The organism is Streptococcus sp. ALY_211 (assembly GCF_058314555.1).
Genome location: NZ_JBZFUN010000008.1, coordinates 1 through 57671, shown reverse-complemented (window position 1 = coordinate 57671; position 57671 = coordinate 1). Strand labels below are relative to the sequence as shown.

Annotated in this window: 43 protein-coding genes and 1 pseudogene (1 of these 44 running past the window's edge); 37 read left to right on the top strand and 7 right to left on the bottom strand. The window is 42.7% G+C overall.

From position 1 onward, the window contains the following. Both AC4HAJ_RS07150 and AC4HAJ_RS07145 read left to right on the top strand, forming a co-directional pair. On the top strand, positions 1–1090 hold the 3' portion of the coding sequence (locus tag AC4HAJ_RS07150; protein WP_491079482.1) for an LTA synthase family protein. 512 nt of this gene lie to the left of the window's left edge; 1090 of the gene's 1602 nt are visible here — the last part of the coding sequence; its start codon lies beyond the left edge, outside the window; it ends in the stop codon at positions 1088–1090. Between the two features lie 148 nt (positions 1091–1238). After that, positions 1239–2357, top strand: coding sequence for a glycerate kinase (locus AC4HAJ_RS07145; protein ID WP_491079481.1), 1119 nt, complete (start codon positions 1239–1241; stop codon positions 2355–2357). Positions 2358–2519: 162 nt separating this feature from the next. Here the strand turns inward: AC4HAJ_RS07145 and AC4HAJ_RS07140 are convergent, their stop codons facing one another. Then, entirely contained in the window at positions 2520–4175 is a 1656-nt protein-coding gene (locus AC4HAJ_RS07140) for an Rqc2 family fibronectin-binding protein (protein ID WP_491079480.1), read from the bottom strand. 233 nt (positions 4176–4408) lie between these two features. Between AC4HAJ_RS07140 and AC4HAJ_RS07135 the strand changes: the two genes are divergently transcribed. The 13 genes from AC4HAJ_RS07135 to AC4HAJ_RS07075 all read left to right on the top strand — a co-directional run bounded on the left by AC4HAJ_RS07135 (position 4409) and on the right by AC4HAJ_RS07075 (position 20858). Continuing rightward, the gene (locus AC4HAJ_RS07135) at positions 4409–5608 is read left to right on the top strand and encodes an exonuclease SbcCD subunit D (protein WP_491079479.1); all 1200 of its coding nucleotides are present in this window, start codon (positions 4409–4411) and stop codon (positions 5606–5608) included. A 1-nt stretch (position 5609) separates the two neighbouring features. Continuing rightward, entirely contained in the window at positions 5610–8780 is a 3171-nt protein-coding gene (locus tag AC4HAJ_RS07130; protein ID WP_491079478.1) for an SbcC/MukB-like Walker B domain-containing protein, read from the top strand. A 241-nt stretch (positions 8781–9021) separates the two neighbouring features. Continuing rightward, the gene (locus tag AC4HAJ_RS07125; RefSeq protein WP_491079477.1) at positions 9022–9228 is read left to right on the top strand and encodes a hypothetical protein; all 207 of its coding nucleotides are present in this window, start codon (positions 9022–9024) and stop codon (positions 9226–9228) included. 379 nt (positions 9229–9607) lie between these two features. Continuing rightward, positions 9608–10585, top strand: coding sequence for a zinc-binding dehydrogenase (locus AC4HAJ_RS07120; RefSeq protein WP_491079476.1), 978 nt, complete (start codon positions 9608–9610; stop codon positions 10583–10585). Beyond that, positions 10572–11000, top strand: coding sequence for a MarR family winged helix-turn-helix transcriptional regulator (locus AC4HAJ_RS07115; protein ID WP_491079475.1), 429 nt, complete (start codon positions 10572–10574; stop codon positions 10998–11000). The genes AC4HAJ_RS07120 and AC4HAJ_RS07115 overlap by 14 nt, the downstream gene beginning before the upstream one ends. Next, positions 10997–11734 carry an ABC transporter ATP-binding protein gene (locus AC4HAJ_RS07110; protein ID WP_491079474.1) on the top strand — a complete coding sequence of 246 codons (738 nt, stop codon included), beginning with the start codon at positions 10997–10999 and terminating at the stop codon, positions 11732–11734. Before AC4HAJ_RS07115 ends, AC4HAJ_RS07110 begins: the two co-directional genes overlap by 4 nt. After that, positions 11718–13238: an ABC transporter permease/substrate-binding protein gene (locus AC4HAJ_RS07105; protein ID WP_491079473.1), complete on the top strand. Its 1521-nt coding sequence runs from the start codon at positions 11718–11720 to the stop codon at positions 13236–13238. Before AC4HAJ_RS07110 ends, AC4HAJ_RS07105 begins: the two co-directional genes overlap by 17 nt. A 1-nt stretch (position 13239) precedes the next feature. Further along, a complete protein-coding gene (locus AC4HAJ_RS07100) occupies positions 13240–14076 on the top strand; it encodes an SDR family oxidoreductase (protein WP_491079472.1) in 837 nt (278 codons plus the stop codon). An 845-nt stretch (positions 14077–14921) separates the two neighbouring features. Beyond that, positions 14922–15926, top strand: a complete 1005-nt coding sequence (gene trpX, locus AC4HAJ_RS07095; protein WP_491079471.1) for a tryptophan ABC transporter substrate-binding protein — start codon at positions 14922–14924, stop codon at positions 15924–15926. Positions 15927–16160: 234 nt separating this feature from the next. Further along, positions 16161–17024, top strand: coding sequence for an ABC transporter permease (locus tag AC4HAJ_RS07090; RefSeq protein ID WP_491079470.1), 864 nt, complete (start codon positions 16161–16163; stop codon positions 17022–17024). After that, positions 17021–17779, top strand: a complete 759-nt coding sequence (locus tag AC4HAJ_RS07085; RefSeq protein ID WP_491079469.1) for an ABC transporter ATP-binding protein — start codon at positions 17021–17023, stop codon at positions 17777–17779. Before AC4HAJ_RS07090 ends, AC4HAJ_RS07085 begins: the two co-directional genes overlap by 4 nt. 745 nt (positions 17780–18524) lie before the next feature. Next, the gene (locus AC4HAJ_RS07080) at positions 18525–19259 is read left to right on the top strand and encodes an ABC transporter ATP-binding protein (RefSeq protein WP_491079468.1); all 735 of its coding nucleotides are present in this window, start codon (positions 18525–18527) and stop codon (positions 19257–19259) included. Beyond that, a complete protein-coding gene (locus AC4HAJ_RS07075; RefSeq protein ID WP_491079467.1) occupies positions 19260–20858 on the top strand; it encodes a permease-like membrane multi-spanning protein in 1599 nt (532 codons plus the stop codon). A gap of 203 nt (positions 20859–21061) precedes the next feature. Here the strand turns inward: AC4HAJ_RS07075 and AC4HAJ_RS07070 are convergent, their stop codons facing one another. After that, positions 21062–21943 carry a LysR family transcriptional regulator gene (locus AC4HAJ_RS07070; RefSeq protein ID WP_491079466.1) on the bottom strand — a complete coding sequence of 294 codons (882 nt, stop codon included), beginning with the start codon at positions 21941–21943 and terminating at the stop codon, positions 21062–21064. A 108-nt stretch (positions 21944–22051) separates the two neighbouring features. On the opposite strand from AC4HAJ_RS07070, the gene AC4HAJ_RS07065 reads away from it, so the two are divergent. The 3 genes from AC4HAJ_RS07065 (at position 22052) to addA (ending at position 29702) form a co-directional block, all read left to right on the top strand. Next, positions 22052–22573: a YbhB/YbcL family Raf kinase inhibitor-like protein gene (locus AC4HAJ_RS07065; RefSeq protein ID WP_491079497.1), complete on the top strand. Its 522-nt coding sequence runs from the start codon at positions 22052–22054 to the stop codon at positions 22571–22573. Between the two features lie 114 nt (positions 22574–22687). Then, complete coding sequence (rexB, locus tag AC4HAJ_RS07060) at positions 22688–26032, top strand: ATP-dependent nuclease subunit B (RefSeq protein WP_491079465.1); 3345 nt, start codon at positions 22688–22690, stop codon at positions 26030–26032. Further along, complete coding sequence (gene addA, locus AC4HAJ_RS07055) at positions 26025–29702, top strand: helicase-exonuclease AddAB subunit AddA (protein ID WP_491079464.1); 3678 nt, start codon at positions 26025–26027, stop codon at positions 29700–29702. The genes rexB and addA overlap by 8 nt, the downstream gene beginning before the upstream one ends. A 51-nt stretch (positions 29703–29753) precedes the next feature. Here addA and AC4HAJ_RS07050 read toward each other — a convergent pair whose 3' ends face one another. The 3 genes from AC4HAJ_RS07050 to AC4HAJ_RS07040 all read right to left on the bottom strand — a co-directional run bounded on the left by AC4HAJ_RS07050 (position 29754) and on the right by AC4HAJ_RS07040 (position 33766). Then, complete coding sequence (locus tag AC4HAJ_RS07050; protein WP_491079463.1) at positions 29754–30557, bottom strand: ABC transporter ATP-binding protein; 804 nt, start codon at positions 30555–30557, stop codon at positions 29754–29756. Further along, positions 30557–32521, bottom strand: a complete 1965-nt coding sequence (locus AC4HAJ_RS07045) for an ABC transporter substrate binding protein (protein WP_491079462.1) — start codon at positions 32519–32521, stop codon at positions 30557–30559. The genes AC4HAJ_RS07050 and AC4HAJ_RS07045 overlap by 1 nt, the downstream gene beginning before the upstream one ends. Positions 32522–32998: 477 nt before the next feature. Continuing rightward, positions 32999–33766 carry an epoxyqueuosine reductase QueH gene (locus AC4HAJ_RS07040; protein ID WP_491079461.1) on the bottom strand — a complete coding sequence of 256 codons (768 nt, stop codon included), beginning with the start codon at positions 33764–33766 and terminating at the stop codon, positions 32999–33001. A gap of 302 nt (positions 33767–34068) precedes the next feature. Here AC4HAJ_RS07040 and gtfA point away from each other — a divergent pair, with 302 nt between their 5' ends. From gtfA to AC4HAJ_RS07020, 4 genes and pseudogenes are all read left to right on the top strand, one after another. Next, complete coding sequence (gtfA, locus tag AC4HAJ_RS07035) at positions 34069–35580, top strand: accessory Sec system glycosyltransferase GtfA (RefSeq protein ID WP_491079460.1); 1512 nt, start codon at positions 34069–34071, stop codon at positions 35578–35580. Further along, positions 35573–36892 (top strand): annotated as a pseudogene (gene gtfB, locus AC4HAJ_RS07030) (accessory Sec system glycosylation chaperone GtfB); the annotation flags it as partial. The gene gtfA and the pseudogene gtfB, both read left to right, overlap by 8 nt. A gap of 159 nt (positions 36893–37051) precedes the next feature. Then, a complete protein-coding gene (locus AC4HAJ_RS07025) occupies positions 37052–37915 on the top strand; it encodes a DUF805 domain-containing protein (RefSeq protein WP_491079459.1) in 864 nt (287 codons plus the stop codon). Between the two features lie 67 nt (positions 37916–37982). Continuing rightward, positions 37983–38594 (top strand): DUF805 domain-containing protein, encoded by a 612-nt coding sequence (locus tag AC4HAJ_RS07020; RefSeq protein ID WP_491079458.1) that lies wholly within the window; start codon positions 37983–37985, stop codon positions 38592–38594. A 328-nt stretch (positions 38595–38922) separates the two neighbouring features. On the opposite strand, the gene AC4HAJ_RS07015 is transcribed toward AC4HAJ_RS07020, so the two are convergent. Then, the gene (locus AC4HAJ_RS07015) at positions 38923–39489 is read right to left on the bottom strand and encodes a TetR/AcrR family transcriptional regulator (RefSeq protein ID WP_491079457.1); all 567 of its coding nucleotides are present in this window, start codon (positions 39487–39489) and stop codon (positions 38923–38925) included. Positions 39490–39725: 236 nt separating this feature from the next. Between AC4HAJ_RS07015 and AC4HAJ_RS07010 the strand changes: the two genes are divergently transcribed. From AC4HAJ_RS07010 to AC4HAJ_RS06950, 13 genes are all read left to right on the top strand, one after another. Beyond that, on the top strand, positions 39726–40427 hold the full coding sequence (locus AC4HAJ_RS07010) for an ABC transporter ATP-binding protein (protein ID WP_491079456.1): 702 nt from the start codon (positions 39726–39728) through the stop codon (positions 40425–40427). 16 nt (positions 40428–40443) lie between these two features. Next, positions 40444–43053, top strand: a complete 2610-nt coding sequence (locus AC4HAJ_RS07005) for an ABC transporter permease (RefSeq protein ID WP_491079496.1) — start codon at positions 40444–40446, stop codon at positions 43051–43053. Positions 43054–43224: 171 nt separating this feature from the next. After that, complete coding sequence (locus tag AC4HAJ_RS07000) at positions 43225–43860, top strand: TetR/AcrR family transcriptional regulator (protein WP_491079495.1); 636 nt, start codon at positions 43225–43227, stop codon at positions 43858–43860. A gap of 167 nt (positions 43861–44027) precedes the next feature. Beyond that, positions 44028–45710 (top strand): ABC transporter ATP-binding protein, encoded by a 1683-nt coding sequence (locus AC4HAJ_RS06995; protein ID WP_491079455.1) that lies wholly within the window; start codon positions 44028–44030, stop codon positions 45708–45710. Further along, the gene (locus AC4HAJ_RS06990) at positions 45710–46378 is read left to right on the top strand and encodes a 4'-phosphopantetheinyl transferase family protein (protein ID WP_491079454.1); all 669 of its coding nucleotides are present in this window, start codon (positions 45710–45712) and stop codon (positions 46376–46378) included. Before AC4HAJ_RS06995 ends, AC4HAJ_RS06990 begins: the two co-directional genes overlap by 1 nt. Positions 46379–46578: 200 nt before the next feature. Beyond that, positions 46579–47718, top strand: a complete 1140-nt coding sequence (hemW, locus tag AC4HAJ_RS06985) for a radical SAM family heme chaperone HemW (protein ID WP_491079453.1) — start codon at positions 46579–46581, stop codon at positions 47716–47718. Between the two features lie 9 nt (positions 47719–47727). Then, the gene (locus AC4HAJ_RS06980) at positions 47728–48459 is read left to right on the top strand and encodes an acyl-ACP thioesterase domain-containing protein (protein WP_491079452.1); all 732 of its coding nucleotides are present in this window, start codon (positions 47728–47730) and stop codon (positions 48457–48459) included. 15 nt (positions 48460–48474) lie between these two features. Then, on the top strand, positions 48475–49239 hold the full coding sequence (locus tag AC4HAJ_RS06975) for a TIGR01457 family HAD-type hydrolase (RefSeq protein ID WP_491079451.1): 765 nt from the start codon (positions 48475–48477) through the stop codon (positions 49237–49239). Further along, positions 49239–49913 carry a TIGR01906 family membrane protein gene (locus AC4HAJ_RS06970; protein ID WP_491079450.1) on the top strand — a complete coding sequence of 225 codons (675 nt, stop codon included), beginning with the start codon at positions 49239–49241 and terminating at the stop codon, positions 49911–49913. The genes AC4HAJ_RS06975 and AC4HAJ_RS06970 overlap by 1 nt, the downstream gene beginning before the upstream one ends. A 190-nt stretch (positions 49914–50103) precedes the next feature. Continuing rightward, complete coding sequence (ndk, locus tag AC4HAJ_RS06965; protein ID WP_491079449.1) at positions 50104–50523, top strand: nucleoside-diphosphate kinase; 420 nt, start codon at positions 50104–50106, stop codon at positions 50521–50523. A gap of 401 nt (positions 50524–50924) precedes the next feature. Then, positions 50925–52757 (top strand): translation elongation factor 4, encoded by a 1833-nt coding sequence (lepA, locus tag AC4HAJ_RS06960; RefSeq protein WP_491079448.1) that lies wholly within the window; start codon positions 50925–50927, stop codon positions 52755–52757. 181 nt (positions 52758–52938) lie between these two features. Continuing rightward, positions 52939–55197 (top strand): GBS Bsp-like repeat-containing protein, encoded by a 2259-nt coding sequence (locus tag AC4HAJ_RS06955; protein ID WP_491079447.1) that lies wholly within the window; start codon positions 52939–52941, stop codon positions 55195–55197. Between the two features lie 338 nt (positions 55198–55535). Continuing rightward, entirely contained in the window at positions 55536–56042 is a 507-nt protein-coding gene (locus AC4HAJ_RS06950; protein WP_491079446.1) for an EbsA family protein, read from the top strand. Here the strand turns inward: AC4HAJ_RS06950 and AC4HAJ_RS06945 are convergent. Next, entirely contained in the window at positions 56026–56223 is a 198-nt protein-coding gene (locus tag AC4HAJ_RS06945) for a ferredoxin (RefSeq protein ID WP_491079445.1), read from the bottom strand. The two genes, AC4HAJ_RS06950 and AC4HAJ_RS06945, sit on opposite strands and share 17 nt — an antisense overlap. Positions 56224–56269: 46 nt before the next feature. Between AC4HAJ_RS06945 and AC4HAJ_RS06940 the strand changes: the two genes are divergently transcribed. Together AC4HAJ_RS06940 and cmk are read left to right on the top strand one after the other, a co-directional pair. Then, a complete protein-coding gene (locus tag AC4HAJ_RS06940; RefSeq protein WP_491079444.1) occupies positions 56270–56878 on the top strand; it encodes an SAG1386/EF1546 family surface-associated protein in 609 nt (202 codons plus the stop codon). Between the two features lies 1 nt (position 56879). Beyond that, positions 56880–57590 (top strand): (d)CMP kinase, encoded by a 711-nt coding sequence (gene cmk / locus AC4HAJ_RS06935; protein WP_491079443.1) that lies wholly within the window; start codon positions 56880–56882, stop codon positions 57588–57590. The last annotated feature ends 81 nt before the right edge of the window (positions 57591–57671 follow it).

The window sequence follows — 57671 nt, the reverse complement described above, 5'->3', positions numbered from 1 at the left end:
CAAGGACTACTATGAAACTAGTAAGGAAGTAGCTGTTGATAAGAAACTTTTTTACAAAAAAGATATTCCTAATTATATCGACAAACCTAGCACCTTGACCAAACAACCCAATGTCGTTGTCATTTTTACAGAAGGACTGTCGCAAAACATTGTCGATGATTCAAGACAGATCATGCCTAATGTTAAAAAGTATCAGGACAAATCACTCAGCTTTTCAAACTATTATAACCACACCTTTGCCACTTACAGCGGGATCGTTGGGCAACTTTATTCTGGCTACAATCAGGATATCGGAGATAGCAATGCGCTAATTTCCCTACAAAGCATCCTGAAGGACCAAGGCTATCAGACGTCGATGATTAATACAGAGCCGTCCAATAAAGAGTTTACCAAATACCTGACCAACATGAAGTTTGACCAAGTCCTCGGTAAGCCAAGTGCCAGCTATGAAGGATCTGATCACACCATGACAGATGGTCAAGCCTATGATTACCTCTATAAGACCATCAAAAAAGAGCATGCGACTGGCAAACCCTTCTTCACCAGTATCTATACCTTTGGGACCCATATGTCCTTAGATACGACGGATAAGGTTTATAAGAATAGCAATGATGCTATGATCAATAAATTCTATAATGCAGATGCGCATTTTGGTGAGTTTATGAGTCGCTTTGAAAAGAGCGATATGGCCAAGGATACGATCATTGTCTTTACGACCGATCACTCGACCTTCGCCGACTCTGCCTTCAAAAAGACCTATGCCGATCACTCTAGAGCAAATCCTGATCTCGATAAGATTCCTCTCTTTATCTACCATAAGGGTGTTCAAGCTCAAACTATTGATGTCGGTGGCCGCAATAGCTTGGGAATGGCACCGGGACTTCTGGACTACCTTGATATCAGTGCCCCAAACTATTTCTTAGGAACCTCACTCTTTGCGCCTAAGGAAAAGGCGACTCAGCTTGATACAACCTTTTATGATGTGGTCTACTTAGCCAATACAGGTAACAATAGCGTAGAAACCTACGATGATGCAACGGCTCAGGGCTTGACCAAGCAAATACAGCAGTACTTATCTGCTAAAAAATAAAGACAGACGCAGCACAAATCTAGTGAATTTAAAACGATAAAAGTTTGGGTACTAGCCCAGACTTTTTTACTAGAAATATAGCTTGATCAGATAGATGGACAGTCTAATTGCGGTATAATGAAAATAAGACTAAGAAGGAGGGTTGGTTATGAAGATTTTAGTGGCACCGGATTCTTTCAAGGAAAGCTTGTCAGCTAAAGAGGTTGCAGCTAGCATGGCTCAGGGTTTAAACGATAGTCGTCTCGACTGTCAAATCGATCAATTACCTATCGGTGACGGTGGTGAGGGGACTGTTGCAGCCCTAGTAGCTAGCTTAAAAATGAGCTACCAAGAGATGAGCGTAACAGGTCCTTTTGGACAAGCAGTCAGTCTTCGCTATGCCCAAAAGGATCGGCAAGCTGTCGTTGAGATGGCGGAGTTAGTTGGTCTCGCTAAGATTCCCCAAGAACAGAGAGATCCTTTAGAAATCAGTACAGTTGGGCTAGGAGAGCTGATAGCCAGACTAGCTGAGCAAGGCGTCAAAGATTTCTTCATAGGTGTTGGTGGTTCTGCCAGTCAAGATGGAGGGATCGGCATGGCAGCTGGACTAGGCTATCGTTTCTATGATAAAAAAGGACGGGAGCTAGAACCTTTGGGGATCAATCTTGGCAAGGTCGCACGTGTTTGCGATGCCGATGTACCTGAACGATTAAAGACCATCTCTGTCACAGTTCTAACAGATGTCACTAATCCCTTATGTGGACCCAAGGGAGCAACCTATGTCTTTGCCAAGCAAAAAGGTCTCCCAGATCAAAAGTTAGCAGCAGCAGATCAAGATATGCACGCTTTTTACCAATTAGTGGATCCCACTCTGCTGGAGCTTCCGGGTGCAGGGGCTGGTGGAGCTATGGCTGCAGGCTTAGTAGCTTTTGCCCAGGGCCGGCTGGTCTCTGGTATTGATACCATCTTGGATTTGGTCAGTTTCGATCATCGCATTGAAGCCTATGATCTAGTAATAGTAGGTGAAGGACGCATGGATCGACAATCGCTGGAGGGAGGAAAAGCACCGGTGGGTATTGCTAGACGGACGCCTAGTCAAGTGCCTGTCATAGCCATTTGTGGCAGTTTATCTGAGGATTTACCTGCCTTTCCCACAGCTGGTATCCAGGCAGCTTTTGCAAGTATTCCACGATTAGCCAGTCTAGAAGAAACTCTGAGCCAAGCCAAAACCAACCTTTATCTGACAGCAAGACAGATCGGCAATCTTCTAGCCATAAAACAACACTAGCAACCCTGGATAAAGGACTCTAGCTAGTCATCAATATAGGGTCGTATTATCACATTTTTGCCTATCCTATGACGGGTTCTTCCAATTAAGATAGCAAGGCTATTAATAAAAGTCTAGGTCCTCTGATGATCCTAGACTTTTTTGTGCTTGATACTATAGAGACTACGATGTGATTTTCATAGCTAGAATTTTAGCTTCATCTGGCGTAACCCGAAGGGTCTTTTGACCGGTATAGGTAACAAAACCAGGTTTAGCACCTGTTGGTTTATGAAGTTTTTTATTATCGATCATATCGACCTGTACCAGGTTAGACAGACGAGCCTTGGAGTAGTAGGCAGCTAGTTCGGCAGCATCTGTCTTAACCTCATCACTTGGGTCAAGATTATCCTTGATAATCACATGACTACCAGGAATATCTTTGGCATGGAACCAGAGCTCCCCCTTTTTAGCCAGTTTAAAGGTGAGTTCTTCATTTTGTAGATTATTGCGCCCAACCATGATAATCGTCTTACCATCGCTAGCCAGATATTGCTCGGGTTTTTTACGCTTTTGTCGCTTATCGGTTGAACGGCGTCTCATAAAGCCAGTTTCGACCAGCTCTTCACGGATCTCTGCTACTTCATCTAATGAAGCCTGAGACAGAGCCAGCTCAACACTTTCAAAGTAGGCAATAGTTTGCTTGGTGTCTTCAATCAGGCCATTGAGATGTTTGACTGCCTCTTTTAATTTTTGATATTTCTTAAAGTAGCGCTGTGCATTCTGGCTAGGCGTTAGACTGACATCCAAGCTGATAGTCAGTGGATCACCAGTGTAGTAGTTATCTAGCGTGACACTGGGCTGGTTATTTGGCACCATGCTGAGATAGGTCGTGAGGAGTTCACCTTTCTGCCGAAAATCTTCCGCCTTTTCAGTAGCCGCCAATTCCTTTTCTTGCTTAAGCAGCTTTTTTTTATTTTTTTCCAGTTCATTTTGCACACGGTGGATCAAGTCACTGGCTTGCTGAGCTACCCTATCGCGCTCTGCCTTGTCTTGGAAATAGTGATCGAGAAGTTCAGACAAACTAGCAAAACTCTGGTGACTGTCTGAAAAACCGACGGCTGAAAAGCTCTTTTGAGTCAAGCTGGGTGCTGCCTTCTGGGCAAAGAAATGCCGAAAATTTTTAAACCGTTCATCACCCAGTTGCTTGAGCAATTCTTGAGCCGTATCACGCCCTAACCCTTGAAAGAGCCCTTGAAAAGTCTTTACCTCAAGCTCTTGAGTCTGTAAGATCTCAAAGAGTTTCTCATCAGCGATGGTAAAGGGATCCTGAGCCTGAGTCTTAGGTGGACTGACATAAGTGGAGCCAGGGAGGATAGTCCGATAGCTATTTTGTGAAAAACCGACATGCTTGATCGATTCGATAATCCGTGATTCATTCTTATCGATCAAGATGATATTGCTATGTTTCCCCATGATTTCAATGATGAGGGCAACCTTGATATGATCTCCTATTTCATTTTTATTAGAGATGGTCATCTCCAGAATGCGGTCATTTTCAACCTGCTGAATGTCTTCAATAACAGCTCCTTGTAGATACTTTCGCATGATCATGGTATAGGTATTAGGGTTTTGCGGATTGACAAAGTTTGCTTGTGTCACCTGAATGCGACCAAAGACAGGGTGGGCAGATAGCAACAGCTTGTAGCTCTGCCGGTTATTACGAATGGTCAAGACAAGCTCGTGTTCAAAAGGTTGGTTGACCTTTTGAATGCGGCCATAAAGCACCTGATCACGGAGCTCTTGAGTCAAATGGTGTAGGAAAAAGCCATCGAATGACATGATATCCCCTTTCTAATCGAGAGAGAGATCCAATCAGTCAATCCTGTTAAAACACGATTGTGATTTGGTTGTCCCAGCTCCCCACAGTTGATTGGCGATCCTTATTATATCACACTATAAGACGATAAGTGGGGAATGATGAATGAAAAGTCAGCGGATTATAGCAGTTGGTTAAGTTACAAACTAACAAAATCGTGCTATACTATAATAAAAGTCACCAAATGAGGAGCCTTATGAAATTATTACACACCGCTGATTGGCACATAGGCCGTCAGCTCAATCAAAATGGTAGTAGTCTGATCCAGGATCAAGCCCATATCCTAGCTGAGATGATGGTCTTAGCCAAGCACCAAGAAGTAGATGGGATTATCATTGCAGGAGATCTCTATGATCGTGGTCTTCCACCTGTTGAAGCGGTCAAGCTCTTTGACGAGACCATCAATCATCTGCTCTTTGACTTAGGTATTCCTGTCTATGCTATCACAGGAAATCATGACAGTGCTAAGCGTATGACCTTTGGTCAGAGTTTCTTTAAGCGTCAGGGATTTCACCTGGTCTCCCAGCTCCAAGATGCCTTTATACCTGTAGAAACACCGGAAGCCCAGATCTTTCTGCTTCCTTTTATAGATCCGATCGATGCAAGACTCTACTATCAAGATGCTGAGATTAGAGAGATTGATCAGGCGGTGAAGCGAGTGATCGAGGATATGAAGTCACACTTTGATCCTGACAAGGCCCATGTCCTGGTCAGTCATTTTGCAGTGGCAAAAGGTGAAAGCGACGAGGATCAAGAAGCCTTACGCCAGCAGATGCTCTCTGAGACGACGAGAACTGTTGGCGGACTTGCGACGCTGACGAGTGACCTATTTCATGATTTTGACTATGTCGCTCTGGGGCATATTCATACCCGCCTTGCCAGTCCTAGTGAGACTGTCGTTTACAGTGGCAGTCCTTTGATCTTTAATAGAGATGAGGCTAAGCGTCAAGATATCAAGGGAGTTTATCTCCTTGATATTGAGGGGCACCAAGTGACCAAGACCTTTTATCCACTGAAACCCTACAAGGAATTTTATGTTCTTGAAGGCAGTTTCGAGCAGCTCACAGATAAGAGCTTCTATCAAGCCTACCCCTGCCACCAAGCTCGCTTTGCATTTGAGATCCAAGTCGAGGATAGAAAAGCCTTAGAAGGTGTCAACATCCGTGCCCAACTTGAGGAGATCTATGGCAGGGAGATTGTTGACTTACGGATCGTAGAGACCAAGCCGCATCAGCGCTTGACCAGAAGCAAGATAGATCCTAGAGGACTGGGCAAGCGACCTTCTGATGAGGACATGCTGGCTCAGTTTTATAAGGATATGACAGGTGGTCAGTCCCTGTCTGCCTATCAAGAACAAGTGGTCACCGAAATCTTTGCTAGCTTGAAGGAGGATTAAGATGAGACCCCTTAAAATAGAAATGACCAATTTTGGCCCCTTTCGTAAGGAAGTAGTCGATTTTAGGGCTTTTGATGACAGCTCCCTTTTTTTGATCAGTGGTCGGACTGGTGCTGGAAAATCGAGTATCTTCGATGCCATGACCTACGCTCTTTTTAATACCACATCGGGTGAGCGTGATGTCAGTGAGCTGCGCTCGACCTTCGCTAGTCTTAAGGATTCTAGGACGCGCGTGGTCTTCTACTTTGAGCACCACAACAATACCTACCGTGTAGAGCGTGAACTGGACCTCAAGCCCCGTAAAGGGATGGATAGGGGACCAGGGATTGGGACCAAGGAAGCTAGTTTAACAGTTGTAGATGATGTCGATGGTCTAGAGCTAGACAAGTTGGCCACGAAATCAAAACCGACAACCCAAGCAGTAGAAGACCTCCTCCAGCTCAATGGTGATCAGTTCAAGCAGATTATCCTGCTCCCCCAGTATCAGTTCAGCAAGTTTCTCAAGGCACCGACCAATGATAAGATTCCCATGCTCAGACAGATCTTTGGTACTCAGATTTTTGAGCGCTTTGAAAAAGCTCTCAATCAAACCTGGTCTAAAGCCAATCAAGAGCAAGGTCAGCTGACAGATCAACTGGACAGCCTTTACAAGAGTCAGATTTGGAGCCAAGAGGAGCGCTCCAGTTTTGAAGGACAGTCACCTCAAGAGCGCTGGCGTTTAGCCCAAGACTACCTCAAGCTAGCCTCTGAGCGATTAAAAAGCAGCCAAGACCATCAGCAAGTCCAAGCCCAGTTGGTCCAACAAGCCCAAGACCACCTGACTAGCGCCCAAACCTTATCGAATAAATTTGACGAATTGGCGCAAAAACAGGTTCAATACCAAACAGATATTATCGATCAAGAGGATCTCTATCAGTCTCATCGCTCCTACAAAGCCCAGCTAGATTTTGCAGCTGGCCTGGCAGACCTCCTTCAAGCAGAAACTCAAAAAAAACGAAGCCTGACAAACTTAGCCCAGGATATCACCTGCCTTAACCACCAGATCCAGCAAAAAGAAGCGGCTTTGCTACCGCTGGAGCAGGACCTAGCTCAGCTAAACGAGCAAAAAGAGAGCAAAGAAGCAGCTCAAGACTCCCTTAACACCCTTCATCAAGCCCTCATCAATGCCAGAGAGCTAGCCAATCAAAAAGCGCTCCTAGATGATCTCAAAAAGCAAGAAAAAGAAGTCCGAGAACGTCTCAATCTGCTCTCAAAGCATGAGGAGGCTCTCCTTGTCGAGCAGCAAAAGCAAGAAGCCAATCAGATCCAGCCTGAAAGTCTTGAGCTGGCCAGAGAGCACGTGGACTGGGTTACTAAGCACCAAGCTCAGCAGCTAAATCCTAGACTAGATCAGCAGGTGCAATTACAAGAAGAAGCCCAGTCCCTAACTCAGCAACGAGATAATCTCGAAACGACCATCAGCACTTTGACTAAGGAGCGAGATCAGTTGAGCATCAGCCTGACAGAAAAGCGCAAAGATCAGACCCAGCTGATGATTGCCCAGCTGCAGAGTCAGTTGGCTGAAGGTCAGCCCTGTCCTGTCTGTGGAGCCTTGGACCATCCAGCTGTCCACACTCCTACAGACACTAGCCATCTCCTGACCCTTATGGCAGAAGTGCAGGCTCTTGAGCAATCTTATCAGCAAGTGACCCAGCGCCTGCAGGCCCAAGAAATACAGCTGGAGCAAATCCAAGCGTCTCTGACCAAGAATCAAAAGCAGCAGAAGCAAGTCCTATCAGCCCTTCATCAAGCCCAGCAAGACCTAGAGGACTATCTCTCTGCCAATCAGATCGACTGGACTTCACCAGACATCTACAGCAAAGAAGCAGGTCAAGCCTTGCTAGAGATGCTCTCCAAGGCCTACCAAGCCCTGCTGACCCAGCAGGAACAGCAAAATAAAGAACAGAGCACGCTCACGAAAAAACTCCAAGACCTCTCAAGCGATAAGCAAACCATCAGTTTGGAATTATCAGGCATTCACGGTCAAGTTGAACTGGCAGCAACTGCCATCCAGACGCTGACCGAGACCTACCCTGAGCTTAAAGCCCCTGATGTTTATGATCAGGAAATCAAGACCATCCAGGCTGATTATCAAGCCTTTCGTCAACAACTAGACAGCAAGCAAACAGCCCTTAGTCAAGGCAAGGAGGAGCTATCAGCCCTGCAGGGGCGTTTGGCTAGTCAGCAGGAGTATCAACAGACTGAGACAGACTCCCTCAAGAGCTTGACGGATCAGATTGATCAGGCGCTTTCACAGCCCCAAGCCCAAACAGCTGACCGTGAGACGCTGAATCAATGGCTCCAGGCTATTCAACAAGGGCAGCTAGACCAGCTCAATCACTGGCTAACAGCCTATCAAGAAAAAGCCCAGCTCCTCAAATCTAATATCGACCAGCTTCAAGTCCAGTTGGCTGATAAAGAAAGACCGGACCTGACCGACTACCAAGAAGCCCTTGAGCAAGCCCAAGCCCAGCTCCATCAGTCCCTAGAAGACTTGACTAATGCCAGACGGCAGCAAGAACAGCTCCATGACCTGCTCACTGCTATAGAAGGCCTCATGGCAAAGACGGATCAAAAACAAGAGCAGTTCAATCAGCTGACCAGCCTTAAAAATATCATCAGCGGGGGTGAGAAGGGCCAGCAGCGTCTCAAGCTAGAGACCTATATCATCCAAGAGCACTTAGAGGAGATACTAGACTATGCCAATGCCCACTACATTGGTCTCCTCAGTGATCAGCAATTTGAGTTTGTCCTCTCTGACCGTCAGATTGGTAACAGTCAGTCTGGTCTTGACATCAATATCTACAACCGCCTGACCAATAAGGAGATCCCTGCCAACTCCCTATCTGGTGGGGAGACCTTCATCGCCTCTCTAGCCATCGCCCTATCCCTGTCAGAAGTGGTACAAAATGCCAGCAATGGTGCTTTGATAGAAGCGCTCTTTATTGACGAAGGCTTTGGTTCACTGGATGAAGAAACGCTGGATAAAGCGATTGCAGTACTGGAGCAAATCGGTCAAAATCGTATGGTCGGCGTCATCAGCCATGTCAAGGAAATGAAAAATACCATCCAACAAAAGCTCCTCATCACCAAACACAGCGACGCCAGGAGCCATATCGAAATTGAGGTGTGATAGAAAAATATAAACAAATGAGACAAAAATGTCTTGTTTAAGAAAAATATAAGCATTAGAATAAGAGCGTAAATTTTCATAAAGTTTTTCAAGTCGCGGCCACGCTGTAAAATAGGATGAAGATTTATTACGAAACTATCACAAGATGAAACGTCATTTAGGAAGAATTCTTATGAATAGGGTGGCTTTAGATTCAATGGGCTGCTACGCAAATGTATACGATTGATTTAAAGGAGTTGTTATGAAAAATCCCAGTAATACCACTATCGTGATTTGTGGTTTATATGCAGGTACAATACTTACTATATCTATTCTACGCAAAATAATAACAGATGAGAGGGTGAAATTTTTTATTTCCCTTATTGGGATAGTTTTTACTTTGTATATGTTGTTAAGATATGGTAAATATGCTCTTATAATACTACAATACTTATTCACAAAAAAATAATTTTAACAAGACTTAATAGGAATCCTATCACTATTTTTTGCTATTTTTCCACCTATTTTAGGGCTTATACTAGGTGTTATTGGACTAGCTATTGGTGCGAGTAAAAATAGCAATGAACCCAACAATAACTATAAATTGCCTATCATTTTAAGCAGTATAGGGATCATAGCCTCCCTGATCAATATGGTGGCGGGTGTCATTATTAATCTTAAATAATAGGATCTACCAGCCATAGCAGGTGATAAGCCAAAGTTATATAACGTCTAAACCATCAGTGTGAACTGGTGGTTATTTTAGGTCAATTAGTCAAAATATTTGACTAATTAGATCTGCTAGTATAAACTAATCTAAAAATAGTTAGCCAGAAAGAGGTGAGCTGATGAAAGCTGTTCAAGTTAGGAAGCCAGGAGGGCCAGAGGTTCTAGAACTGATAGATTTGCCCAAGCCCGAGATCAAGCAAGGCTGGTCTTTGATTAAGGTCAAGGGGTTTGGCATTAATCGTTCTGAGATTTTTACACGTCAGGGTCACTCCCCAAGTGTGAGCTTCCCGAGAATTTTAGGCATTGAGTGCGTAGGAGTTATCCATGAGACGACAGATCAATCAAGACTACCAATCGGACAAACAGTGCTCTCAACGATGGGAGAGATGGGACGTGCTTTTGATGGATCTTATGCCCAGTATGTCCTAGTTCCCAACCATCAGATTTTTCCAGTCAGCACTAACTTATCCTGGGAAGAGTTTGCGGCAGTTCCAGAGACTTACTATACAGCCTACGGATCACTCAAGCAGCTTCAAATCAAGGATGGTGAAAGAGTACTGGTTCGTGCGGCATCGTCAGGTGTTGGCCTAGCCTTTGCTAGACTGGCAAAAGCAGCCTATCCACATATCCAGCTCTACGGCTCTATCCGTCGTCTAACTCAGTCAGACCAACTTAGGCATGAAGGATTTGATCAGACTATTTTGGATCAGGAGGGGACACTGGAGACTAATGAGCGTTTTGATAAAATTCTTGAGCTTGTCGGTCCAAAAACGATCAAAGATAGCCTATCTCATATCCGTCCTCAAGGGATCATTGCAAGTACTGGTCTGCTGGGAGGTCAGTGGTTTCTGGAAAATTTTGATCCGACCTATGATCTACGCCAAAATGCTTATTTGACAACCTTCTACTCAGGCAATGTCTCTGAGAGAGAGTGGCAGGAGCTCTTTGACTTCATTGAGCGATACCAGGTAGCAGTAGCTCCACAAGCCATTTTTAGTCTAGAGCAAATCCAAGACGCCCACCGCTATTTGGATAATCCCCAAACTTATGGCAAGGTCATTGTAAAAGTGGAGGATGAGAGTTATGCAGGCCACTAAACAGTTCAACCGTGCCTTTGATGAGCTCATGTCCATTAATGAGAACTATGCTAGAAAGCATGGCCTCAATGGCAAGGCCCTCCTCATTCTTCTCTGGCTCTACCGAGTACCGACAGGTCTGACCCAACGTTTTTTGGCTGATCGTACCCAGTCGACCAAGCAAGTGGTACATGCCCTGATTAAAAACTGGCGAGAAAAGGGCTATGTCATACTTGCTGAAAACACAGAAGACAAGCGCCACAAGCTGGTCTTGCTAAGCGATCAAGGTCTCTCTTATGCTGCAGGGATTATCGACCCCTTAGATGCAGCAGAAAAGCGGGCTATGGCAAGCCTAACGCAGGAAGAGCAAGCCAGCTTATCCAGACTGACTGCCAAGTACAGTCAATCCCTCTATAAAGAATTGGAGAACTTATGATTAGATTTGATAAAGTCACCAAGACCTTCGGTGATAAGACCGTGCTAAGAGAGCAGAGCTTTGAGGTTGAAAAGGGAGAGTTCTTAGTCTTGGTCGGCCCGTCTGGCTCTGGTAAGACGACCTTGCTTAAGATGATCAATCGTCTGATTGAGCCAACTGCCGGTCAGATTGCGATTGATGGGCAAGCGCAGGATAAACTGGATCTCAGGGAGATGCGCCTGTCTATGGGTTATGTCCTCCAGCAGATTGCCCTCTTTCCTAACCTCACCGTCTTAGAGAATGTCCTGCTTATCCCTGAGATGAAGCAGTGGCCCAAGGACAAGGCCCGAGAAAAAGCGCAAGAACTGCTGGATAAGGTTGGCTTGCCAGCTAGTGAGTATGGCAACCGCTATCCTAGGGATCTCTCTGGCGGTGAGCAGCAGCGAGTCGGTATCATCCGTGCTATAGTCGCTGATCCCAATATTCTTTTGATGGATGAACCCTTCTCTGCCCTGGATGCCATCTCACGCAAGCAGCTACAAGACCTGACCAAGGACTTGCATCATGAGCTTGGTATAACCGTCGTCTTTGTCACCCATGATACAGATGAGGCACTGAAATTGGCTGATCGTATTGCTGTGCTGCACGAGGGAGAGATCATCCAGATAGGTGCGCCTAAGGAGATCTTAGAGCAGCCAGCAAGTGACTTTGTAGCAGATTTATTCGGAGGTGACCGCTATGACCGAACTCATTAATACCTTTCAGGAGCGCTACAGCGACTGGGTGAGTGCCCTAATCGAGCACTTACAATTATCGCTCTTATCCCTCTTGATTGCTATCTTGATCGCGCTACCTCTGGGCATGATACTCTGCCGTAAGGATAGGGCCAGTGAGCTAGCTCTCCAGGGAACAGGTGTTCTACAGACTATTCCGTCCTTAGCCTTGCTGGGACTCTTGATTCCCTTGGTTGGGATCGGGACGCTTCCTGCCATCATTGCCCTAGTACTCTATGCCGTTTTTCCCATTTTGCAAGCGACTATTACAGGACTTCGTGGTGTCGATCCTAGCTTGATTGAGGCTGGGACAGCCTTTGGGATGACCCGATGGGAGCGCCTCAAAACCTTTGAGCTGTCGCTAGCCATGCCAGTAATCGTCTCTGGTATTAGGACATCTGCTGTCATGATCATCGGGACAGCAACCCTAGCTGCCCTCATTGGTGCAGGAGGTCTGGGAACCTTTATCACTCTGGGGATTGACCGCAGCAATAGTGCCCTTATTCTGATTGGAGCAATCTCAGCTGCCCTCTTGGCTATTGCTTTCAATATTGGTCTCAAGCTCTTGGAGCGCTCCAAGATCAAGACGGTACTCATCAGCCTAGCTGTACTTTTTCTAGGTGCCTTTATCCCTAGCGTCTGGCCTATGTCGAGCCAGCAGGATACCATCGTCATTGCTGGAAAGTTAGGAGCAGAACCAGATATTCTCATTCACATGTACCAAGAGCTCATCGAGCAAGATACAGATATGTCTGTGGAGCTCAAGTCCAATTTTGGTAAGACAGATTTTCTTTATCAGGCGCTGAAATCTGGTAATATTGACATCTATCCTGAATTTACGGGAACAGTGACCTCAAGTCTGCTGCAATCGCCACCTTCATCATCGACCGATGCTAAGCAGGTTTACCAGCAAGCCCGAGATGGAATCAAGCAGCAAGATGGCCTCGATTACCTCAAGCCGACGGCCTATCAAAACACCTATGCCCTAGCGGTCCGCAAGGACTTTGCCAAGGAGCAACACCTCAGTCAGATCTCTGATTTAGCCAAGGTTCAAAATCAGCTGACTGCCGGATTTTCACCAGAATTTACTGACCGTAGTGACGGTTACCCTGGGCTTGAAAAGCTCTATCAACTCTCTTTTAATTACAAGAGTATGGAGCCTAGCTTACGCTATCAGGCGATCAAGCATAAGGAAGTGAATCTCATCGATGTGTATTCAACCGACAGCCAGATCAAACAGTATAAGCTAAAAGTCTTAGAGGACGACAAGCACCTCTTTCCTCCCTATCAGGGAGCACCGCTTCTGAGAAAGGGCTTATTAAAAGAACACCCTGAGCTAAAGCCGACCCTCAATAAACTCTCTGGTAAAATCACAGCTGAAGAGATGACAGAGATGAACTATCAGGTTGATGTCAAGGGCAAGTCAGCCAAGGCTGTCGCCCACGACTACCTGGTAAAAGAAGGATTAATAAAGGAGAAAGATTAGTATGACAACCCTAGCTATAACAGGTGTAACAGGCTATCTCGGTGGCCGTCTTGCTCAAGAATTGGCCCATAACCATATTCCCGCTCGATTGCTAGCTCGCTCACCCGAGCGGGCACCGCAGTTAGCAGGGATGACCATCCATGAAGCCTACTATGATCAAAGTCCAGCTACCCTAGCGGCACTGGATGGTGTCGATGTCCTCTTTATGGTATCAGCCAGAGAGGACAAAAATCGTATTCAGGTTCATAAAGGATTGATCGATGCTGCTAAGAATGCTGGCGTTAAGCATATCATCTATACCAGCTTTTTAGAAGCCAGTGAAGATGCTACCTTCACCTATGCCCGTGACCATGCTTGGACGGAGGACTATATCAAAGACCTAGGTTTCACCTATACCTTTATTCGGGATAATTTTTACATGGACTTTTTCGTGGAACTCTGCCAAGAGTACGGAGAAATCAAAGGGCCTGCTGGGCAAGGTCGTGTCTCAGCAGTCGTACGTGAGGACGTGGTAGCTGTCCTAGCTAAGGTCTTAAAAGAGCCAGCAGCCTACCACAATCAAATCTTGGATATGACAGGCCCAGAAAGTCTGAGCATGGCAGAGATCGCTGCCATAGTTGGTAAGGAGCTGGACAAACCCGTCTCCTACATGGAAGAAACGATTGAGGAAGCCTATGCCTCTCGTAAGGCTTGGCCAGCGCAGGACTGGGAATACGATGGCTGGGTCAGCACTTATACCGCCATTGCCAATGGCGAGCTAGCGGCCATAAGCTCAGACATCCAGCGTGTGCTAGGCAGACCAGCAACCAGCTTGAAAGAATATTTAGATAAAAAATAAGCTCATAAAAATAAAAAGGACTGAAACGGTATTATAGACATTTCAGTCCTTTATTAATACTCTTTACTGATGTTAAGTATGGAGCATATATGACCACGGGTGAAGGCATAATTGAGCTGAGCAATAATTTAAAAGGATCTATGGTGTAGAATCCCAGCTTGTTGTATTGGTGGAGAATATGGCTATTCAGTTTTAGGTGATAGTATTAATAATCACTATTGTTCCGCAAAAGGCTAAATGTTATTCCGCAAATAGACCTGTTGTTCCGAAAATGCTACAATTTAGATTATGTTGTTATACGTTATCTTACATATACACTATAGCATATCAAAAATCATGAGATCTTATTATTATCGCTTCTATACCTTAAATAACTGACACGATGTTGCAATGTTACCTTTGTAAAGTTCAGGTAGAATAGGTTTAATTTATTCTGAATTTTTAAATTTTACAAAATTCCTGTTGACTCCTCTTTTAATTTGTGTATAATAATGTCAACAGAAATAGTAAGCTGTACTTGCTTTCAGGGAGCCTGTGGGAACTGTGAACAGGTAGTGGGGCAGCTGAAGATTGGGCTGTTTGGCTTCGCAGATGTGAGCTAGAGATTGAGGATAAGACATAGTCCTTCAGGTTTAGCAGACCTTACCCTGCTTGATCGTTGTTAGACGATCATGAGATGGAAAACTTGAGATTAGTTTTCTAATTGAGGTGGCACCGCGTGGACTAGACGCCCTCACATTCCTAAGTGAATGTGAGGGCTTTTATAGTGATTAAAGACCTATCATTGTCTGACTCTGGATTAGCCCAATACTTTCTTGTTAGCAATTTATGTGTGGAGGTTTTCTATGAAAAACAAGCGCTTATGGGGTGTTCTGACCCTTTTGATTCTCTTTACTATAGCCTTGGTAGTCCATGACGAGACCGGTCTTGGCCGTCCTAGCCAAAAAGACAAGGTTGTCAAGGTCGGTATCCTACAGCTGGTGACTCACGATGCTTTGGATCAGATCAATAAAGGGATCGTAGATGAGCTAAAAAAAGAGGGCTATTCTGGTGACAAGATCAAGATCCAATACCTCAATGCAGAAGGCGATCAGTCCAAAATCTCTACCATGAGTAAGCAGCTGGCAGACAATGATAACGATGTCCTCGTTGGGATTGCAACTCCCGCAGCCCAAGGTCTAGCCAATGCTAGCAAGGATACACCAGTCGTCATGGCAGGTATCAGCGATCCACTCGGTGCCAAGTTGGTCTCAGATATGAAACACCCCGGTGGCAACGTCTCAGGGACGTCCAACCAAATCCCTGTCAAAGATACCGTTGATCTGATTAAAACCTTGACACCCGAGGTCAAAACGATCGGTGTCCTCTATGCCAGTGGTGAGGATAATTCTGTCTCTCAAGTCAAGGGATTTGAACAAACAGCTAAATCTGCTGGCTATCGTATCAAAAAGTATGCGGTACCCTCTACCAATGAAATCACGACGACTATGAATGTCATGGCCAAGGAAGTCGATGCCCTCTGGATTCCTCAAGATAATACTATTGCCAGTGCTTTTACAACGGTTGTCTCCATCGCAGATAGCCATAAACTGCCGATTTATCCAAGTGTTGATACCATGCTAGAGCAAGGAGGACTTGGCTCTATCTATCAAAGCCAGTACGATATCGGTGTCGAGACTGGTAAGATGACCGCTCAAGTCCTAAAGGGGAAAACAATCGGTGACCTACCTGTCAAAGTCATTGACACCGGCAGCCCCTCCATCAACCTCAAAACGGCTAAAAAGCTCAACATCACTGTCCCAGATAAAACACTTAAAGAAGCAGAAAAATCAGGCGTAGTGATTAAATAACAAGATACAAAGCCGTTAAGCGATGCCAAGAAAAATAGGGAGCCGCCTGATAAAACCTGAGATTTGAGGAAGGCGATTCTTTTTTCCCAGCATCGTAGGCGTGTTCAATTCTAACAAGATACAAAGCCGTTAAGCGATGCCAGGAAAAATAGGGAGCTGCCTGCAAATAGGGCAGTTCCCATCTAGGTATGACAGATAACAACATCAATAAAATGAGTATCAGGAGATAATATTATGATAGCTGTAATTTCTCAAGGCCTGCTATGGGCTGTGTTGGGAATAGGGATTTATCTGACGTTTAGGATCCTAGATTTCCCAGATATGACGACAGAAGGGAGCTTTCCACTGGGGGGAGCTGTCGCTGTGACCCTTATGGTCAATGGCGTGAACCCCCTCCTTGCAACGCTGGCAGCCGTTTTGGCTGGGTGCCTAGCAGGGTTAGCAACAGGGCTCCTCTATACACGTGGTAAGATTCCGACCTTGTTAGCAGGGATCTTGGTCATGACCTCTTGTAATTCGATCATGCTCATGATCATGAAGCGCTCCAATATCGGTCTGCTCAATCATAAGCGTCTGCAAGATGCTCTCCCTTTTAGCAGTAATCTTAACCTCCTTGTCATGGGAGTCCTAGTAGTGGTTTTCGTGATTGCAGCTAGTATCTTTTTCCTCAATACCCGCCTCGGTCAAGCCTATATCGCCACTGGGGATAACCGTGAGATGGCTCGCTCCTTTGGCATCCATACGGACAATATGGAACTGATGGGCTTGGTTGTCTCAAACGGTATTATCGCCCTCGCCGGTGCCTTAGTCAGCCAGCAGGACGGCTATGCTGATGTTTCCAAAGGGATCGGTGTTATCGTCATTGGGCTTGCCAGCATCATCATCGGTGAAGTCATGTTTAGCAACCTGACCATGCTAGAGCGTATGGTAGCCATTGTCATTGGCTCCATTTTCTATCAAATTTTGATCTGGGCGGTTGTGGCACTGGGCTTCAATACCAACTACCTCAAGCTCTTTAGCGCAGTCATCTTGGCAGTCTTTCTCATGGTGCCAAGACTCAAGGAAAAGTTCTTTAAGGGGGTGAGCTTATCACGATGACAAAAGTAGTAGAATTAAAGCATGCCACTGTGGCAATTAATAACGGCTATGATGAGGAAAAAATCATCTTAGATGATGTCAGTCTCACAATCTATGAGCATGATTTCTTGACCATCCTTGGTGGCAATGGAGCTGGGAAATCGACCCTTTTCAATGTTATTGCTGGTACCTTACCCTTGAGCAAAGGCAGTATTGAGATTATGGGAGAGGACGTCACCCACCTTCCTGCCCAAAAACGGGCCAAGTATGTCGCTCGTGTCTTCCAGGATCCAAAGATGGGAACAGCACCACGTATGACCGTGGCTGAGAACCTCCTCGTTGCCAAGTACCGTGGGGAAAGCCGAGGTCTAGTGCCACGAAAGATTCAGGCTCACAAGGCTGAGTTTCAAACCCTAATCGAGCAGATCGGTAATGGTCTTGAAAAGCACTTAGAAACACCGACAGGCTCGCTCTCAGGCGGACAGCGCCAAGCTCTGAGCTTGCTCATGGCTACTGTCAAGCGTCCAGACCTCTTACTTTTAGACGAGCACACAGCTGCCCTTGATCCCAAGACCAGTCAGGCTCTTATGACCCTGACAGATAAGATGATGACCAAGGACCAGCTGACAGGCCTCATGATCACCCACCATATGGAGGATGCTCTCAAATACGGTAACCGCCTCATTGTCATGAAGGAGGGCAAGATCATCCAAGACCTCAATAAAGACGAAAAAGAAGGCATGACCCTAGCCGATTATTATGCTGTGTTTGAGTAAATAGGATCACTCAGCTGTAACGGATATAAAAAGAAAGGTCTGATTTGAACCGCACTCCAAAAGTTAGCCAAAAAATCTAACGATTGGGGTGTTTTTGATACTATCTTGCGTCCTCTACGTGATCGTTGTAGAATAGGGGGCAGAGTGATCTTAGCGATACCCCGTATAGGTTTTAAATGGATCATAAGTTGGAATATCTTGTTTGTTGTAAATGATTGAAGAAAATTCATACAGACTAAATATAGTTGTAAAAATTTTATAAATGAATAGTGAGGATCGAGATATGAATAGACGACGTATAGCCGCTATACTCCTAATATTATTTTTTGCATTAGGCATAATTGATGATATTATGCAAAAATCAGCAAATAACATGATGCAAACAGTTGGCCAGGTCATTTCAATTATAAGGATTGTTATCGTATTGTGTGCCCTATATTTCTTTATAGACAAGCATAAAAATCATAAGCATTAAGTAGAAAGTAGGATGAGTGATTATGAAAAGAAATAACTTAAAGACTATTAAGGCCATGTCTCCCCTTGCCTTGATTTTAGGCTTCTCGCTTGCTTATTAATCTTAGAGAGAATCTTTGGCATTCTCTCTTTTTTGCTTGATTGAGATAGACAATATATTATAATGGAAACCATAATATGGAATATAAAGCAGCCAAAATTTAGGATGTTTTGATACGCTCCTCTAATATTTAGTTTTATGGGGTTAGTATCTTGGCAAAAGGAGATTGATATGATTGAATTTCAGCATGTATCAAAAGTATACGGCGATAAGGAAGCTTTGAAGGATTTGAATGTAACTATAGAAGATGGTGAAATTTTTGGACTGATCGGCCATAATGGTGCAGGAAAAACGACAACCATTAGTATTTTAACCTCTATCATTGAAGCCAGTCAGGGAGATGTATTAGTAGATGGTGATCTTTTGTCGCAAAATCGTGACGCTATCAAGCGTAAAATAGCCTATGTCCCAGATTCGCCAGATATCTTTCTCAACCTTTCTGCAAAGGAATATTGGCATTTTTTAGGTAAAATCTATGGCTTGACCCCTGCTCGGATAGAGGATCGGATTGCGGAATTAGCGCAGTTATTTGATTTGACTGAGCAACAAGATGATATTATCGACAGCTTTTCACATGGGATGCGTCAGAAGGTCATTGTTATAGGAGCGCTGGTTGTTCGTCCAGATATTTGGATTTTGGACGAACCTCTGACGGGGCTTGATCCCCAAGCTTCCTTTGACCTTAAGGAGATGATGAAAAAGCATGCTGCTAGCGGTAAAACAGTACTTTTTTCAACGCATGTACTCCAAGTCGCTGAGCAGCTGTGCGACCGCATCGGTATTCTTAAACAAGGCGAGCTGATCTTTGTAGGGACCCTAGCAGAGCTTAGAGCGAATTATCCAAATAAGGATCTAGAGACTATTTATCTAGAAATAGCTGGTCGTCATATGGAAGAGGAGGAGTAGATGATGTCTTGGTCAACGATATGGGAATTGACGAAAATCAATATTCTCTATTCTAATCCGCAGTCGATGACACAGATCAAAAAGAGGCGAGAAAAGCGTCCAGATAAGAGCTATACGTCTTATAAGCTGATGCTTAGGCAGCAGTTGCTTTTGATCGGTGGCTTTACACTTATTTTCCTTCTCAATTTTTCCAGAGTCAACTTTCAGAAGTACCCAGGAGTTTTTAACCAATACCTAGCCTCTTTCTTTATTATGGCCCTTTTCTATGTTTTTTCGGCCATGTATTCTATTTTCTATGACAGTAGGGATTTGGCCCTTTATGCCCCCCTACCTATTAAACAGTCAGAAATTTATATGGCTAAGGTCATCTCATCATTGGGAATGGGCAGCATGTTTTTAGTGCCCGTACTGGCTTTGCTCAGCATTGCCTACTGGGAAATAATAGGTCCCCTAGGGCTGATTCTAGCCTTGCTGAATTTTTCGCTCATATTTGTTAGTTGTATTACCCTTGCTTTGGTTCTCAACCATCTCATAGGGAGTCTAGCTGTTAGAAGTTCTCGCCGCAAGTTGTTTTCGAGCCTCCTGATGATTATTACAACAGTCGGTTGGCTGGCGGTCTGGTTCTTTTTAAATTTTAAATCAAGCGACTATCAGGAAAATGCTGTCAGTGACAGCCCTCTCTTACCCTATTTTAGAGGCTTTTATGATATTGTCGTGCAACCGTTTGGCCTCAACAGTCTTTTACATTTCTATCTTCCTCTTTTGATAGTCTTATTATTGTTGATCTGCCTTGTGAAGGTAATGGTTCCAAGATTCTATCAAGAAACTATATATAGTAGCGCTGCTCAGGCTTCCAGACGCAAGAAAAAAACCTATCAGGATAGTACGCTCACCAAACTGATGATTCGTCATCATGTAGCGACCTTGCAAAATGGTACCTTGATCATCCAGACCTACTTGTCCCCCTTGCTCTATCCTCTTTTGATATTAGTTCCATCCTTGACTAGTGGAAAAGGAGGATTAGATCGTATTCCTTTGGTATATTTTGGTATGGTTTGGCTGATTGGGATCATCGTAGGCTTGATGTCAGCAACGCCGACAAGCTTTATAGGGGTTGCTCTATCCTTGGAAAAGGAAGACTATCCAATGCTTAAGGCCCTGCCTATTAATTTCAAGTCCTTTCTGAGACAAAAATATCTAGTCTTGGCACTAGCTCAGTTTTGCTTGCCAGCTCTTGTCCTTTTTGCGGTTGGCTTGTTGGCTGGTCTATCACTGGGCTTATCACTCAGTTTCCTTGTGGCCTATCTTTTGACCTCTTTTGTGGTCGGGCAAATTTATTACAGCCGTGATTATAGACTGTTAGTGCTTAACTGGCAAGATGTTACCCAGCTTTTCAATCGTGGAGCTGGCCAGTGGTTAGTGGCTGGAATCATTTTTGGAGATATACTGATTGGTGCTATGCTAGTTCTTCTTGCATTTCTATTGTCAGAGTTCATCAATCCTTTAGCTGTCAGTTTGATTTTGGTCATTCTCAGCTTACTAGCATTAGCCTTACTTCAAACAATGATTTACCGTAAATTCTGGAAAAAACTAAACTGATTGATGATCAGGAAGTTATATAAGGCAGGGATAGAATCCCTGCCTTTTTGTTGTTAGATTGACCAGATCGGTTATTAGCTATTAGCAAGGGCAACTTAGCCTCACTGCTTCATAGTTAAATGACCTATTTCTGGTAGTTTTTGAGCAGAATAATGCTTACCTTAAAAGCATGTCTCCCCTATAACTACTAGCCATGCTAATCGTTAAGTCAGTAAACCTATCTTGCTTTGCTCTCCAGCGATAAAGGCTGTGAACTGTTCTGTGAAGGCTTGAATAGCTTGGGACTGTTTTCGGTTCATCAAATAGGTAAAGGAGACTGGGGTTGGGATGGCTTCTGGGATTTTATAGGCGATCTCAGAGCTAAAGTCTCTAGCTAGGTAGAGGGGCATATAGGAGATACCCTCTGCCATAGCAATCAAGGTTTCAGTTGCAGCAATATCTGATATAGCTGTGAAGCGTGCCTCTGGCACGAGCTCTAAAATATCTTGCTTGACACCCTGCCAATAGACAGGGTGATTATCACAGAGAATCTTGTAGTTTTGATAGAGTTCGATTTCAGATAAGTCGGCTGCCTTTTGAGGGTAAAATAGGGCAATTTTTCCTTCGCAAATTTTCTCTGATCTAATCCTAGTGGTATAGGGAGCTTGCCGATCAAGACCAATATCAAATTGCCCGTCTTCGACCGCTTGTGCGATCTTATCAGGCAGTACTGTGACAGATAAGGTGATAGCAGGATTTTCTTTGAAAAATGTAGGTAAAAATTTAGCTAGCAGATAAGTAGCAATGTAAGGAGAAGCAGCGATTGTGATATGCTCCTTGAGGTTTTGGTCTTTGAGGCGAATATCGGTTAGCCCTTTTTCATAGGTTTGGATCAATTCACTAGCTATAGGGATGAAAGCTTGACCAGTAGTGGTGAGGACAAGTTGTTTACCAACAGTATCAAATAAACGAACGTGTAAATGCTTCTCTAATTTTTTCATTTGTTGGTGGATAGTGGGCTCTGTTAGGTAGAGTTCTTGACTGGCTTTGTGATAGTTCAAGTGTCTTGCTAAGCTTAAGAATGTATAATACCAGTCTAAGGTCATCTGTTGCCCTCCTAATGAAATGCCTAATCATTTATAAATTTTTTCCAAATAGTCAAAATCTAGAAAGTATTATACCATACTGGTAAATAGATAAAGGAGGACAGCGTGATGTATATAACCACACCATTTTCTGATAATATTTTGCCACCAAGATTTGGTAAACATGCGTCTACAGCAGATATGTGTCAAGATAATCCTGTACGTTCATTTCCCTTTGAGATCCAAGATATACCGGAAGGCAGTAACTATTTAGCATTTTCACTAATTGATTACGATGCTGTTCCAGTTTGCTCTTTTCCTTGGATTCACTGGCTAGTAGCAGATGTGAGTGTCCAAGGCAGAACATACAGGGTTCCAGAAAATTTTAGCCGAGACCATAAATCAAGGATCGTTCAAGGGAAAAATAGCTTTTCAAGTCCCCTCTTAGGAGCTGACTTTTCTGAAATTGAGACTGGCTTTGTTGGCCCAACACCACCGGATAAAGATCATCGCTATAAGCTAAGGGTAGTAGCACTGTCGCAAAAAACGCATTTAAAAAACGGGTTTTATTATAATGATTTTTTAGATGCCATTAAAGCAATTACCTTAGGTGAAGCAACAGTAGATATTATAGGACGGCATGAGGATTAAATGGCATAAGGAGATCCAAAGCAAAATAGATATAGAAAGCCCCCAAAGCTACACTAGGCTTTGGGGCTTCTATGTTATAATAATAGCAATGATACAAGAGAAAGTAGGCTTTGTATGAGACTTGTCTATACAGATATTCGTCAACGCTTGACTGATCAGTTGGCAGATATGGCGCGTGACTATGCTTTAGCGGGAAAGCGTGTCTTTTATATTGCGCCCAACTCCTTATCCTTTGAAAAGGAGCGCAGGGTTTTATCTCGTCTGCCTGAAGGCGCATCTTTTGCAATCACCATTACCCGCTTTGCCCAGCTAGCTCGCTATTTTGTCCTCAATCGAACTGACAGTAAAAAGCCCATCACTGATACCGGACTCAGTATGCTTTTTTATCGGCTGCTGTCACAGCTGGACGATGGTCAACTCAAGATCTACGGCAGTCTCAAAAAGGACAGCAGCTTTATGGCGCAGCTAGTCGATCTTTACAAGGAACTGCAGCGCTCAAATCTGACCATCATGGACTTAGAAGGGCTATCTTCTGACCTTAAATATCAAGATCTCTTGGCCATTTTTACTGCCCTCTATGAGATCTTAAACCAAGAAGGTTTTGAGTCGCAGACCAAACTAGCCCAATTTCTCACGCATGTAGAGGCAGGGGATCTCGATGGAGAAGTGAGCAACTTAGTTCTAGTCATCGATGGTTTCAGTCGCTTTTCAGCAGAAGAAGAAGCCCTGATCACCGCCCTACACGAGCGTGGTGCTGAGGTGATTATTGGGACCTATGCCAGCCAAAAAGCCTATCGCTCAAATTTTTTAAATGGAAATCTCTACCAAGCTAATGTTGAGTTTTTGCTGGGGCTGCAAGCTAAATTTGGGATAAGAGCCCACTATCTAGGACAGTCCGAAAATGACAGCCTAGCCCATCTCTCCCAAGCATTGGAAGCCAGATATGATTTTTCAGCTGAGCAGCCATCGCTGAGCAAGGAGGATAAGTCTGCCATCACCATTTGGGATACTGTCAGCCAAAAAGAGGAAATTGAGCAGGTAGCTAGAAATATTCGCCAGAAACTCAATCAAGGGGTGCGTTATAAGGATATTTTAGTACTGCTAGGAGATGTGGAATCCTACCAACTCCAGATTGAAAAAGTCTTTGACCAGTATGAGATTCCCTACTATCTAGGTCAGTCAGAGCCGATGAACCATCACCCCTTAGTCTTGTTTGTAGAAAGCTTGGAACGTCTCAAACGCTATAATTTTCGTGCCGAAGACCTGATCAATTTGCTCAAGAGCGGTCTCTATCAGGATTTTTCCGACTATGAGATCGATAAGTTTGAGCAGTATATCACTTATGCTGACATCAAGGGCTTGGCTCAGTTCAGCACTCCCTTTAGTGCTAACAGCCAGTATGGTGCAAGTGAGGATGGGACTCCCCTCTATAAGTATGACCTTGAGCACCTCAATGCCCTGCGTCAAGCTATCATCACACCGCTTAGTCAGCTCTTTAAAACTCGCCAGCAGCAAGGAAAAAATCTGCTCAGCCATAAGTTTATCCCCTTTTTAGAAGAGATTCATCTGCCAGCCAACATGGCTAAACTTGCTCAAGGGAAATCAGAGGCTGAGCTTGAAAAAGAGAACCAGGTTTGGAAGACCTTTAGCGACCTATTGGAGGAATTCCATAATATTTTTTCAAAGACCAGCCTGAAACTAGATGACTTCCTAGCCATTCTTCAATCAGGTATGCAGGCCAGCCACTATCGCACAGTCCCAGCTACTGTAGATGTCGTTACAATCAAGGACTATGAGCTGATTGAACCTCATACAGCTCCCTATGTCTATGCTATTGGTCTAACAGCAGGGAATTTCCCTCGTCTATCTCGTGCGCAAAGTCTGATTACAGATGAGGAGCGTCTGGAGCTCAATGAGAAATTAAGGACCAGCTCGGGGAGACTAGAGCAGCCCAGCCAGGACAATGTCAAGAAAAACCATTCTGTCATGATCTCCCTGCTAAATGCAGCGACTGAGCATCTGGTATTATCAGCTCCGCAGATCTTTAAGGAAGCAAAAGACCAATTCTCTCCTTATTTGCAGGATCTGATCAACTTAGGAATCGAGCCCCAAGTTAAAAAGAGTATCAGATTCACAGATACTCCAGAGGATCTCGGCTCCTACAAGGCCCTCTTATCTCAAGTCATCGAAGCTAATCAGCTCTATCAGGGTGAGGATATTGACAAAGCTAGCCAGACCTTCTGGTCCGTCATGGTCCGTCGTCTGCGCAAGCGCCTAGCTGAAAAAGATATGATTATCCCTAGTATCACGAATAGCTTGAAGGTTGAGCCGATTTCTCCGCAAGCCCTCGAGGTTCTCTATCCAGAGGACCAGCCCCTGTCCCTCTCGGCTTCTAGCTTGACAACTTTTTATAATAACCAGTACGCTTATTTTCTCCGACACGTCTTACGACTTGAGGAGGAGGAGTCTATTCATCCAGACTTCCGACATCATGGCGTTTACCTCCACAAGATTTTTGAGAAGGCTATGGCCAAGGCCAGCGACTCTGAGCATTTTGATCAAGGCTTAGAAGAGGCCATTCAACAGGTCAATCAAGAAGAGGTCTACCAGCAGCTCTATGCTAGTGACCAGGAAGGGCGCTTTAGTCAAGCTATTCTGCTGGATATTGCCCGTAGTATGAGTCAGATTTTGGCTAAAAACGAAGCTGTTCAAGTCTTAGATAAAAAGACAGCCAAGCATTATCTAGGAGATCACGATTGGCAAGAGACACCAGACTATCTCAAGGCGCTGGAGCTTAATTTCCACTATCAGTTACCCATAGATGATAAGCGCCACATTTTGATCAAAGGACAGATTGACCGTGTAGACCAGCTGCGTTTTGCAGATAGCATTGGAATTGTGGACTACAAATCTGGAGATAAGACCTTTAACTTAGTCGATTTTTACAATGGCTTAACGCCCCAGCTTTTGACCTATATTCTAGCTTTAAAGGACCAAATGCCAGCTGATTTCCAACAGGAGGTCTTCGGTGCTATGTACCTTCATATGCAAGATCCAGAGCTCAAGTGGTCGGCTATCAACCAGATTGATGAGACGCTAGAGATCTGGGATCGATCATTTAAGTATCAGGGGATTTTTGAAGCAGCAGCTACCGATCATTTAGGGAAATATTACAATACCAAGCAAAAGGATAAAAAATTCACCCCAGATGAGATGACTGCCCTGCTCAATCATACCAAACAGCTCTACCGAGAGGCTGCCAAAACCATCCTCTCCGGTCGCTTTGCCATCAATCCTTATACCACAGATGGTCGCAGCGTCCAAGGTGAGCAGCTCAACAACATTACCGGCTTTGAGGCTGATCGCCACCTGTCCTATGCCCGCCATCTATGGACAGGTAAGCGTGATGAGACGATGGCTAAACTATCTCACGAGAAAGGAGACAACCACCATGACTGAGTCCCTGATGACTGCCTTTTTGAGCGACCAAGAGATCGCCCACCTAAAGACCAGTGAGGAGAAGCTAGCCAAGGACCAAGGGCGCCTGCCTAGAACCCCTGAGCAGATCGATGCCATCTATCGCAATGGCACCAATATCCTAGTATCAGCATCGGCTGGTTCAGGAAAGACCTTTGTCATGGTCGAGCGCATTATCGACATGATCAAGCGTGGTGTAGGGATCAATCAGCTTTTCATCTCGACCTTTACGGTCAAAGCAGCTGGTGAACTAAGAGAACGCCTAGAAGAAAAGCTGACAGCAGAGCTTACTGAAACCAAGAGTCAGGCCCTCAAACAGCACCTGTCTCAACAGCTCAATGATCTGCCTAATGCTGATATCGGAACCATGGATGCCTTCACCCAGCGTCTGGTTGCGACCTATGGCTATGTCCTCGGCATCTCGCCTAAATTTCGTATCATGACCGATCCAAGTGAGCAGGCAAGCCTCAAAGAAGAGGTCTATCAAGATCTCTTTGCCAGCTATATGCAAGGAGCTAATGCTCAATTATTCCAGCAAACAGTACGCAACTTTACTGGCAACCGCAAAGATTCCTCAGGCTTTCGTGAGGCAGTCTATGCCTTGTACAGCTTTAGCCAATCGACGGCTCATCCGCAAAAATGGCTCCAAGAAACCATGCTGTCCAGCTATCATCATGATTTCGACCAGCAGGTTCAAGACTTTTTAGCCCCGCATTTTAAAGAGCAGGACCTGAATCGTCTCGTGGAGGATGCGATCCAGTTTTTCCGTGAGCATCTCACGACGGTTAGACAGGAGTTTCAAAAGACCTACAAATATCTGGACAAGGTTGATAATCTGGTCGACCTGCTAGAGGGCATTGATCTCACCGCAGATCTTTCTCAGCTGAACAAGCAGCTAGACTCCATATCAGAACTCAGTTCTCACGTGACCATGCGCATCGGTGCTAGCAAGGATCCCCTGCTAAAAGAGTTTGCCTCAGCCTATAATAGTGAGAGAAAAAAACATCTAGAGCCTCTCTTAAACTTAGCCTCAGATCTAAGAACGGTTGCCCTCTTGAAAATCTACCAAGCTCAGGCTCTACCGATCTTAGAGGTCCTCAAGCAATTCCTACTGGACTTCTCTGAGCAATACTTGGAGCGTAAGAAGCAAGAGAGTGCTTTTGAATTTACAGACATCGCCCACCTAGCTATTGAGATCTTGGAGGGAGATGCACAGATCCGTCAGCTCTATGCGTCTAGATACCATGAGGTCATGGTCGATGAATACCAGGATAACAACCAAATGCAAGAGCGTCTGCTGGATCTTCTATCCAATGGTCACAATCGCTTCATGGTAGGTGATATCAAGCAGTCGATCTATCGCTTCCGCCAGGCTGATCCTATGATCTTTAGAGGCAAGCTTGAAGCCTTCGATCAGGTAGCGACCTTTGATCCTGAAAAGTCTCAGGGCCTTCTGATTTTGCTCAAGGAGAATTTCCGCAGTCATATCGAAGTTTTAGAGGCTACTAATGCGGTCTTTACCCGCCTTATGGATCGAGAGATGGGGGAGATCGACTATGATGAAACGCATCTATTGCTGGCTGGTAACGCCCAAAAACGTCAGCCCCAGCCAGACAATCGCATGCAGGTCTGGCTCTATAATGAGGACAGCCAAGCAGACTTAGAAGAGGGGGATCAAGCTGATCTTAGTGCAGGCGAGGTATTAATTGTCGTCAAGGAAATACTGAGACTGCACAAAGAAGAAGGAGTACCCTTTGATGAGATGACCTTGCTCGTCGAGACACGGACCCGAAATGACATTATCTTGGATGCTTTTGCCAAGTACGGGATTCCTATTGCAACAGAGGACACCCAAGGGCACTATCTCAAGTCTTTAGAGATTATGATTATGATGGATACCTTACGAGCTATCAATAATCCCCTTCGTGATGAATCCTTGATTGCACTGATGAAATCTCCCATGTTTCATTTTGGCGAAGATGCTCTGACTAGGATTTCCCTCCAGCAGCAGCATGGAAATTTTTATGATAAGCTGCTCTTAGCCCTAGAGCGCTCTGGTCAACATCCAGAGCTGATAACAACTGAGCTCCACCAGAGTCTGACCAGTTTCCAGACCTTTCTGAACAACTGGCGCACCATGGCAAAGACCAGCAGTCTCCATGATCTGATCTGGCAGATCTATCGTGATCGCTTTTACTATGACTATGCTGGCAGCCTGATCAATGGTCAGCAGCGTCAGGCCAATCTCTACGCTCTTACCCTTCGGGCGCATCAGTTTGAACAGACAGGCTTTAAGGGCTTACCACGTTTTATCCGTATGATCGACCGTATGATCGCTACCGATAATGATCTAGCTGATGTTGATGTCGCCCTACCTAAGGATGCCGTCCAGCTCATGACCATCCACCAGAGTAAGGGACTAGAATTCCCTTATGTCTTTATTCTCAATCTGGACAAGACCTTTAACAAGGCTGATGAATCTGCTCGTCTAATCCTAGACCGCCAGTCCGGTATCGGTATCAAATACACAGCCGATGTGGCTGATCGCTTTCCTCAGGCTGCCCTCCCTCATGTCAGACTCAGTATGGATACGCTCCCCTATCTCATCAATAAGCGTCGCCTCCACCGAGCGGCCCTTTCTGAGGAGATGCGCCTCCTCTACGTAGCCATGACCAGGGCTGAGACCAAGCTGTATCTGATCGGCAAAGGCAGTCAAGCAAGCCTAACAGACAAATATAAAGGCAATCGTAGTCAAGAGCGATTGGCGACAGCAGGACGGGAAAGCTGGACTAGCTTCCAAGATTGGATCTTAGCCCTGTCTCAAAACTTCCCAGAAGCTGACCTAGCCTTTGATGTCACCTTTATCAGTGCAACCGAGCTGACAGATCTAGGAGAAGTGAGCGAGACACTTGCTATTCAGGCTGATGACCTTGAGGACAATCGCCAGTCCGATCGTATCAGTCAAGCTCTCGCAGCCCTAGAAGCAGTTGAGACTCTCAACCAGAGCTATCAAGCAGCCATTACATTGCCAACCGTCCGGACACCTAGTCAGATTAAAAAGTTCCACCAGCCCATTTTAGAGGACGATGGCTTGGATATCATGGAGAAGCGAGTGACCCAGACAGATTTTGCCCTGCCTAGCTTTGAGAAGGCAGACAAGATTTCAGCCTCCGCCATAGGCTCAGCGACCCATGAGCTCATGCAACGCCTGCCCTTGAGAGAAGACCTCAGTATCTCAGACCTAGAGCAAGCCTTAGATCAGGTCGATGCTGATCCTGGTGTGAAAGCTAAGATCGATCTGCCAAAGATCCTGAGCTTCTTTACCGATCAGGCGCTGGGACGAGAGCTGATCAGTCAGGCTGACAAGCTTGTCAGAGAGGCACCCTTTGCTATGCTGTATACGGATCCAGCGTCCGGTGAGCAGACGGTCATCCGGGGGATTGTTGATGGTTTCATTCCTTACCAAGATCGTATTGTCCTTTTTGACTATAAGACCGATCGCTACCAAGACCCCCAAGATCTCGTCAATCGCTATCAAGATCAAATGGCGCTTTACGCGAAAGCGCTCCAGCAATCCTATGCCATCACAAAAATTGATAAGTACCTGATTTTACTAGGACAGACGGACGTTAGAGTAGTGCAAGTCCCATAAGGAAAATAAATAAGTCCGAAGATGATTAGTCTTCGGACTTATTTTTATAAACTAGCCTAAAATGAGTGCATCATCATTGAGTACTTGTCCACTATTTTTATGGAAGAGATCGAGAAGTTCTTGGACAGTGAGATTTTTCTTGTCTTCCCCTTTAATATCGACAACGATCTTCCCTTGATAGAGCATGACGAGACGATTGCCGTACTGGATGGCATGCTCCATATTGTGGGTGATCATGAGGGTGGTGAGTTGATGCTCTTCGACGATTTTACGGGTCAGGGTCATGACCATATCACTGGTTTTAGGATCCAGAGCCGCCGTGTGCTCATCCAGCAGCAGAACCTTAGGTCTCACCAAAGTCGCCATGGCAAGGGTGAGTGCTTGACGTTGCCCCCCTGAGAGAAAGTTAGCATCGGTCTTCATTCGCTCCTCTAATCCTAATCCCAGATCCTTGAGAGCCTCTGTAAAAATCTGCCGTTCACTCTCAGTGATAGAGGGTTTGAAGAAGCTACGCTTTTTACCACGGCGGTAGGCAACAGCCATATTTTCCTCGATGCTAAGGTTGGTCGCTGTTCCCATCCGAGGATCCTGAAAGACGCGGCTGATATGCTTAGCCCGTTCATCGACAGACTGCTTCTTGATGGATTGTCCCTCGAGGAGAATGTCTCCTTCATCGACACTGAGGACACCAGCGATAGAGTTCATGAGCGTTGATTTACCTGCTCCATTACCCCCGATGACAGAGATAAAGTCTCCCTGATCGATAGCCAAGTCCAGCCCCTTGAGGACATGATTTTCATTGACGGTACCTTTTTCAAAGGTCTTATGAATGCCTTGTAGACTAAGTAGAGCCATTAGTGTTTACCTCCTGTCAATGTTTTATTAGGTTTGATAGCTAATTTTGAGCGGATTTCTGGGACATACAGAATCACGGCTAGGAAGATAGCAGAAGCTAGCTTCAATAGCTGGGCATCGACATTCATAGCTAAAATGATAACCAAGACCAAGCGATAGATAATAGAACCAGCGATAATAGAGCCCAAACGCTTACCAAGTGGCAAGTATTTGACGATCACCTCAGCCAGAATAATGGCAGCCAGACCATTGACGATAGTACCAGTCCCCATATTCATATCAGCATAGCCATTGTTTTGAGCAAGTAGAGATCCTGAAAGGGCAATGAGTCCGTTAGAAATCATATAACCCAAGATCTTCATACGATCGACCTTGATACCATTAGCTTCCCCCATAGCTAGGTTGTCACCCGTAGCACGCAGGGCCAGTCCGATCTGCGTATTCATCATGACGACTAAGAGTCCGATAACTAAAGCGACAAAGATCAAGCCCAGTAAGATGACACCAACCACCTTAGACAGACCAAGACCAGTCACCATAGTGACTAAGGTCGTTTTACCAGAAAGAGAGAGGTTGGCAGTACCACCCAACACCAGGAGATTGATCGAGTAAAGCCCCGTCAGGGTGATAATTCCAGCTAGCAAGGCAGGAATCTTCATCTTCGTATGGAGGAAACCAGATACAGCTCCAGCAACCATCCCTGCTATGAAACCACCTAGTGTTGCAAGGAAAGGATCAGCACCTTTAACGATGAGAATAGCCGTAGCAGCAGCACCAAGAGGGAAAGACCCTTCTGCTGTCAAGTCAGCAATATCAAGGATGCGGAAGGTAATGAAGACCCCAATAGCCATGATAGCCCAGAGCAGTCCTTGAGCCATAGCAGAAAGGATAACATTGCTCAGGCCATTGCTTCCTGATTTTTGCTTAGATGCTGGTGCCTTTAAGGCTGTCTTACCAGCTTTTTTATGCTGGGCGATGATTTTATCAGATGCTGACTTCCCTTGCTTGCTAGCTTGGTTTTCAATAGCGGATAGATCAATATCCAATGTTTTTGCCATATCCTTGTTGACAACAACATCTAGGGTTTCTGGATACTCAGCTGCAACGCCAGAGACCTTTTCCCCCTGTAAGATGCGGATAGCCTGCTTAGCTGTTTGCTGACCGAGTGCTTGGTAGTTAGCTCCATAGGTGAAGAGCACACCTTTATCAACAATATCAGCAGATCCTCCAACCACTGGAACGCCCGTTTCTTTTGAAAGATCCGTTACTAGGGAAATGGAGCTGACGATAGTATTATCGGTTGGGATAAAGACCGCTTCAGTCTGATTCATCAGACTCTTAGTCGTATCTTGGACATCATTTGTTGAGGAGATACCCTTGACGACCGTCTGAATACCTTCTCTTTTGAAGACTTTCTTAGCCTGATCGACTTGAACTTCTGAGTTACGCTCATTGGTTGTATACATGATACCGACTTTTTTGACGTCGGGCATGACCTTTTTGAGGAGCTTGACTTGTTCATCGATCGGCGATAGATCGCTAGTCCCTGTAGCGATGCCCCCCACCTTGTCCATGGACTTGACCAACTTGGCTGAGACAGGATCAGTCACCGCTGTAAAGAGGATCGGTGTATCCTTAGAGGTATTGGCTAGTGATTGGGCAGCTGGTGTCGCAATCCCAAGGACAATATCATTATCATCAATCAGCGATTGCGATAAGGTCTGTAGATTGGATTGATCGCCCTGAGCATTTTCAAAATCAATGACATAGTCCCTACCTTCACGATACCCCTGGTCTTTGAGCTCTTTGACAAATCCCTTGCGGGTAGCACTCAAAGATGGGTGCTCGACATACTGCAGGATCCCGATATGGACCGCTTCCTTAGATTTATCCTGCTTGCCACAGGCAGCCAGTGTTAGCAAACCGAGTGCGAGGATAAACATGATAGCACTGAATTTCTTCATGTGAGACTCCTTTTAAGATGTTGATGGACTTAGTTGATCCCTCTCCTAAATCAAGTAAACAAAAAACCAGTTAGACAGGCTCATCTAACTGGCTCTTTTTATCAGCTTTCCCCTTAGGTATCAGCCTCCAACAGCGAAGTTAGATAAGTGTTATCTACTCAGCTGTTCGACAGAAAAAACCTCTAGCTTCATAGATACAAACATGTGTCAGGACGTTTGCATCTCAAGAGCTACAAACGTCTATCTAAAGAAACTAAAGTAATAAAAGTTATGCACTCTATGATTCCCAAAAGACGTATGGATCATGTCTTCTCTGTCCCCTTTCGTTTACATTACCCTTATTCTATGTTTATTTGTCTCATTTGTCAAGCTATTTTCAGAAAATTCAGGTAAGCTCTGCGGTTTCTCCACCAAAAGACAATCAGATAGATAAATTTCAAATAGCTTTATAAAAGAGGCGAGAACTTGTCTCAACCGCTAGACTTCCTTTCCATTAAAGGTGAAGTGGATCTGTGCGTAATCCTTATCGATCGACTTACCTTCCATAAAGGCTTGAGCATCTTTTTTGATCTGCACTAGATCGACCCCTTGAGCCTTGGCAGCAAAGACACAGCCACAGTAGCATTGTCGGTAGATATCGTATTCCTTGCACATCTCTACAGAGCGTTGGTAACCCTGGTTTTTCTTGAAATCGCTTGGAAGATACTGGGTATCATAAATCTTTTGCACATCAAGTCCAACAGCGTTGATGGTTTGGGAGTTCTTGTGAGGACTGATGGTTAGGGCACTGCCAAAATAATCAAACCCCAGCTCCACAGCCTTTTCAGCCGTTTTATCCAAGCGGTAGTCGTAGCAGACGCGGCAGCGGTCTCCGCCTTCGGGCTCATTTTCTAACCCGTGAACAGTCCGGAAAAACTCATTAGGAACATAGGGAGCCCCCAGAAATTGGACAGCCTGCCCAGTGTTTTCGTTGAAATCATGAATAAATTTCTTAACCACATATTGGCGCCTTTGGTATTCTGCCTTGGGATGAATATTGGAATTGGCAAAATAAACCGTGATATCTGCCCATTGGCTCAGATACTCCAAGGTGTAGGTGCTGCAAGGAGCGCAGCAGACGTGCATGAGTATCTTTGGTCTCAATCCTTGATCCTGCCAGTTGGTAACCATTTTTTGCATGACACGATCATAATTGATTTTTTGATTGGGATTCATTTTTGCTAAGATGTCTTGACTATCAATCATAAGGTAATCCTCAGCTTTCTTGCTTACAGTTTATCATAAATTGCTAGAGACGACTAGTCTAGGAGAGCGAGCTAGCCAATCGCAAATATCCTAATTTTTCTCTTGAAAGCTCTAAAACTAAAGCGAGCTAGGTAAGAAAAATAACAGGCAAATAGCTTCTCTCTGACAACTCCTTTAATTTGCTAGTTGGTCCTAGCCCTTAAGGTCGTTTTTATGGTATGATGAGAAGTGGAAAATTGGGTCATCTCTAGGCAGATTGGGCTCAATGATTAGAAAAAACAACACACTAGAAAGAAAGAACCATGACAGTTTATAATATCAATTTGGGACTGGGTTGGGCCTCCAGTGGGGTAGAGTATGCTCAGGCTTATCGTTCCCGTGTATTCAGAAATCTTGGGATTCACTCCAAGTTTATCTTTGTGGACTTCTTTAGTCAGGATAATATCATCGATATGGCCAGAAATATTGGCTTTGATGATGATCAGATTATTTGGCTCTACATGGCTTTCACAGACCAAAAGCCCTCACCGACAACTTTTACGGTAGATGACTTAAAAGCTCAGTTTACTCGAGACATCACCAATATCGATTACGAAGAGCGTCTGATTCGTTTTTATTTTAGCGACCGTGACTTTGCGACTGCCTATTACTGCCGTTATGACAGAGGGCATATCCACCGTATAGAGTTTGTCTCAAATGGTAATCTAGTTCGCAAAGACTTCTACAATAATGGCAAAACACTGACCTTTACAGAGTTCTATGCGCCTAAGGATAATGCGGCTAAGCTCTACAAGCGAACCTTTTATAATAGTGATGGCAGTGTTGCCTATGATGAGATCACTGATGGCGACCAGCCTTTTTATCGCTTTCCGCACAAGATTCTCTTTTCTAGAGAAGAGCTGATCGGCTATTATATGGAATTGCTGGCGCTCAAAGAAGAAGATGTCGTTATTCTGGACCGCTCGACCGGTGTGGGGCCAGCAGTCTTTCGCCATGTCAAGCCAGCCAAGTTAGCCGTGGTTGTCCATGCTGAGCACTTCAGCGCCAACAGCACCACAGCTCAAAATATTCTCTGGAATAACTACTATGATTTCCAATTTACCAATGCTGATAGCGTAGATGCCTTTATCGTTGCGACAGATACACAGAGAAATATCTTAGCTGAGCAGTTTATGACCTACAAGCATATTCAGCCCCGCATTGTGACTATCCCGGTGGGGAGCCTAGACACCTTGAAGAGGCCCATGAGCAATCGGATTCCCTTCTCTGTCATGACAGCTTCCCGCCTGGCAACTGAAAAGCATGTCGATTGGTTGGTACAGGCTGTTGTAGAAGCCCGCAAAGAAATTCCACAGCTCAACTTTGACATCTATGGGTCTGGTAGCGAAGAAGAAAAAATCAGAGCATTGATCGATGAGCAGGGGGCTTCTGGCTATATCCAACTGCTGGGCCACCAGGATCTGACAGATACTTACATGCACCACCAAGTCTATCTCTCAGCCTCTAAAAGTGAGGGCTTTGGCCTGACACTTATGGAAGCAGTAGGATCTGGTCTGCCTCTGATAGGATTTGATGTCCGCTACGGAAATCAAAACTTTATCCATGATGGAGAAAACGGCTACCTTGTCCCCCTCAATGATTTTGATACTGACCAGGATATCGTCAATCATTTGAGTCAGAAGATTGTCCAAATCTTCTCCAGTGATGACTTAGAGAGCATGCATCGAAGCTCCTACAGCATTGCAGAGAATTATTTAGCGGAAAATGTTGAGGACAGATGGCGGCAGTTGATTAAGGAGTTGCGCAATGATTAATTTATTTGACAATTACACGCAAGATAGCTGGGATTTGCATTATTCGCTCATCTTATCAGGCTATCAAAATGTTACGATTTCTATCAATGATGACGGTTTTTTACCAGATGATGTTACCTCTCCCTTCCTCTTTTTCACAGGATTTATCCAAGTGCAGGGCAAGCCGCTTCACTTCAATGAAGTGCCCATTCCCAAATTTTGGGAAATCAAAGGAAGCAACAGTAACGCTGAGATCTTTGACCTTGATAAAAAGCGAGCAACCATTCACTACGCCAAAAATAAGCATAACCGCTTTGTCCAGACTGTTGATTGGCTAGATAATCAAGGTAAAGTACGCAGTACAGATCACTATAATAAATATGGCTATCGCTTTGCACAAACGATATTTGATGCCCAGGAACATCCTGTGCAAAAATCCTACTATAACAAAGAAGGTAGGGAAGTCTTGGTTGAGAATTATGTGACGGGTGATCTGGTCTTAGACCATGACGGACGGATTTACATTTTCAAATCTAGGGCTGATTTTGTGGCTTACTATATTCAAGCTTCAGGCTACGATCTGGATCGTATCTTGTTCAACTCTTTGGGGCTAGCTTTTCAGGTCAAGCGTCAGCTCAGTTTACCAGGAAGCGATGTACTCTTTTGGCAGGAACCAATCGGTGATCAGATCCCTGATAATATGCGCTTGCTCCTTGAGGAAGAAGGCCTTCGCCCAACTAAAATTATCGTGCAAAATCGTCAAACCTATAAGCGTATCGTCAGCTTGATAGAGCCACAATATCGTGATCTCTTTAGCTATGTAGGACTCTTATATCCATTCCGCAAGGAAAATCAATCCCATAAGGAAGCCTTGATTTTGACCAATTCGGATCAGCTATCTTATGTGGAAAATATCATTGAAGATTTTCCTGAGATGACCCTACATATCGCAGCTATTACAGAGATGTCCAGCAAATTGACCAGTCTTGGACGTTACGAAAATGTCCACCTCTATCCAAATGTAACCAACCAGACGGTTCTACAGCTCTATGGCCGTTGTGATATTTACTTGGATATCAATCAAGGCAATGAAATCCTCAATGCTATCCGCACAGCTTTTGAGAGTCGTCAGCTAATCTTAGGGTTTAAAGAACGCATGCACAATCCTCGCTACTGTGCACCAGAGCATTTCTTTGACCTGAAAGATTACGCAGGACTACATGATAAGCTCAAGAATGTCCTGGGTAATCCAGCAGCGACAACCTTAGATTTAACTGCTCAAGATAAGGCTGCCAATCTAGCGCAAGCTATAGATTATCAAAGAGAATTGGGCTAAAAGCTAAGGAAGAGGAATAAAATCACTTACTCTTTTACTTTATGTATGATCAAGCTAGGAAACAGTTGTGATAGCAGAGCTTATTTAAATGTAAATTGAAAAGACCTGAAAATTATGTTATCCTAAAAGAAATCTTAATTATTGAGGAGATTTATTATGTTTAGTGCCTATAAAGATTATTGGCAAAACTTTTCTAATTTTAAAGGAAAATCAGATCGAAATCAGTACTGGTACGTCATCATGTTTAACGCTTTGGTTTGGGTGTCCTGGCTCTTTTTGATCCAGTTGGTCAAGGTGATGTCAGCCATGTCAGGTGATGCTGGGGGCAGTGACTTTTCTATCACCATTTTTAGCCGTATTGTCTTATTGATCTGGGTTCTGGTGAACTTCTGGCCTTATTTTGCCCTAACCGCTAGACGTTTACGCGATGCCCATCTGGAGTGGGGATTGATTGTGATCACCGCTATGCCGACTTTGCTGCTCATTATTTACAATATTTTTGGGATTGTCCTAGCCGTCTCCACTAGCAAGCTGGCACCTTTTGATGGGACTGAAATCGGTATCCAGACAGGGATCTTTCGTTTCTCGCTGTGGTTCTTTGCCTTTCTGACGAATCTCATCATGATCATTCTTTGCTGCCAACCTTCAAAGGATGAGGACGGTAATTTGATTAATCCGCCTCAACCTGTTATCCCACCTTATGCTCAAGGAATGTATGGTCCAGGCCCTTATCCGGGAGGCTATCCAGCCGGTCCAGCCCCACAAATGCCTTATCCTAATCAAGCAGGTGCGCCAGTACCGCCAGAAGCACAAGGACAAGCAGGCTTTACCAATCCAGGGCAACCTCAACAGCAAGTCTATCCTGATCAAGGAAGGACTCAGCCACCATATCCACCGTTTAATCAGGGAATGCCTCAGTCCTACCCACCTCAGCAAGGGCAACAGCCAGCTCAGACTCAAATGCCTGGCGCACAAGGACAAGGCGCCCCTGTTCCCCCATCTCAGTCACCGCAAGCATAATAGTGCTTAGCCCTTACTTTGGCTGATCGCTCTTATATTAATAACAATTTGACAAAGGAATTTTAAAATGATCGAAGCTTATAAAAAATTTTGGAAAAACTATGCTGACTTCACAGGACGTTCAAGCCGCTCGGATTACTGGTGGGTTGTACTTGCTAATGTTATTATCCACATTCTATTCGTTGTGTTAATATTTATACCTGGTTTATTGTTTTCTGGACTGGGATCAGAGTCTGGACTAGGTTCACCTAGTACCACTGCATTATCTTGGATGTTGATTACTGGTCTTTTATACCTCATTTACATATTTGCCACTTTTATTCCAAATATTGCTATCCAAGTTCGTCGCCTTCGTGACGGTGGTTATCACTGGGCATTCATATTCTTGGAAGTTATTCCATATGTGAATTACGTTGGATCTATAGTCCTTCTGGTCTTATACTGTATGCCATCAAAGTATCCAACCTATGGTCAGTACCCAGGCTATCCTTATCCAGGAGCGCCTATGCCAGGTCAACCTGGTGTTGCTCCAGGGCAAGCACCGCAGCAAGGATTTGCTAATCCAGGACAGCCCCAGCAGCCAGTTTACTCTAATCCAGCTCAGGCAACAAATGTTTCACAAGCCTCACCTGAACCAGCCTCACAAGCTCCAGAATTTTCGGAGACTCCTTGGCAATAATATCATAATAAGTTAGGAGAGAATCATCTTGATTCTCTTTTTTGTAGTCAGTCTCTGTAACGTCCACTCTCTTGAAAGTCAGAAAATCCCTGGAGTAGTGGCGTTGGAGTATCTAGATAAAGATGCTATTGGAGTATCTAGTATAGATAGTATGAATAGATCGAAAAAGACCTAGAGACAGGCACTCTAGGTCTTTTTTAGTAGATTAAAAATGATGGATTACACTTTTAGTAAAAAATAAAGGTCTGATATTCATGTTTGAGAAAGTAGCTGAACCAGTGATAATTTTATACTATCGAAAGTTTAATATAGATATCAGTTATAGGCTTTAGCGACCATCAATCAGAAATTTTGGTGCTGATTCTATCATAATATTGAATTTTTTAGCGAATATCTCAGGAGGATCTGGAAAATCTTCAGAAATCCATTCAGCAATAATAGCAAAGACATAGGTTCGCATAATTTTTATCATGCTTTTTTGAGGAAAGGGTCCATGGTTGATGACAGTAGTGGACATATGGTCTAGTATGGGAGCGTACTCTTTATCAAGAAATTGTTCCCATCTTAGCTTCATTGTACTGTTGTATAAAAAACGTCCCCAGGTTCGATTGTTATAAATTGTAGGAATAATAACATCAGAGACAATATCATAAAAGGATAGGTATTTTTTACTGGTCATAACTTTCTCTAGTTGATTAAAAGCCTCTTTGGTAATAGATGTATGGATATCATCAAAGATTTCTTCAACATTGCGGTAATGCTTTTTATAAATTGCTTGTCTGGTCATGCCAGCTTCTGCAGCAATTTCTGTTAAAGTAATATTTTCCTTATCAGGATGCTGCGATACAATTCTAAAGACAGCGTTAATAATATTTTCATGACTACCTAAAACCATATTAACCTCCTTATAGAGTGATTATATAAAAAAAGTTGTCGCTTCGTAAAATAAAAATAGCATAAGTAGTGTTTTCAATAACTTTTAAGCAATTAAAAGCTTCTTTTTTGTTAACAGACTGACAACTTTTCACCCTTGTTTTGTCATTTTTAGTTTTGTTAAGATAAAAAATATAAGGATATATAAACCAAGAAAGAGATAGAAATTAATACCATAGCTTTAAAATGGAGGAAATAATGGCTTATATTGAAATGAAACATTCATTTAAACGTTATCAAACAGGAGAAACAGAAATTATTGCTAATAATGATGTCAGTTTTGAAGTTGAGCAAGGGGAGCTAGCAGTTATACTAGGGGCCTCTGGAGCAGGAAAATCAACCGTCTTGAATATTTTAGGAGGAATGGACAGTAATGACGATGGACAAGTAATGATTGATGGTATTGATATTGCCAATTATAATCAGACAGAGTTAACAGATTACCGCAGAATGGATGTTGGATTTGTCTTTCAGTTTTATAATTTAGTTCCAAATTTAACAGCCAAGGAAAATGTGGAGTTGGCTTCGGAAATTGTAACTGGAGCAAGGGATGCTAAAGAAATGTTAGGAGATGTCGGCCTAGGTGATCGTCTTCATAATTTTCCAGCTCAATTATCGGGCGGAGAACAGCAGCGTGTATCGATTGCACGCGCCGTTGCTAAAAATCCCAAACTTTTACTGTGTGATGAGCCAACTGGTGCCCTTGATTATGAGACAGGGAAGCAGGTCTTAAAAATTTTGCAGGATATGTCTCGCAATAAAGGGGCAACTGTTATTATCGTAACTCATAATTCAGCCTTAGCAGCTATTGCAGATCGTGTCATTCATATGCATGATGCCAAGGTCAGCCACATTGAACAAAATAAATTCCCTCAAGATATTGATCTTTTAGAATACTAAGGAGGGGACAGTGATGATAACCAAAAAGGTACTTTGGAAAAATATAGCCAAATCATTTATCGCATCAAAAGGGCGTTTCGTATCTATTATGTTGCTATTGATGCTTGGTTCTTTAGTTTTAACAGGGTTAAAAGCGACTCCTCAGGATATGGAGGAAACTGCAAAGCACTATCTAAATCGTTATAAAACTATGGACTTATCTGTTATAGCAAGTGCCGGACTGAGTAATGCTGACCGTAAGGAATTAGAAAGTATAAATGGTACCAGTGTTGAATTTGGTCAGATGAGTGACGTTACGATAAGGAATACAGAGCATGCTGTTCGTATTTTTTCAAACAGCAAGCAAATTTCTTCTTATCAGCTAGTGTCAGGCAGATTTCCTAAGAAGGAGAATGAAATTGCCCTATCATCTATTTCAAAAAGGGACTATGCGATAGGGGATAAACTAGAAATTTCAAAAAATGTGGATGCTCCACTAAAAAAGAGTAAGTACAAAATAGTTGGATTTGTTAATTCTTCTGAAATTTGGTCAAAAAAGTTTTTGGGATCTTCGACATCTGGAGATGGAAACCTCTATACTTATGGTGTCGTAGATGCTAAGGCTTTTAGTAATCATACAGCTACCATAGCTCGTTTACGTTACAAAAATTTAAGAGGTTTTACCCCTTTTTCTGATGACTATAACCGCCAATTAATTAAAAATCAAGAGAGACTGGACAGTATTTTAGAGGATAATGGTCAGCGTCGTTTTAAAGAGCTAGAAAATCAACTAAAGACTAGCCTGACTACTGGTCAGAAACAGATTAATGGAGCTAAAGCAATACTGGAGAAAGGTCGCAAATTATCACCTGCTCTTAAAGCAAAACAAAGTCCTCAATTAAATAACTCAGCAATTAGCAAAAAAGAGTCAGAGCTGGCAAAGCTTCAAACAAAGCTAGAAAACTTGAAAGTTCCTACCTACAGGAGCTATACACGTTCGACCTTATCTGGAGGAGAAGGTTATACGACTTATCGATCATCTAGCAAGACTCTTAATAACATAGGAAATCTGTTCCCTATTGTACTGTATCTAGTGGCTGCCTTAGTAACATTAACAACAATGACTCGCTTCGTCAATGAAGAAAGAATTAACTCAGGTGTTCTAAAAGCCTTAGGCTATTCAAATCGTGATATTATTAAAAAATTTGTTAGCTATGGCTTTGTCGCTAGCTTATTCGGAACGAGCCTAGGGATCCTTGGGGGACATTATCTACTACCTGGTATTGTTGCACGAAATTCAATAACAACGACAGTCATTGGTAGTCTCAATGAAGGATTTTATTGGAGCTATGCCCTACTGACAATTGTTTTAGCTGTTTTAAGTGCTGTCCTTCCAGCTTTTTGGGTGGCTAAGCGAGAATTAGAAGAAAACCCAGCACAACTTCTACTTCCTAAGCCGCCGATGAAAGGCTCTAAAATCTTTTTAGAGCGACTGGCTTTTATCTGGGAACGATTGAGCTTTACCCAAAAAGTCACAGCAAGAAATATTTTTAGATATAAACAACGCATGATGATGACAATTTTTGGTGTTGCAGGATCTGTTGCCCTCCTTTTTGCAGGTCTTGGTATCCAATCCTCTCTGAGTAAAATTGTAGACCACCAATTTAAACAAATAACACCTTATGATTTACAAGTGATGAGCGACAGTCAGTTGGATAAAAATAAAGATTTACGTCATTTTATAAAGTCTGATGCGATTTCTAGCTATCAGGAAATATACTCCCGCACTATTGATGAGAAGATTGCAGGACAGAGTGAGAAAAAATCGATTACTATTCTAGCATCTGCTCGTAATGATTTCGGTGATTTTATTCATTTAAAGTCTACTCAAACAGGCAAATCTGTTTCTCTATCCAATAAGGGAGCTGTTTTATCAGAGAAATTGGCGCAATATTATCATGTCGGTAAGGGAGATACCGTCATCATTAAAGATAATCGAAAGTCATACCATGTTAAAGTGTCTGCTGTTGTTGATATGAATGTCAATCACTATATTTTTATGTCAGATGACTATTACCGCAAAGTATTTGGTGAAAAAGCTATCGATAATACAGCCTTGATCCATTTAAAAGATTCATCATCAAAAAATATTTCAAAACAAGCTACAAAAGCCTTAGCGATAAATGGAGTGTCTGCGGTCTCTCAAAATATTTCGTTGATCGCTCAAGTCAACACAGCTGTTAAAGGTCTGAGAGCTTCAGTAACAACTTTAGCGATTATTTCAGCATTGTTAGCTATTGTTATACTTTATAACTTGACCAGCATTAATGTTGCTGAGCGTATTCGTGAACTATCGACGATTAAAGTTCTAGGATTTCATAATAAGGAGGTGACTCTTTATATTTATAGAGAGACAATTGTTCTATCAATTATTGGTATTGGGCTAGGTCTCGTAGGCGGCTATTTCTTACATAAGGGAATTATTGCTATCATGAGTCAAGATAATCGATATCCAACAGCTGTAGATTATGATGTTTACCTCCTGCCTGTTATAACGATTAGCATCATTTTATTATGCCTAGGTTGGGTGGTTAAGCGCCGACTGAAAAACATTGATATGTTGGAGGCATTGAAATCAGTGGATTGAGGTGAACAATAGCTTCTTAAGAGATTAAAAGATATTCTTTTGATAAATTCACTCTTTTCTAAGATTACAGAATAAGAGCTAGATATTACGCTTTCTGGTTGACAAGGTGAGTTTAGTTAATTACAATAGTAAAAACATACCAATGGTATGTTTTTACTAGAAAGGAACAAAATGGCAAGAGGCAGAAACTCATATGAAACTAGAAAAATGATTTTAGATGTTTCTAAGAATTTATTTTTGGAAAAAGGATTTGATAACACTTCAATACAGGATATAATTGATGGGTTAGGTGGATTGACGAAAGGAGTTATTTATCACCATTTCGAGTCAAAATACGAAATTTTACAAACAATAATTAATGAAAATAACCAGGGACTTTCCAATTATAATTGGAGAGGGGAAACAGGGCTAGAAAAGATACAAAATTCTTTGATGGATTCTTTTACCAATTTTGAGCATCAAAAGCTTGTATATTCGGCCTCAATTATGCTCAGGAGTCCTCGATTACTAGGCGAGCAATATCTCAAATTGTTCTCCGATTTCTTACCAGAAATTAGAAAGAGAGTGTCTGAAGGTGTTGAAGATGGATCTATCAGTACAGCATATCCGGAAGAATTAGCCGATTTAATTGTTCTAACGTTGAATATTTGGGTTGGATTTCAAATTTCTATTTTCACAGTGGAAGAATTGAAGAAGAGAATGAATTTTATTAGACTTACTTTTGATAGTTTAGAAGTTCCACTAATAACTGATGAGATGATGAGAGTCATTTTTAGACTATTTGATCATTTAAAAAGAAATAACTAGGTTATCTATGGTGATTTTCACTGCTATCGATACTGTACGCTACCGCATGCAACTGCATGTGGTTGATATTTTAAAGATAACATACCGTTAGTATGTTTATGGAATACTTAGAAGAATATTTTATGTTGCACTTTTTAAATAAAAATGAAGGAAGGTAGGTAAGAGGTATGAAACACTTGATAAAGCACCATCAAAAGGCCTTTTATACTTTCATGGTATTTAACTTACTAGTTCCTCTTACTAATATCGCTTTTGCTTATTCCATTAAAGAAATTATTGACAGCGGAATATCTAAAAGTAGAGAGTCTTTGGATAAAGCGGTGCTAGTAGGTGCTATAGTTATTTTGATATATGCAGGTCTCAATTTTATAGATCTTAGATTGAGGAATAAATTAGTTCGGAGGATCATGTCAGAATATAAAAAGAAAGTTTTTCAATTAATTTTAGATAAGGATTACAGAGAATTTTCTAGAGAAAAATCAGGAAAATTTATCTCAATACTGACAGAAAATATGAAAAAAATCGAACAAGATTATTTGATCCAATATTTTAATATTTCAAAGAATTTATCCCTGATGATTTTTTCACTGTTGGCGATGTTTATAGGTAATTGGTTTCTAACCACATTAGTTATTATAGTGAGTATTATTCCAATGCTAATTTCAGGATTTATTGGTCGGAAATCAGCTACATTACAAAGTAATATTATGAGTGCTGATCAGAGATACTTAGCCAAAGTTAAAGATATTTTGGCGGGTTTTCTGGTTATTAAAAGTTTTAATATAAAAGATATTGTTCGCAATGATTTCACTCAAGAAAGTAAAAAATTGGATGATAGTTATTTTGCAAAAGGAAAATTTGATACACTAGCTAATGTTATGTCCCAACTTTCAGGAATGATTGTATTTTTGGTGGCTTTTGGAGGTGGGATGTATCTTGTTTTCAATGGGCATACCACAATTGGAAGTGTAACTGCCATTGTTCAATTGGTCAATTTTATCGTCATGCCATTAAACGAAGTTAGTATAGGGATGAGTAAATTTAGAGAAGGCCAAGAGACGTTAAATTCAATTGACTTAAATGACCAAATTGAACTACAAACAGGAGAAAACAAGAATATTTTTGACAATGTTATAGAATTTTCTGATATAGACTTTTCTTATCCTGAATCTGAAGAAAAGATCTTTAAAAAATTATCATTGAAAATTCAAAAAGGTGAAAAAATTGCAATTGTAGGAGCATCAGGAAGTGGAAAATCAACTTTATTGAATTTACTATTACGGTTTTATGATACAATATCGGGAAATATTCTAATAGATAATAAAGATATAAAGACTATCTCTACAGAAAGTCTCTATAACTTAATGACGGTTGTTCAACAAGATGTTTATATTTTTGATGATACTTTAAAATCTAACATTACTCTCAATCAATTGTTTACAGATGACGAAGTAAGACAAGCCGTTCAGAACTCTGGTTTAGAAAGTTTTGTCTCAGAAAATAAACTAGGTTTGAAAGCTTTGTGTGGGGAGAATGGCTCGAATTTATCTGGTGGACAAAAGCAAAGGCTTAGTATTGCACGTGCTCTAATTAGAAATACACCTATACTGTTATTAGACGAAGCAACTTCATCTCTGGATAATCAAGTTACTGCTGACATTGAAAATTCAATACTGGATATTAATAATTTAACTGCTCTAGTAGTAACACACAAGTTAAACGAAGCCATTTTAAAGAAGTACGATCGAATTCTTTTTATGAAAGATGGTGCGATTGTCGAAGACGGTTCGTTTGATGACTTGATAAGTAGAGAAGGAGAATTTTCTAAGTTATTTAGGTTAAGCGTATAATGAAAATTTATTTTTCAAATATTGATAATGTATTAAATGAAGTTTATTTAGAAACACACATTCCATCTGATTTTTTAAAGGAAGCTAGAAAATATAAAAGACTATTAGATTACAAACGTTCCTTAGTTGCATATTATCTTTTATATAAATTTTTATCTCAAGAACAGATATGCAGTGTTATGTCGTTGAAAATTAAAAAGAATAATTATGGAAAACCTTATTTAAAAGGAATTGATGGTTACTATTTTAGTATTACTCATTCCGGGAATTGGGTGGCAGTTGCAATTAGTAATAGTGAGATTGGGATAGATTTGGAATATCATGAATATTTTGATTTTAATGAAGTGGTTGATCTTGTTATGACAGATAAGGAAAAATTCTTTTTTCGGCAGATTCCCTCTAAGTCAAAAAGTATAACGTTTTATAGATTTTGGACTCTAAAGGAAAGTTTTATTAAAGCTATAGGTACAGGAATGTCTACAGCCATGAATTCTTTTAATATCGAGTTATGGAACGATCCTGTTCGTATTTCTGGTGATACGAATTTTAAACTATATGAACTACCTTTTTATAAACAATATTCTTTTTCTGTTTGTTGCCACATTTGTGATAAACTTGAAGAGATAACGCAGATCCTGATTATAAATGAAAGTCTCACAGACTTATAACAACCTACAATTAGTAATAGGTGATTATAAGCAAAATAATTACAAAATTAAAAGGACTTTATGGCTATTACTACGGAGAGAGGCTACCTAGCAATATCATACTTTTCATAATAGAAAGATGACTTTAAAGAGGAAATTTTCCCCATTTAAGGTCATCTTTTTCTCTTAAACTCCATCTGTGAAAGTGCTATAATAATCCTATGTCAAACAAACCAACATCTGCTTATGTGCACATTCCTTTTTGCACACAAATTTGCTATTATTGCGATTTTTCCAAGGTCTTCATCAAGAATCAGCCTGTCGACGATTACCTAGCTAGCTTGATCGAAGAGTATAAGAGCTATGACATCCATAACCTTCAGACCTTATATATCGGCGGTGGTACCCCGACTGCCATCACAGCTGACCAGCTGGATTATCTCCTGACTCATTTGGAAAATGAACTCGATTTAGAGCAGCTTGAGGAGTTTACTATCGAAGCCAACCCGGGTGATTTGACACCTGATAAGATTGCTGTTCTTGAAAAGTCAGCGGTCAATCGAGTTTCCCTCGGTGTACAGACCTTTGATGATAAGGAGCTCAAGCGTATCGGCCGCAGTCATAATGAAGCGCAGATCTACACGACTATACGTGATCTCAAGGCTGCAGGCTTCGACAATATCTCAATCGATCTGATCTATGCCCTGCCCGGTCAGACCATGGAGCAGGTCAAAACGAATGTAGAAAAAGCCCTATCTTTAGAGATTCCCCATATGAGCCTCTATAGCCTCATTTTGGAAAACCATACAGTCTTTATGAACAAGATGCGTCGTGGTCGTCTCAATCTTCCGACGGAGGATTTGGAGGCAGATATGTTCCACTACATTATCGATGAGTTGGAGAAAAATGGATTTGAGCATTATGAGATTTCTAACTTCTCCAAGCCTGGCTATGAGAGTCGCCACAATCTTGTCTACTGGGATAATGTGGAGTATTACGGTGTCGGCGCAGGAGCATCGGGGTATTTAAACGGCGTTCGCTATCGCAATCGCGGACCTATCCAGCACTACCTCAGGGCTATCGCAGAAGAAGGACATTCTCGTTTGCATGAGGAGATTCTAAGCAAAGCCGAGATGATGGAGGAGGAGTTCTTTCTGGGCCTGCGCAAAAAATCTGGTCTATCCATCTCAAGATTTGAAGAGAAATTTCAGGAAAATTTCCAGAAGCGCTACGGTCAGATTGTAGAAGACTTGATTAGAGATGGCCTTTTGCAAGTGACTGGAGATCGCTTACGCATGACCAAGCGAGGCCTCTTTTTAGGAGATACTGTCGCAGAAGCCTTTATACTAGATGATAAATGAGTGAGCATTATGGGAAAAAAATTTAAAGTAGATTATCAAATTCCATTTTTTGAAAGTGATGTCAACCATCAGGTTAAATTGCCCCACCTGCTGTCCTATGCCTTACAGGTTTCTGGCTTGCAGTCCGAAAGCTTGGGCAATACAGATGATTGGCTACTGGAACAGTTCAATCTGGTTTGGGTTATTACAGATTACCAGCTAGATATTGAGCGTCTGCCTCGCTATGCGGAGACCATCACAGTAGAAACAGAAGCCATCGCCTATAACAAACTCTTTTGCTACCGAAATTTTTATATCTATGGAGAAGATGGCCAGAAGATCATCGAGATTGCATCGACCTTTGTTCTAATGGATTACGATACTCGCAAGGTCGTATCGGTCAAAGATGAGATCGTTGCACCCTATGGTTCACAGAAGATTAAAAAGATCATCCGTGGTCCCAAGTACAGTAAGCTAGATCAAGCAGATGAGACCCTTTTTCATGTGCGCTACCTAGACTTAGACATGAATGGCCATGTCAACAACAGCAAGTACTTAGAGTGGATGTACGAAGCGCTGGATGTGGACTTTCTTAAACACCATGTCCCTAAAGTTGTCCATCTTAAGTATGTCAAAGAAATCCATTACGGCAGCGATATTTTATCAGCAGTCGAGCAGACAGGCCTAAAGACCAAACACGAAATCCGTACCAGTGACGGTCTGCATGCTCAAGCTGTGATTGAATGGCGAGAGAAAGACTAAAAGAAAGGTGAGATAATGACCTACCAAGGCTATTTGATTGATTTAGATGGGACTATTTACCGTGGCAAGGAGCGTATCCCTGCTGGAGAGCGCTTTATTGCTAGGCTGCAAAAAGAGCAAATTCCCTACATGCTGGTGACCAATAATACCATGCGAACACCTGAGATGGTACAGGATATGCTGGCGCAGCAGTTTCATGTAGAAACACCGCTAGAGACGATTTATACAGCTACCCTAGCGACAGTGGATTATATGAATGATATGGCGCGTGGTAAGACGGCCTATGTCATCGGGGAAGTCGGTCTGAAGTCAGCCATCACTCAAGCGGGTTATAGGGAAGACACGGAAAATCCTGCCTATGTTGTTGTTGGTTTAGACCGTGAAATCACTTATGAAAAATTAACCATCGCTACCCTAGCTATTCAGCGTGGAGCCCTTTTTATTGGGACTAATCCTGATCTAAATATCCCTACAGAGCGTGGTCAGCTACCAGGAGCGGGCTCTCTATTAGCACTGATTGAAGCAGCGACAAGGGTCAAACCGGTCATCATCGGTAAGCCAGAAGCTGTTATTATCAATAAGGCCTTAGAGCGTTTAGGTGTTGCCCGAAATCAAGCTGTTATGGTCGGTGACAACTATATGACCGATATCATGGCAGGGATAAAAAATGATCTAGCAACCATCTTAGTAACCACAGGCTTTACCAAGGCTGAAGAAGTGGCTGATCTGCCTGTACAGCCCAGCCATGTCTTATCGAGCTTAGATGAGTGGAAAGTTTGATGAAAGCAAAAGTAGAACCCATTATCACAGTTTTTTGGCTGCTTAGCCTTGCTATTTTGGAAACGATTTACCTAGCTTGGGCGATCTACCCATTAGAGAATCACTGGCTGGGTCTTGCAGATACGGTCTACATGAGCGATAAAACGCTCTATTACAATATCAATCACCTCATGAAGTATTTGACCCTGCCTTGGATGACCGAGCTTAGGATGCCAGATTTCCCTTCCTCTAAAGATGCTCTAGCCCATTTTAGAGATGTCAAGCACCTCTTTCATTTAGCCCAAGCCATCTTCCTACTAGGGCTCTGGCCGGCTGTCCATTTTCTAAGACAGCAGTGGCGTTCTCGTTCCCTCTGGCTTTTTAAACGCCTTTGGCTGATCTTGATTGCTCTGCCTCTTGTACTTGGAGCTCTAGGTTACCTGATAGGATTCCAAGCCTTTTTTACTCTCTTTCATCAGTTACTTTTTCCTGGTGCTAGCAACTGGCTCTTTAATCCCTATACGGATCCCGTTATCTGGGTCCTACCAGAAGCCTTTTTTCTGCATGCCTTCATCATCTTCTTTGTGAGTTATGAAGGGATCATGCTATCCTTACTAGCCCTATCCAGATTAAGCTACAAGCGCTATCAAAAAGAGAGATCATCTGATCAAAATCGTGCTTTCTTCTTAGAATAACCTGTTATTAAGCTCATTTGGGAAATAGACAGAGCTTTTATCTATACCTCTTTAGATTTGGCTTCCTTTCTTTAGTTGGGACTAAGTCCCTTAATTACTTAAAAAAAGATGAAATCAGTTAGGAAAAGGGACTGCTATTTTCTGAAAAGATTGCTATAATGAAAGAAAGATTTTTAAAGAGGAGATTATCATGGAAGAAACATTTTTTATCTTAAAGCCGGATGCCCTTAGGCGTGGACTGGTTGGTGAAGTCTTGCACCGCATTGAGCGTCGTGGTTTTCGTATCACACGCTTAGAGCATCGTCTGATTGATCCTGAGATCTTAAAGCAGCACTATTCAGCCTTGGTCGACAAGCCTTTCTTTGCTTCCATTTCGGATTTTATGATGAGCGGCCCTGTCATCGTAGGAACCCTGACTGGTGTTGGGGCTATTCAGGCTTGGCGTGATATGCTTGGAGCTACAGATCCTGCTAAAGCCCTTCCCGGTACGATTCGTGGTGATTTTGCTCTTGGTGCTGAGCCCGATCAGGCAATTCAAAATATTGCCCACGGCTCAGACTCTCCAGAGTCAGCCCAACGAGAAATCAGAATCTGGTTCCCTCAGAGATAAAAGACACTCGACTGCCTTTTATCATAAGAATAATCTATGAAAATACTCTAGGCGTTAGACTAAAAACTAACTCAAGGGTATTTTTTAATGACTTCCAGTAAGACTGAAGCTCTGTATTTTAACCCACAAGAAGATTGTAAAGACAAGGTTGTACCCTCAAACGGCCTACTGCTTAAAAATGTATAGTTGCTTCACTGCTCTAATAAATAGTGATCTTGGTAGGAGTATCTGACACCGCTCGATGAAATAAGACTTTTCTCTGATAAACTGATGGCGAATCAGCTTTTAGGGCTTATAGGACGGTGACTGTTCAATCGCATCCTACCAGTAAATCCACTTTGGTGATAGGTGGATTTTTTGCTATAATGGTCTTACTAAGAATCTGATTTAAAGGAAAAACTATGGACATTCAAGAACTAAAAAGACGCCAAGAGAAAATTCGTAACTTCTCCATCATTGCCCATATTGATCACGGGAAGTCAACTTTGGCTGACCGTATCTTAGAAAAAACCGAAACAGTGTCAGACCGTGAGATGCAGGCTCAGCTTCTTGATAGCATGGATCTAGAGCGAGAGCGTGGGATTACTATCAAGCTCAATGCTGTTCAGCTCAATTACACGGCAAAAGACGGAGAGACTTACATCTTTCACCTGATCGATACACCAGGGCATGTAGACTTCACCTATGAAGTGTCCCGTTCTCTGGCTGCTTGCGAAGGGGCAGTCTTAGTGGTCGATGCAGCTCAAGGGATCGAAGCGCAGACCTTAGCCAATGTTTACTTGGCTCTGGATAACGATTTGGAAATCCTCCCCGTCATCAATAAGATTGACTTACCTGCGGCAGACCCAGAGCGTGTTCGCCAGGAAATTGAAGATGTCATTGGGCTAGATGCTAGTGAGGCTGTGCTGGCCTCTGCCAAGGCTGGTATCGGTATTGAAGAGATTCTTGAGCAAGTTGTTGAGCAGGTTCCTGCTCCGACAGGAGATGTTGAAGCCCCCCTACAAGCCCTCATTTTTGATTCCGTTTACGATGCCTACCGTGGTGTCATCCTCCAGATCCGTATTCAAAATGGAATCGTTAAACCAGGTGATAAGATACAGCTCATGAGTAATGGCAAGACCTTTGATGTGACCGAGGTTGGGATTTTCACCCCTAAGGCTGTCAGTCGTGACTACCTTGCGACTGGCGATGTAGGCTACATCGCAGCCTCGATTAAGACGGTAGCAGATACACGGGTCGGTGATACTATTACTCTGGCGGATAATCCAGCTGCTGAGCCGCTCCACGGCTACAAGCAGATGAATCCTATGGTCTTTGCGGGGCTCTACCCTATTGAGTCAAACAAGTACAACGATCTACGTGAAGCACTTGAAAAGCTTCAGCTCAACGATGCTAGCCTTCAGTTTGAACCTGAGACCTCTCAGGCCCTTGGTTTTGGCTTTCGCTGTGGCTTCTTAGGACTTCTTCACATGGATGTTATCCAGGAGCGACTGGAGCGAGAATTTAATATTGATTTGATCATGACGGCGCCATCGGTCGTTTACCATGTCAATACGACAGATGGAGAACTATTAGAAGTTTCCAACCCATCAGAATTTCCTGAGCCTACTCGTGTTGACAGTATTGAAGAGCCTTTTGTTAAGGCACAGATTATGGTGCCACAGGAGTTTGTTGGCTCAGTCATGGAACTTTGCCAGCGCAAGCGTGGTGATTTTGTGACGATGGAATATATTGATAATAACCGTGTCAATGTCATCTACCAAATCCCTCTAGCTGAAATTGTCTTTGATTTCTTTGATAAGTTAAAATCCTCTACCCGTGGCTATGCCAGCTTTGACTATGAAATCTCTGAGTACCGCAATTCCAAGCTGGTTAAGATGGATATCCTCCTTAATGGTGAGAAAGTTGATGCGCTCAGCTTCATTGTTCACAGTGAATTTGCCTATGAGCGTGGAAAACTTATCGTTGAAAAACTCAAGAAAATCATCCCACGTCAACAATTTGAAGTGCCTATTCAGGCAGCCATTGGCCAAAAGATCGTAGCACGATCCGATATCAAGGCTCTGCGTAAAAACGTCCTTGCCAAGTGTTATGGTGGTGACGTTTCTCGGAAACGCAAACTCTTAGAAAAACAAAAGGCTGGTAAGAAACGCATGAAAGCCATCGGATCAGTAGAGGTGCCACAAGAGGCCTTCCTTTCAGTCCTATCCATGGACGAAGATGAGAAAAAATAAGTCTACAAGGCTAGGGAAATCACATGCCTAATAGACAGTGACAATAAAAAAATAGAAAATTCCTTAGAATTTTCTATTTTTTTACGGATAAATAGGTGTAGGACGTTTGATTTTGTCTATTTTCGGGCAGTATGATAAACTAATCCTAATTTTAATCTACAATACTGAGGAAAGGTATATAATGATGAGAAAACGAATGTACAAGGCGAAGAAACACTGGATTGTTGCAAGTGCAGTCTCGGTCGCTATTTTAGGGGCGGGAACAAGGGTTCAAGCTCAAGAACAACCAAGTGGCCAGACAGAAGGCCAGATAGTAGAGGTTGTACAAAGAGATCAAGCAAGCACTCCTGAGTTAGATCCTGCTGCTAGTCAGACCACTCCAGATGAGCCTTCTTCTAGCTCATCTGTTCCCCAAAATCCTCAATCTAGTCAAGTAGTAGAGGAAGGGGCGACAGTAGAGGCGGAAACTACTCCTAAAACACAGTCAGCTCCCCAATCTACTGAACATAAGGCAACACAGAGTACCTTTTCTCTTCCAGAGACCAATCTTTCTCATCCTGCTAGCACGAGCAAGATTGTAACAGCTCCAAAGCCTGCCAGTGTAGCGACTATCGCTAAGGCAAAAGATAAATCAAGCTTTACTGATGTTTCTCTAAACAATCAAAAGCTAGTCCTTCGATACAAGAAAAAGATCAGCAAAGGTGAATTGATTAAATTTGCCCTCTGGTCAGATAGAAAAGGTCAGGACGACCTGGTCTGGTACCAAGCTGATAAGACCGGTGCTGCTTATATTGATCTAAGTAAGCATAAGGATTCTGGGAAATATCATATCCACACATATTCTCTAATCAAGGGGAAAATGCTTGGCCGACAGGCGCAAACTATCAGCGTATCGTTGCCAAAAGATACTGGACAAACTAAAGCGACTAAACCAACAGCAAAGACTACAGTCAAGCTGGGCAGTAAAGGTATCGAAATAGCCTCACAAACTAAGGGAATTAAAGAGCTGAAGCAATTACGTTATGCCGTTTGGTCTGAGACCAAGGGACAAGATGACATCAAATGGTACTCAGCTGACCAAAATGGAAGAGCCATAGCTCCTTATAAAGAACACTCCGGATATGGAAAATATAATGTCCACACTTATTTAGAGCAAGCAGGTAAAATGATAGGTCTGGGAAAAACCAGCCTAACGATAGCTAAGCCCAATGTTAAAGCTAAAGCAACTCGCAAGTCCGATTTTAGTTATATGGTAACCCTCACTAGCCTCCCAGCTTATATCACAGCTGTTAAGATCCCTGTTTGGACTAAGAAAAATGGGCAAGATGAGTTGACCTACTATACAGCCAAAAAGGATAGCAAAGGGAATTATTCAGCAGAAGTTTTACTTAAAAATCACAAGTTTGAAAAGGGACAATATATCGCCCACATTTATGGAAATTCTGCTTTAGACAATGGAAAGTCAAAGCTGATCGGTAGCACAGGCTTTACGGTTAGCAAAGCACCAAAACCAACCAAGCCCTCTGTAAAAGTGACCCAGCATAATCCAAAAGCCGGTACTCTCGTTGTTACGATCAAAGAGACATCAAGCTCCAAAAAGCTAGCCAAGCTAGAAGTAGCAGCTTGGTCTCAAAAAAATCAAGCCAATCTCAAATGGTATCAGGCATCGGTAGTCAATGGCAAGGCAAGTCTCACTATCGATCAAAAGTTACATGACTTTATCAAGGGAAATTATCATGTTCATGCTTATCTAACAGATGTAGATGGAGTCAAAACGGGTTACAATCTAGGCCAATACCAGCTCACTAGTGAGAAAAAAATAGGCTATTTTGTTGATATTAGCAGTCACAATGGGGATATTTCTGTTGCCGATTTCAATAAACTAAAAGGTCAAGGTATCACAGGTGTTGTGGTCAAATTAACAGAAGGAACAGGCTATATTAATCCTTATGCAAGTAGCCAAATACAAAATGCCAAGGCAGCTGGCATGAAGGTGTCAGCCTATCATTTCTCACGGTATTCTAATCCTGATCAGGCTAGGGCGGAGGCAAGTTATTTTGCGAACACAGCTCGCTCATTAGGCCTGGGGACAGATGTGCTCATGGTTAATGACATGGAAAGCAACGATATGCTAACAGATGTTAATGGCAATACGCAAGTGTGGACTCAAACCCTAAAGTCTTTGGGGTTCAATAATCTAGCCTATTACACTATGGCCAGCTGGTTGGATAGCCGTGGCGGTAGTCTGAACACCTCTGCATTAGGTCTGCAAAATCTTTGGATAGCCCACTATGTAAATGGCTATACCTATTTATCCCAAAAAGAAGCTCAAGAGTATAGTTACTATTCCGATGCTGCAGCTTGGCAGTATACGAGTGTGTCTACTAAACTAGGGAATTATCTAGACGAAAATATTGATTATACTGGTCGATTTAGTTAAAGCAACAGGCTAGAGACAGCCCACAAATAAGCTATAAACAGATAGTAATACAGAAAAAAAGTGAAATTAGTTAAGATTCCTGCTCCTGGCTCTCTGATCTCCTTAAGGCTTGGGAAATATGATACTGCTAGTATCTAATGAGGTGTACAAGGCTACTAGGTAAGTTTAGTTACTGTCTCTCATTTCCCACCACAAGGTGGTCCATAAAATTGATGAAATACAAAAGGCTGAGAACGTTTATCTCAGTCTTTTTTATCTAGAAATTTCTCACCCAGGTAGGATTTGTCATGGGAAAAAGTATAGGATTGTGGTAAAATAATTTAGAATGGAGGAGGCCTATGATTAAGTTATTTGGAAAGGTTCGCTACCATTGGCAGCCGGAGTTAACCTGGTCCATCATTTATTGGTCCATCACCTTTATCCCAGTGTTTATTGTCATGTCAATGTTCTATGAGCGTCTTAATGTATCCATGTCTGGGCTATTGATGCTTGTCATTTTTATTATGACTTTAGTTGGTTTGGGATTTCATCGCTATTTTGTCATTAGTGAAAATCATAAGTTGTGGATTAATTCTTTCAATTTTCTCAGCCCATTTGAGGTTGATATCGCAGATATTGCCCGTGTCGAAGTGACGAAAGGGTCATTGACATTAGTTTTTGAGAATGATTCCCAAAAAAGATTTTATATGAGAAAGTGGCCTAAAAAATATTTTTTGGACAATTTAGTGTTAGATGAAGCTTTTAGAGGTGAAGTAGAACTTTTAGATCACTCAGACACTCTAGATTATTTTGAGCTTTATCAAAATGATAAAAAAGAAAAGCCCTCGCTTAGGAATCAATCCTGAGAGCTTTAGTTGGACAAGACTTGACAGCGAGCCTATTGTCCTGAGAGTCATCTAAATCAGCAGTCAGTGCATCCGTTTGACTAAATTTGACGATACCGTCATCGTGATAATCAAAGCTGTCAGAATAGGTTTGACACAGACCGCAAGCAATACACTTTTCTGGAATAATTGAAATTTTCATAGTATTATTTTAGTACGGATTTATATATTTTACAAGGGAGGAACATATGTCAAAAAAGCCATGGGAAACACGTATCAATGAGGTTGATGAGCAGGATCTTGATGATGAAGAAATTGTAGAAGAAACAGATCAAGATGACGATACGGATGAAACACGATCTAGTAAGTCATCTAAAAAGCAGAAAAGTCATAGACAGAAGAAAGATCGAATGGCCAGCACTCCTATTTTAACCATTCTCTTGAGCATTTTCTTCTTTATCGTAGTGACGATCCTATTTTTTGTATTTTGGACCTCAAATGGGGGAGGAGCACAGACTTCCAAGAGCGGTCAGTTTTATCAGGCAGCCAAGTCCAGCTCTTCCTCAAGCCAGAAGTCATCAAAAAAATCATCTAGTCAAACTAAAGAAAGTGCCGAGTCTTCTTCAAAACCTTCTTCTACTAGTAAAAGTAGTTCCTCATCTTCAAGTTCATCATCGTCTTCAACGTCATCGTCAGAAGCAGCTGGTGAAACCATCACGGTTCAAGAAGGTGAAGGTGAAGCATCCATTGCTGCCCGGGCAGGGATTTCAGTTGAGGAATTGCGTGCTCTAAATCCAGACCATGTTCAAAATGGTACTTGGTTTGCCTTGCCAGGAGATGAGGTAGTCGTTAAATAAGATGAAACAGATTAAAATTGCTATCGATGGCCCAGCTTCTAGTGGTAAAAGTACGGTTGCAAAAATTATTGCTAAAAATTTAGGCTACACCTACCTTGATACAGGAGCTATGTACCGTTGTGCTACTTACTTAGCCATGACTCACGATCTTTCTGAGGATCAGGTGGATGACCTACTAGCTTTGATTACTCGCTACCCAATTTCATTTGGTGTTGCAGCTGATGGCAGTCAAACAGTATTGCTAGGCGATGAGGATGTGACGTTAGCCATCCGTCAAAATGATGTGACCAATCACGTTTCAGCTATCTCAGCCCTTCCTGAGGTACGTGAAAGATTAGTTGACGAGCAACGCAGAATTGCTGCAAAAGGTGGGATTATCATGGATGGACGTGATATTGGTACGGTAGTCCTTCCGAATGCTGAGCTCAAAATTTTCCTAATTGCTTCTGTCGAAGAACGTGCAGAACGTCGCTACAAGGAAAATCAGGAAAAAGGGATTCCCACTGATTTTGAACAGCTAAAAAAAGAAATTGCAGAACGTGACTACAAAGATAGTCATCGTAAGGTATCACCTCTCAAGGCGGCAGAAGATGCCATTACCTTTGATACGACTGGTATAAGTATTGATGGGGTGGTCGATTTTATTACAGAAAAAGCAAAGAAATTAATGTCAATCGAAATTGATAATGTCTTGAAAAAATCGGTCAGATAAGTGAAAATTGGTTATAATAGTGGTTGAGAGGTATTCCTCTCATGTTTGAATTCTTCATAAGATTTTCCGATTTTATGAAGG

Bases quoted from the DNA above. Each gene is read 5' to 3' on its own strand.
- AC4HAJ_RS07130 (WP_491079478.1), top strand. From the start codon at position 5,610: ATGAGACCCCTTAAAATAGAAATGACCAATTTTGGCCCCTTTCGTAAG.
- AC4HAJ_RS07085 (WP_491079469.1), top strand. From the start codon at position 17,021: ATGACAAAAGTAGTAGAATTAAAGCATGCCACTGTGGCAATTAATAAC.
- cmk (WP_491079443.1), top strand. From the start codon at position 56,880: ATGAAACAGATTAAAATTGCTATCGATGGCCCAGCTTCTAGTGGTAAA.
- AC4HAJ_RS07045 (WP_491079462.1), bottom strand. From the start codon at position 32,521: ATGAAGAAATTCAGTGCTATCATGTTTATCCTCGCACTCGGTTTGCTA.
- AC4HAJ_RS07025 (WP_491079459.1), top strand. From the start codon at position 37,052: ATGTTTAGTGCCTATAAAGATTATTGGCAAAACTTTTCTAATTTTAAA.
- AC4HAJ_RS07010 (WP_491079456.1), top strand. From the start codon at position 39,726: ATGGCTTATATTGAAATGAAACATTCATTTAAACGTTATCAAACAGGA.
- AC4HAJ_RS07020 (WP_491079458.1), top strand. From the start codon at position 37,983: ATGATCGAAGCTTATAAAAAATTTTGGAAAAACTATGCTGACTTCACA.
- AC4HAJ_RS07040 (WP_491079461.1), bottom strand. From the start codon at position 33,766: ATGATTGATAGTCAAGACATCTTAGCAAAAATGAATCCCAATCAAAAA.
- hemW (WP_491079453.1), top strand. From the start codon at position 46,579: ATGTCAAACAAACCAACATCTGCTTATGTGCACATTCCTTTTTGCACA.
- AC4HAJ_RS07135 (WP_491079479.1), top strand. From the start codon at position 4,409: ATGAAATTATTACACACCGCTGATTGGCACATAGGCCGTCAGCTCAAT.
- AC4HAJ_RS06955 (WP_491079447.1), top strand. From the start codon at position 52,939: ATGATGAGAAAACGAATGTACAAGGCGAAGAAACACTGGATTGTTGCA.
- addA (WP_491079464.1), top strand. From the start codon at position 26,025: ATGACTGAGTCCCTGATGACTGCCTTTTTGAGCGACCAAGAGATCGCC.
- AC4HAJ_RS06950 (WP_491079446.1), top strand. From the start codon at position 55,536: ATGATTAAGTTATTTGGAAAGGTTCGCTACCATTGGCAGCCGGAGTTA.
- AC4HAJ_RS07115 (WP_491079475.1), top strand. From the start codon at position 10,572: ATGCAGGCCACTAAACAGTTCAACCGTGCCTTTGATGAGCTCATGTCC.
- AC4HAJ_RS06990 (WP_491079454.1), top strand. From the start codon at position 45,710: ATGAAAATTTATTTTTCAAATATTGATAATGTATTAAATGAAGTTTAT.
- AC4HAJ_RS07070 (WP_491079466.1), bottom strand. From the start codon at position 21,943: ATGACCTTAGACTGGTATTATACATTCTTAAGCTTAGCAAGACACTTG.
- AC4HAJ_RS07065 (WP_491079497.1), top strand. From the start codon at position 22,052: ATGTATATAACCACACCATTTTCTGATAATATTTTGCCACCAAGATTT.
- AC4HAJ_RS07105 (WP_491079473.1), top strand. From the start codon at position 11,718: ATGACCGAACTCATTAATACCTTTCAGGAGCGCTACAGCGACTGGGTG.
- AC4HAJ_RS06970 (WP_491079450.1), top strand. From the start codon at position 49,239: ATGAAAGCAAAAGTAGAACCCATTATCACAGTTTTTTGGCTGCTTAGC.
- AC4HAJ_RS06945 (WP_491079445.1), bottom strand. From the start codon at position 56,223: ATGAAAATTTCAATTATTCCAGAAAAGTGTATTGCTTGCGGTCTGTGT.
- AC4HAJ_RS07080 (WP_491079468.1), top strand. From the start codon at position 18,525: ATGATTGAATTTCAGCATGTATCAAAAGTATACGGCGATAAGGAAGCT.
- AC4HAJ_RS07090 (WP_491079470.1), top strand. From the start codon at position 16,161: ATGATAGCTGTAATTTCTCAAGGCCTGCTATGGGCTGTGTTGGGAATA.
- AC4HAJ_RS07125 (WP_491079477.1), top strand. From the start codon at position 9,022: ATGAAAAATCCCAGTAATACCACTATCGTGATTTGTGGTTTATATGCA.
- AC4HAJ_RS07075 (WP_491079467.1), top strand. From the start codon at position 19,260: ATGATGTCTTGGTCAACGATATGGGAATTGACGAAAATCAATATTCTC.
- lepA (WP_491079448.1), top strand. From the start codon at position 50,925: ATGGACATTCAAGAACTAAAAAGACGCCAAGAGAAAATTCGTAACTTC.
- AC4HAJ_RS07145 (WP_491079481.1), top strand. From the start codon at position 1,239: ATGAAGATTTTAGTGGCACCGGATTCTTTCAAGGAAAGCTTGTCAGCT.
- rexB (WP_491079465.1), top strand. From the start codon at position 22,688: ATGAGACTTGTCTATACAGATATTCGTCAACGCTTGACTGATCAGTTG.
- AC4HAJ_RS07000 (WP_491079495.1), top strand. From the start codon at position 43,225: ATGGCAAGAGGCAGAAACTCATATGAAACTAGAAAAATGATTTTAGAT.
- AC4HAJ_RS07100 (WP_491079472.1), top strand. From the start codon at position 13,240: ATGACAACCCTAGCTATAACAGGTGTAACAGGCTATCTCGGTGGCCGT.
- ndk (WP_491079449.1), top strand. From the start codon at position 50,104: ATGGAAGAAACATTTTTTATCTTAAAGCCGGATGCCCTTAGGCGTGGA.
- AC4HAJ_RS07050 (WP_491079463.1), bottom strand. From the start codon at position 30,557: ATGGCTCTACTTAGTCTACAAGGCATTCATAAGACCTTTGAAAAAGGT.
- AC4HAJ_RS06940 (WP_491079444.1), top strand. From the start codon at position 56,270: ATGTCAAAAAAGCCATGGGAAACACGTATCAATGAGGTTGATGAGCAG.
- AC4HAJ_RS06975 (WP_491079451.1), top strand. From the start codon at position 48,475: ATGACCTACCAAGGCTATTTGATTGATTTAGATGGGACTATTTACCGT.
- AC4HAJ_RS07140 (WP_491079480.1), bottom strand. From the start codon at position 4,175: ATGTCATTCGATGGCTTTTTCCTACACCATTTGACTCAAGAGCTCCGT.
- AC4HAJ_RS07110 (WP_491079474.1), top strand. From the start codon at position 10,997: ATGATTAGATTTGATAAAGTCACCAAGACCTTCGGTGATAAGACCGTG.
- AC4HAJ_RS07015 (WP_491079457.1), bottom strand. From the start codon at position 39,489: ATGGTTTTAGGTAGTCATGAAAATATTATTAACGCTGTCTTTAGAATT.
- AC4HAJ_RS06980 (WP_491079452.1), top strand. From the start codon at position 47,728: ATGGGAAAAAAATTTAAAGTAGATTATCAAATTCCATTTTTTGAAAGT.
- AC4HAJ_RS07120 (WP_491079476.1), top strand. From the start codon at position 9,608: ATGAAAGCTGTTCAAGTTAGGAAGCCAGGAGGGCCAGAGGTTCTAGAA.
- trpX (WP_491079471.1), top strand. From the start codon at position 14,922: ATGAAAAACAAGCGCTTATGGGGTGTTCTGACCCTTTTGATTCTCTTT.
- gtfA (WP_491079460.1), top strand. From the start codon at position 34,069: ATGACAGTTTATAATATCAATTTGGGACTGGGTTGGGCCTCCAGTGGG.
- AC4HAJ_RS06995 (WP_491079455.1), top strand. From the start codon at position 44,028: ATGAAACACTTGATAAAGCACCATCAAAAGGCCTTTTATACTTTCATG.